52 protein-coding genes, 2 pseudogenes and 3 riboswitches (1 of these 57 running past the window's edge) are annotated in these 55,175 nt (G+C 67.1%); of the genes and pseudogenes, 36 read left to right on the forward strand and 18 right to left on the reverse strand.

Annotation, left to right across the window (positions count from 1 at the left end; translation table 11 throughout):
• A pseudogene (locus AB4Y79_RS15870) lies at positions 1-1,667 on the reverse strand (glycine dehydrogenase (aminomethyl-transferring)); the annotation flags it as partial.
• Between the two features lie 160 nt (positions 1,668-1,827).
• A riboswitch (glycine riboswitch) is annotated at positions 1,828-1,928 on the reverse strand.
• 289 nt (positions 1,929-2,217) lie between these two features.
• Positions 2,218-2,316, forward strand: a riboswitch (glycine riboswitch).
• Positions 2,317-2,413: riboswitch (glycine riboswitch) on the forward strand. It abuts the riboswitch before it with no gap.
• Positions 2,414-2,464: 51 nt separating this feature from the next.
• On the opposite strand from AB4Y79_RS15870, the gene cycA reads away from it, so the two are divergent.
• The 3 genes from cycA (at position 2,465) to AB4Y79_RS15885 (ending at position 5,718) form a co-directional block, all read left to right on the forward strand.
• Positions 2,465-4,006, forward strand: coding sequence for a D-serine/D-alanine/glycine transporter (cycA, locus tag AB4Y79_RS15875; protein WP_441863707.1), 1,542 nt, complete (start codon positions 2,465-2,467; stop codon positions 4,004-4,006).
• Between the two features lie 175 nt (positions 4,007-4,181).
• On the forward strand, positions 4,182-4,985 hold the full coding sequence (locus AB4Y79_RS15880; RefSeq protein WP_441863985.1) for a hypothetical protein: 804 nt from the start codon (positions 4,182-4,184) through the stop codon (positions 4,983-4,985).
• Entirely contained in the window at positions 4,969-5,718 is a 750-nt protein-coding gene (locus AB4Y79_RS15885; protein ID WP_441863710.1) for a LamB/YcsF family protein, read from the forward strand. Before AB4Y79_RS15880 ends, AB4Y79_RS15885 begins: the two co-directional genes overlap by 17 nt.
• A gap of 27 nt (positions 5,719-5,745) precedes the next feature.
• Here the strand turns inward: AB4Y79_RS15885 and AB4Y79_RS15890 are convergent, their stop codons facing one another.
• Complete coding sequence (locus AB4Y79_RS15890) at positions 5,746-7,311, reverse strand: HNH endonuclease signature motif containing protein (RefSeq protein ID WP_441863713.1); 1,566 nt, start codon at positions 7,309-7,311, stop codon at positions 5,746-5,748.
• Positions 7,312-7,467: 156 nt separating this feature from the next.
• Entirely contained in the window at positions 7,468-8,673 is a 1,206-nt protein-coding gene (locus AB4Y79_RS15895) for a DUF445 domain-containing protein (protein WP_441863988.1), read from the reverse strand.
• A 205-nt stretch (positions 8,674-8,878) separates the two neighbouring features.
• Here AB4Y79_RS15895 and AB4Y79_RS15900 point away from each other — a divergent pair, with 205 nt between their 5' ends.
• From AB4Y79_RS15900 to AB4Y79_RS15930, 7 genes are all read left to right on the forward strand, one after another.
• Positions 8,879-9,778, forward strand: a complete 900-nt coding sequence (locus tag AB4Y79_RS15900) for a glycerophosphodiester phosphodiesterase (RefSeq protein ID WP_441863716.1) — start codon at positions 8,879-8,881, stop codon at positions 9,776-9,778.
• Between the two features lie 7 nt (positions 9,779-9,785).
• Positions 9,786-11,117, forward strand: coding sequence for a CoA transferase (locus AB4Y79_RS15905; RefSeq protein ID WP_441863719.1), 1,332 nt, complete (start codon positions 9,786-9,788; stop codon positions 11,115-11,117).
• An 89-nt stretch (positions 11,118-11,206) separates the two neighbouring features.
• Positions 11,207-11,716 carry a DoxX family protein gene (locus AB4Y79_RS15910; protein WP_441863722.1) on the forward strand — a complete coding sequence of 170 codons (510 nt, stop codon included), beginning with the start codon at positions 11,207-11,209 and terminating at the stop codon, positions 11,714-11,716.
• Positions 11,713-12,501, forward strand: a complete 789-nt coding sequence (locus AB4Y79_RS15915; protein WP_441863725.1) for an AzlC family ABC transporter permease — start codon at positions 11,713-11,715, stop codon at positions 12,499-12,501. Before AB4Y79_RS15910 ends, AB4Y79_RS15915 begins: the two co-directional genes overlap by 4 nt.
• Positions 12,498-12,809: an AzlD domain-containing protein gene (locus AB4Y79_RS15920; protein WP_441863728.1), complete on the forward strand. Its 312-nt coding sequence runs from the start codon at positions 12,498-12,500 to the stop codon at positions 12,807-12,809. The genes AB4Y79_RS15915 and AB4Y79_RS15920 overlap by 4 nt, the downstream gene beginning before the upstream one ends.
• Positions 12,810-12,915: 106 nt before the next feature.
• Positions 12,916-13,173, forward strand: coding sequence for a hypothetical protein (locus AB4Y79_RS15925; protein WP_441863731.1), 258 nt, complete (start codon positions 12,916-12,918; stop codon positions 13,171-13,173).
• 84 nt (positions 13,174-13,257) lie between these two features.
• Positions 13,258-13,647: a hypothetical protein gene (locus AB4Y79_RS15930; RefSeq protein ID WP_441863733.1), complete on the forward strand. Its 390-nt coding sequence runs from the start codon at positions 13,258-13,260 to the stop codon at positions 13,645-13,647.
• Between the two features lie 76 nt (positions 13,648-13,723).
• Here AB4Y79_RS15930 and AB4Y79_RS15935 read toward each other — a convergent pair whose 3' ends face one another.
• A complete protein-coding gene (locus AB4Y79_RS15935; RefSeq protein WP_441863736.1) occupies positions 13,724-13,948 on the reverse strand; it encodes a hypothetical protein in 225 nt (74 codons plus the stop codon).
• A gap of 181 nt (positions 13,949-14,129) precedes the next feature.
• On the reverse strand, positions 14,130-14,747 hold the full coding sequence (locus tag AB4Y79_RS15940) for a TetR/AcrR family transcriptional regulator (protein ID WP_441863739.1): 618 nt from the start codon (positions 14,745-14,747) through the stop codon (positions 14,130-14,132).
• Positions 14,748-14,869: 122 nt separating this feature from the next.
• Between AB4Y79_RS15940 and AB4Y79_RS15945 the strand changes: the two genes are divergently transcribed.
• Genes AB4Y79_RS15945 through AB4Y79_RS15965 form a run of 5 tightly spaced genes read left to right on the forward strand, consistent with a single transcriptional unit; the run spans position 14,870 to position 19,257 of the window.
• Positions 14,870-15,193 (forward strand): thiamine-binding protein, encoded by a 324-nt coding sequence (locus AB4Y79_RS15945; protein ID WP_441863742.1) that lies wholly within the window; start codon positions 14,870-14,872, stop codon positions 15,191-15,193.
• 59 nt (positions 15,194-15,252) lie between these two features.
• Positions 15,253-15,945 (forward strand): O-methyltransferase, encoded by a 693-nt coding sequence (locus AB4Y79_RS15950; RefSeq protein ID WP_441863745.1) that lies wholly within the window; start codon positions 15,253-15,255, stop codon positions 15,943-15,945.
• 53 nt (positions 15,946-15,998) lie between these two features.
• Positions 15,999-17,087, forward strand: coding sequence for an acyl-CoA dehydrogenase family protein (locus AB4Y79_RS15955; protein WP_441863748.1), 1,089 nt, complete (start codon positions 15,999-16,001; stop codon positions 17,085-17,087).
• The gene (locus AB4Y79_RS15960) at positions 17,081-18,463 is read left to right on the forward strand and encodes a PIG-L family deacetylase (RefSeq protein ID WP_441863751.1); all 1,383 of its coding nucleotides are present in this window, start codon (positions 17,081-17,083) and stop codon (positions 18,461-18,463) included. The genes AB4Y79_RS15955 and AB4Y79_RS15960 overlap by 7 nt, the downstream gene beginning before the upstream one ends.
• Positions 18,460-19,257: a glycosyltransferase gene (locus AB4Y79_RS15965; protein ID WP_441863754.1), complete on the forward strand. Its 798-nt coding sequence runs from the start codon at positions 18,460-18,462 to the stop codon at positions 19,255-19,257. Before AB4Y79_RS15960 ends, AB4Y79_RS15965 begins: the two co-directional genes overlap by 4 nt.
• Positions 19,258-19,276: 19 nt before the next feature.
• Here the strand turns inward: AB4Y79_RS15965 and AB4Y79_RS15970 are convergent, their stop codons facing one another.
• The 5 genes from AB4Y79_RS15970 to AB4Y79_RS15990 form a co-directional block, all read right to left on the reverse strand.
• Complete coding sequence (locus AB4Y79_RS15970) at positions 19,277-19,534, reverse strand: hypothetical protein (RefSeq protein WP_441863757.1); 258 nt, start codon at positions 19,532-19,534, stop codon at positions 19,277-19,279.
• Positions 19,535-19,851: 317 nt separating this feature from the next.
• Positions 19,852-21,030, reverse strand: a complete 1,179-nt coding sequence (locus tag AB4Y79_RS15975) for a YihY/virulence factor BrkB family protein (RefSeq protein ID WP_441863760.1) — start codon at positions 21,028-21,030, stop codon at positions 19,852-19,854.
• Positions 21,031-21,136: 106 nt separating this feature from the next.
• Positions 21,137-21,766 (reverse strand): DUF3618 domain-containing protein, encoded by a 630-nt coding sequence (locus tag AB4Y79_RS15980; protein WP_441863762.1) that lies wholly within the window; start codon positions 21,764-21,766, stop codon positions 21,137-21,139.
• Complete coding sequence (locus AB4Y79_RS15985) at positions 21,763-22,194, reverse strand: phage holin family protein (RefSeq protein ID WP_441863765.1); 432 nt, start codon at positions 22,192-22,194, stop codon at positions 21,763-21,765. The genes AB4Y79_RS15980 and AB4Y79_RS15985 overlap by 4 nt, the downstream gene beginning before the upstream one ends.
• Complete coding sequence (locus AB4Y79_RS15990) at positions 22,194-23,234, reverse strand: hypothetical protein (protein WP_441863767.1); 1,041 nt, start codon at positions 23,232-23,234, stop codon at positions 22,194-22,196. Before AB4Y79_RS15990 ends, AB4Y79_RS15985 begins: the two co-directional genes overlap by 1 nt.
• A gap of 190 nt (positions 23,235-23,424) precedes the next feature.
• Between AB4Y79_RS15990 and ccmD the strand changes: the two genes are divergently transcribed.
• Entirely contained in the window at positions 23,425-24,087 is a 663-nt protein-coding gene (ccmD, locus tag AB4Y79_RS15995) for a heme exporter protein CcmD (protein ID WP_441863770.1), read from the forward strand.
• Between the two features lie 72 nt (positions 24,088-24,159).
• On the opposite strand, the gene AB4Y79_RS16000 is transcribed toward ccmD, so the two are convergent.
• Positions 24,160-25,203 carry an NAD-dependent epimerase/dehydratase family protein gene (locus AB4Y79_RS16000; RefSeq protein ID WP_441863772.1) on the reverse strand — a complete coding sequence of 348 codons (1,044 nt, stop codon included), beginning with the start codon at positions 25,201-25,203 and terminating at the stop codon, positions 24,160-24,162.
• Between the two features lie 146 nt (positions 25,204-25,349).
• Here AB4Y79_RS16000 and AB4Y79_RS16005 point away from each other — a divergent pair, with 146 nt between their 5' ends.
• The 11 genes and pseudogenes from AB4Y79_RS16005 (at position 25,350) to AB4Y79_RS16055 (ending at position 37,326) form a co-directional block, all read left to right on the forward strand.
• Positions 25,350-26,303 carry a sigma-70 family RNA polymerase sigma factor gene (locus tag AB4Y79_RS16005; RefSeq protein ID WP_441863775.1) on the forward strand — a complete coding sequence of 318 codons (954 nt, stop codon included), beginning with the start codon at positions 25,350-25,352 and terminating at the stop codon, positions 26,301-26,303.
• A gap of 201 nt (positions 26,304-26,504) precedes the next feature.
• The gene (locus AB4Y79_RS16010) at positions 26,505-27,041 is read left to right on the forward strand and encodes a D-glycero-alpha-D-manno-heptose-1,7-bisphosphate 7-phosphatase (protein WP_441863778.1); all 537 of its coding nucleotides are present in this window, start codon (positions 26,505-26,507) and stop codon (positions 27,039-27,041) included.
• Positions 27,041-28,126, forward strand: a complete 1,086-nt coding sequence (locus AB4Y79_RS16015; RefSeq protein WP_441863781.1) for a glycosyltransferase family 9 protein — start codon at positions 27,041-27,043, stop codon at positions 28,124-28,126. Before AB4Y79_RS16010 ends, AB4Y79_RS16015 begins: the two co-directional genes overlap by 1 nt.
• Positions 28,123-29,161 (forward strand): annotated as a pseudogene (locus AB4Y79_RS16020) (glycosyltransferase). Before AB4Y79_RS16015 ends, AB4Y79_RS16020 begins: the two are co-directional and overlap by 4 nt.
• A complete protein-coding gene (locus tag AB4Y79_RS16025) occupies positions 29,158-30,411 on the forward strand; it encodes a glycosyltransferase (RefSeq protein WP_441863784.1) in 1,254 nt (417 codons plus the stop codon). The pseudogene AB4Y79_RS16020 and the gene AB4Y79_RS16025 overlap by 4 nt, the downstream one beginning before the upstream one ends.
• Positions 30,408-31,115, forward strand: a complete 708-nt coding sequence (locus AB4Y79_RS16030) for a D-sedoheptulose-7-phosphate isomerase (protein ID WP_441863787.1) — start codon at positions 30,408-30,410, stop codon at positions 31,113-31,115. The genes AB4Y79_RS16025 and AB4Y79_RS16030 overlap by 4 nt, the downstream gene beginning before the upstream one ends.
• The gene (locus AB4Y79_RS16035; RefSeq protein WP_441863789.1) at positions 31,112-32,518 is read left to right on the forward strand and encodes a PfkB family carbohydrate kinase; all 1,407 of its coding nucleotides are present in this window, start codon (positions 31,112-31,114) and stop codon (positions 32,516-32,518) included. Before AB4Y79_RS16030 ends, AB4Y79_RS16035 begins: the two co-directional genes overlap by 4 nt.
• Positions 32,519-32,571: 53 nt before the next feature.
• Positions 32,572-33,285, forward strand: coding sequence for an SDR family oxidoreductase (locus AB4Y79_RS16040; RefSeq protein ID WP_441863791.1), 714 nt, complete (start codon positions 32,572-32,574; stop codon positions 33,283-33,285).
• A gap of 77 nt (positions 33,286-33,362) precedes the next feature.
• On the forward strand, positions 33,363-34,790 hold the full coding sequence (locus AB4Y79_RS16045) for an aldehyde dehydrogenase family protein (protein ID WP_441863794.1): 1,428 nt from the start codon (positions 33,363-33,365) through the stop codon (positions 34,788-34,790).
• Complete coding sequence (gene rfaE2, locus AB4Y79_RS16050; RefSeq protein ID WP_441863797.1) at positions 34,787-36,319, forward strand: D-glycero-beta-D-manno-heptose 1-phosphate adenylyltransferase; 1,533 nt, start codon at positions 34,787-34,789, stop codon at positions 36,317-36,319. Before AB4Y79_RS16045 ends, rfaE2 begins: the two co-directional genes overlap by 4 nt.
• A gap of 32 nt (positions 36,320-36,351) precedes the next feature.
• Positions 36,352-37,326: a spermidine synthase gene (locus tag AB4Y79_RS16055; RefSeq protein WP_441863799.1), complete on the forward strand. Its 975-nt coding sequence runs from the start codon at positions 36,352-36,354 to the stop codon at positions 37,324-37,326.
• Positions 37,327-37,381: 55 nt separating this feature from the next.
• Here the strand turns inward: AB4Y79_RS16055 and AB4Y79_RS16060 are convergent, their stop codons facing one another.
• Positions 37,382-38,275: a LysR family transcriptional regulator gene (locus AB4Y79_RS16060; RefSeq protein WP_441863802.1), complete on the reverse strand. Its 894-nt coding sequence runs from the start codon at positions 38,273-38,275 to the stop codon at positions 37,382-37,384.
• 127 nt (positions 38,276-38,402) lie between these two features.
• Here AB4Y79_RS16060 and AB4Y79_RS16065 point away from each other — a divergent pair, with 127 nt between their 5' ends.
• Both AB4Y79_RS16065 and AB4Y79_RS16070 read left to right on the forward strand, forming a co-directional pair.
• On the forward strand, positions 38,403-39,782 hold the full coding sequence (locus tag AB4Y79_RS16065) for an MFS transporter (RefSeq protein WP_441863805.1): 1,380 nt from the start codon (positions 38,403-38,405) through the stop codon (positions 39,780-39,782).
• 55 nt (positions 39,783-39,837) lie between these two features.
• The gene (locus AB4Y79_RS16070) at positions 39,838-40,587 is read left to right on the forward strand and encodes a 3-hydroxybutyrate dehydrogenase (protein ID WP_441863807.1); all 750 of its coding nucleotides are present in this window, start codon (positions 39,838-39,840) and stop codon (positions 40,585-40,587) included.
• 9 nt (positions 40,588-40,596) lie between these two features.
• Here the strand turns inward: AB4Y79_RS16070 and AB4Y79_RS16075 are convergent, their stop codons facing one another.
• Positions 40,597-40,860, reverse strand: coding sequence for a hypothetical protein (locus tag AB4Y79_RS16075; RefSeq protein ID WP_441863809.1), 264 nt, complete (start codon positions 40,858-40,860; stop codon positions 40,597-40,599).
• A 167-nt stretch (positions 40,861-41,027) separates the two neighbouring features.
• On the reverse strand, positions 41,028-41,417 hold the full coding sequence (locus AB4Y79_RS16080) for a winged helix-turn-helix transcriptional regulator (RefSeq protein ID WP_441863812.1): 390 nt from the start codon (positions 41,415-41,417) through the stop codon (positions 41,028-41,030).
• A 122-nt stretch (positions 41,418-41,539) separates the two neighbouring features.
• Between AB4Y79_RS16080 and AB4Y79_RS16085 the strand changes: the two genes are divergently transcribed.
• Positions 41,540-42,403: an SDR family oxidoreductase gene (locus AB4Y79_RS16085; protein WP_441863814.1), complete on the forward strand. Its 864-nt coding sequence runs from the start codon at positions 41,540-41,542 to the stop codon at positions 42,401-42,403.
• A gap of 64 nt (positions 42,404-42,467) precedes the next feature.
• Here the strand turns inward: AB4Y79_RS16085 and AB4Y79_RS16090 are convergent, their stop codons facing one another.
• Positions 42,468-43,958, reverse strand: a complete 1,491-nt coding sequence (locus AB4Y79_RS16090; RefSeq protein WP_441863817.1) for an amino acid permease — start codon at positions 43,956-43,958, stop codon at positions 42,468-42,470.
• Between the two features lie 368 nt (positions 43,959-44,326).
• Between AB4Y79_RS16090 and AB4Y79_RS16095 the strand changes: the two genes are divergently transcribed.
• The 5 genes from AB4Y79_RS16095 (at position 44,327) to AB4Y79_RS16115 (ending at position 52,299) form a co-directional block, all read left to right on the forward strand.
• A complete protein-coding gene (locus AB4Y79_RS16095; protein WP_441863991.1) occupies positions 44,327-46,240 on the forward strand; it encodes a DUF222 domain-containing protein in 1,914 nt (637 codons plus the stop codon).
• A 1,322-nt stretch (positions 46,241-47,562) separates the two neighbouring features.
• Positions 47,563-48,390, forward strand: a complete 828-nt coding sequence (locus tag AB4Y79_RS16100) for an IclR family transcriptional regulator (RefSeq protein ID WP_441863820.1) — start codon at positions 47,563-47,565, stop codon at positions 48,388-48,390.
• A 207-nt stretch (positions 48,391-48,597) separates the two neighbouring features.
• Complete coding sequence (gene hutU / locus AB4Y79_RS16105; RefSeq protein WP_441863823.1) at positions 48,598-50,295, forward strand: urocanate hydratase; 1,698 nt, start codon at positions 48,598-48,600, stop codon at positions 50,293-50,295.
• Between the two features lie 3 nt (positions 50,296-50,298).
• Positions 50,299-51,891 carry a histidine ammonia-lyase gene (hutH, locus tag AB4Y79_RS16110; protein WP_441863826.1) on the forward strand — a complete coding sequence of 531 codons (1,593 nt, stop codon included), beginning with the start codon at positions 50,299-50,301 and terminating at the stop codon, positions 51,889-51,891.
• Positions 51,892-52,053: 162 nt separating this feature from the next.
• Positions 52,054-52,299, forward strand: a complete 246-nt coding sequence (locus AB4Y79_RS16115; RefSeq protein ID WP_018763066.1) for a hypothetical protein — start codon at positions 52,054-52,056, stop codon at positions 52,297-52,299.
• 143 nt (positions 52,300-52,442) lie between these two features.
• Here the strand turns inward: AB4Y79_RS16115 and AB4Y79_RS16120 are convergent, their stop codons facing one another.
• On the reverse strand, positions 52,443-52,703 hold the full coding sequence (locus AB4Y79_RS16120) for a hypothetical protein (protein WP_441863829.1): 261 nt from the start codon (positions 52,701-52,703) through the stop codon (positions 52,443-52,445).
• Positions 52,704-52,914: 211 nt separating this feature from the next.
• On the opposite strand from AB4Y79_RS16120, the gene AB4Y79_RS16125 reads away from it, so the two are divergent.
• The gene (locus AB4Y79_RS16125; protein WP_441863832.1) at positions 52,915-53,796 is read left to right on the forward strand and encodes a fumarylacetoacetate hydrolase family protein; all 882 of its coding nucleotides are present in this window, start codon (positions 52,915-52,917) and stop codon (positions 53,794-53,796) included.
• Positions 53,797-53,810: 14 nt separating this feature from the next.
• Here the strand turns inward: AB4Y79_RS16125 and AB4Y79_RS16130 are convergent, their stop codons facing one another.
• Positions 53,811-54,203, reverse strand: coding sequence for a universal stress protein (locus AB4Y79_RS16130; RefSeq protein ID WP_441863836.1), 393 nt, complete (start codon positions 54,201-54,203; stop codon positions 53,811-53,813).
• 74 nt (positions 54,204-54,277) lie between these two features.
• Positions 54,278-55,175: the 3' portion of a tripartite tricarboxylate transporter permease gene (locus AB4Y79_RS16135; protein ID WP_441863839.1), read on the reverse strand. It continues 641 nt past the right edge of the window; only the last 898 of its 1,539 coding nucleotides appear in the window; the start codon falls outside the window, past its right edge; the stop codon is at positions 54,278-54,280.

Here is a 55,175-nt window from a genome sequence, read left to right on the forward strand (position 1 = left end):
GACACCTGGTCATAGCCGGTAATCTCGGCGAGGTCGGCTTCGAGGCCGGAAATCAGCTCGCGCCAACCTGCGGTCTGGGAGTCCGGGGCGAACGGGTGGATCGAGGCGAACTCCGGCCAGGAAATGGCCTCCATCTCGGCCGTGGCGTTCAGCTTCATGGTGCAGGAACCCAGCGGGATCATGGTGCGGTCCAGCGCCAGGTCCCGGTCTGAGAGTTTGCGGATGTAGCGCAGGAGCTGGGTTTCGGACCGGTGCGTGTTGAAGACCGGATGCTGCAGGTATGACGAGGTGCGCAGCACGGCTTCTGGCAGCTCGAAACCCTCGGCAGACACAACCGGACCGGCGCCAAAGGCGACCGCGACGGCCGACAGTGTTGCCGCCGTCGTCGTCTCATCAACGGAGACGCCCACCGTGTCCGCGTCGATGAAACGCAGGTTGATGCCGCGTGCTTCGGCGGCCGTGATCACCTTGGCAGCTTTGCCGGGGACGCGGACGGTGATGGTGTCGAAGAAGGTGTCGGACACCAGTTCGCGGCCCATGGCCGTGAGGGCGGTAGCCAGGACCCTTGCGTTGTTGTGGACGGTTTCGGCGATCGCCTTCAGGCCGTCGGGGCCGTGGTAGACGGCGTAGAAGGAGGAGACGATGGCCAGCAGTGCCTGCGCGGTGCAGATGTTGGAGGTGGCCTTCTCGCGGCGGATGTGCTGCTCGCGGGTCTGCAGGGCCAGGCGGTAGGCGGGCGCGCCGGCGTTGTCCTTGGACACGCCCACGATGCGGCCGGGGAGCGTGCGTTCCATGCCGTCGCGAACGGCCATGTAGGCGGCGTGCGGCCCCCCAAAGAACAACGGCACGCCAAGACGCTGGGTGGAGCCGACGGCGATGTCCGCGCCCTGCTCGCCCGGCGGGGTGATGAGGGTGAGGGCCAGCAGGTCGGCTGCGACCGTGACCAGGGCGCCGCGGTCCTTGGCGTCGGCGATGACCGCGGATTGGTCCCAGACGCGGCCGGAGACGCCGGGCTGCTGCAGGACCACGCCGTTAATGTCGCCGTCGGGCAGGCCGCCCGTGAGGTCGGCGATTTCCACCTCGAAGCCCAGGGCCTCGGCGCGGCCCAGGACGATGGCGATGGTCTGCGGGAGGAGGTCGGCGTCCAATACGGTCTTGCCGTCTTTGGCCGTCTTGTTTTTGTTGGCCCGGCGCATCAGCAGCACGGCCTCGGCCACGGCGGTGGCCTCATCCAGCAGCGAGGCGTTGGCCACGGGGAGGGCCGTAAGGTCCTGCACCATGGTCTGGAAGTTCAGCAGTGCCTCGAGCCGGCCCTGCGAGATTTCCGGCTGGTACGGGGTGTAGGCGGTGTACCAAGCCGGCGATTCCAGGATGTTGCGGCGGATCACCGGCGGGGTCACGGTGTCGTAGTAGCCCTGGCCGATCATCTGGACTGCGGTCTTGTTCCTGCCGGCGATCCGGCGCAGCTCGGCAAGGACCTCCACCTCGCTAAGGGCTTCGCTCAGCTTGAGCGCAGTTTCCTGGCGGATGGACGCGGGAACGGCGATGTCAACGAGGCCATCCACGCTGTCGTAGCCCACGGCTTTGAGCATGGTGTCGACGTCGGACTGGCGGCGTGCGCCGATATGGCGGTCAACAAACGATGTTGGATGCGATTGAATCGTCATGAGGAACTCCAGTTCTGGCCGGCCAAGGATGGCACGGCATGGGATGGGTTCCTCCCCGCTCTGTATTGGACCTGAGAGATTCCGCGTTGCCTGCTCTTGGCAGGGGACCGCTTGCACCGTCGGTGAACCAAGCACAAGCCTGGTTGCTTTCCAGAGTCGCCTCGCCATGACGGTACGGGGGCCTGAGAGATTCCTGGGGAGGATTTGCTCCTACGGCGCCTGCCCGGTGTTTCGCCGGGAGGACTCTCCCGTCACAGCTCGAAAGGCTTATTCAAATGTGGGTGATTCGGCTCACAAGGTATCGGGATTAGCCGCCGGTGGCAAATCGGGCGACTGCCGCAGGGAGCGGACCCGGAACGTGGCACCCTTCCGTCCCGCGTGCGTCGGGACAAGTTTGACTTTCGATCGTGACGGACACCACACTGAACCCCGGGACTGGCGCCGCCGGTGGCCGGCTCAACGTATCCGGAGCGGCACACCAGCCGGCGCCCATCCCATCGCATGACCCGCCGCGGCCCCCAGGGCTGCGGCGTCCAACTGAACATGCCTTCGACCTGCGGCGGGAGAGCCCTGCCCGGTACATTCAACAGGCGCCGTAGGAGCAAATCCTCCCCAGGAAACTCTCAGGCCCACGTACCGCCGCGGACAGGCAACTCTGGAAAGCAGCCAGGCATGTCCCTGGCTCACCGACGGTGCAAGCGGCCCTGGGCTGCGGAAACTCTCAGGTTTACTACAGAGCGGGGAGGAACCAAATCTTTTGCGGCCCCGAAAAGGCCGCTTTATCGATGGAGTTCCTCATGGCGATTCATCCCCCCACGTCCAACGGCGAACCAGCCCGCAACCAAGGCGGCACTGCGGCAGCCCGCAGCGAGCCTCCCCACCTGGAGCGGCAGCTCACCAACCGGCACATCCAGCTCATCGCGATCGGCGGAGCGATCGGCACCGGCCTGTTCATGGGATCCGGCAAGACCATCTCCGCGGCCGGACCATCCGTGATCTTCGTGTACATGATCATCGGCTTCATGCTCTTCTTCGTGATGCGGTCCATGGGCGAACTGCTGCTGAGCAACCTGAACTACAAGTCCTTCAGTGACTTCGCGGCTGACCTCCTCGGACCGTGGGCAGGCTTCTTTACCGGCTGGACGTACTGGTTCTGCTGGGTGATCACCGGAATCGCGGACGTCATCGCCATTGCCGGCTACTCAAAGGAACTCTGGCCGGCGCTGCCGCTCTGGATCCCGGGCCTGGCCACCGTTGCCATCCTGCTCCTGCTGAACCTCGCCACCGTCAAGGCTTTCGGTGAGACCGAGTTCTGGTTCGCCCTCATCAAGATCGTCGCCATCGCTGCCCTGATTATCGTGGGTCTCTTCATGATCTTCACCGGTTTCCAAAGCGACGCGGGCACTGCAAGCTTCACCAACCTGTGGAGCCACGGCGGGTTCTTCCCCAACGAGTTCATGGGCTTCGTGGCCGGATTCCAGATCGCCGTGTTCGCCTTCGTGGGCATCGAACTGGTGGGCACCACCGCGGCCGAGGCCAAGAACCCCGAACGCACGCTGCCCAGGGCCATTAACGCCATCCCCGTCCGCGTGCTGCTCTTCTATGTCGGCGCGCTGGTCATCCTGATGGCCGTCACTCCGTGGACCCAGTTCGCCGCAGGCCACAGCCCCTTCATCGGCATGTTCTCCCTGGCCGGCCTTGGTGCCGCAGCCACGGTGGTCAACCTGGTGGTCCTCACCTCGGCCATGTCTTCCGCGAACTCCGGCATCTACTCCACCTCCCGCATGGTCTTCGGACTGGCCCAGGAAGGCGACGCCCCCGGCATGTTCGGCCGCCTCTCCACGAGGAAGGTGCCCAGCAACGCACTGTTCCTGTCCTGCGTCCTGCTGCTGTCCGGCGTCGTACTGATGTATGCCGGCCAGGACGTTGGCAAGGCCTTTGAAATGGTGACCACCGTGTCAGCCGTCTGCTTCGTCTTCGTCTGGTCGATCATCCTCGCCAGCTACATCTCCTTCCGGCGCCGCCGGCCGCACCTGCATGCGGCGTCGAAGTTCAAGATGCCCGGTGGCATCCCCGCCGTATGGGTGGTGTACGCGTTCTTCGCTTTCGTCCTGTGGGCCCTGACCACCCAGCCCGACACGCTGGTTGCACTGCTGGTAACGCCCATCTGGTTCGTCGTCCTTGGCGTGGCATGGGCCATCCTGCGCCGCCGGCCCGCCCATCTTGCCCGCTTCGAGGTCTTCCGGGCAGAGCTGCGCGCGGATAACGCTGCGGCCGGGCGCAGTGGTGGCCAGGACGCCGGGGCGGCAGAGCACGAGGTCCAGCAGGCCAGGAAATAACGGCCGACGGCGGGTTGCAGCGGCGGCGGTGAGGTCCAGGTGCTGCATCCTGCCGCCGCAGCCGACCGGCCGGGGAGCCGCAGACCCGAAAGTTCAGCATGCTTAGTGTTCATCCGCATAGGATGGAAAAGCACGGCAGCCCAACCGCTGCAGGTCGATTTGAATGAAGGTGACCATGGCCCGGCGCAGCAATCCCGCAGTACGCATCGCACAGGAAACCGCCCACAGCGCAATGTTCGACGCCGACGGCAAGCCCAAGCCCGGTATCCACAACATGCTGCTGAAGGCAGTGCAGATCCAGCGGCCCCTGGTGGTCGGCTATATCCGCAGGCTCCAGAAGAAGCATCCCCGGGCCACCGCCGCCCAGTTGGCGCACATCGCAGAGCGTGACTACCTTCGGGCCGTGGCCGGCGGGGGCGCCCTGGTGGGTGCCACCGCCGTCGTCCCTGGTGTTGGAACTGTCGCCTCGCTGGGACTGTCCGCGGCCGCCACCGTCGGTTTCCTCGAGGCCACAGCTCTTTACGCAACGTCGCTGGCTGAGCTCCACGGCATCCGCCTCACCAATCCGGAAAAAGCCGGCACCATGGTCATGGCCATCATGCTCGGTGAGGAGGGTACCGCCCTGCTGGGCACGCTCACCGGCCAGGCAGCCGGCAACAGCGCCGGCAACGCCTGGGGGAGCGTCCTCTCCAGATCGATGGTGGTGCCGGGCTTCGGGAGCGTCCGGAAGCGGGTCCAGGCGGCCTTCCTGAAGAACCTCCTGAAGCGCCAGGGCACTGCCTTGTTCGGCCGGGCCCTGCCATTCGGGATAGGGGCTGTTGTGGGCGGAGCCGGTAACCTCATGATGGGCCGCGCTGTGGCCAAGAACGCGCGCGAAGCGTTTGGGCCGATGCCGGATACCATTCCCGGCGAGCTGACCGCCGCTGCCGCGCCGGACAACCTGACGCTGGAAGGCAACACACTTGGATCTCAACGCTGACGTAGGTCAATCATTCGGCTCCTGGACCGCGGGTGGCGATCCGGCGATGTTCCAGTTGGCCACCAGCGCCAACGTGGCCTGCGGCCTCCACGCCGGTGACCCCATCACCATGCTTGACAGCTGCCGGGCGGCCTACGACCTGGACGTCACCGTTGGGGCGCACCTTGGCTACCGCGATTTGGCCGGCTATGGCCGCCGCTCGCTGGACATGAGCTTTGACGAGCTCTTCGGTGACGTGCTGTACCAGCTGGGCGCGCTCGACGGCGTGGCCCACGCCGTGGGTGCCTCAGTGGACTACGTAAAGCCGCACGGAGCCCTGTATGAGGCATTGATCCACGACGCCGAGCAGGCCTCCGCGGTGGTCGCGGCAGTCAACGCCTACGATCCCGGCCTTCCCTTCCTGGGCTTCTCTGGCTCGGAGCTGTTGAAGCAGGCCAAGGAAGCCGGTCACCCGGTGTTTACGGAGGCCTTCGCTGACCGCGCCTACCTCGGCGACGGCAGCCTGGTGCCACTCTCGGAGGAGAACGCGGTCCTGCACGACGTCGATGCGGTCGTCGAACGCGCCGTCCGCCTGGCAACTCAAGGCGATGTGGTGGCCGTGGACGGAACCGTGGTTTCGATCCGCCCGGATTCGCTGCGCCTTCAGGGCGGGAGCCCTGCCGCGGTAGAAATGGCGGCCCGGATCAGGGCAGGACTTGAGGCCGCAGGCGTAGGACTGGAGTCCTTCGCGTAGGGACCTGTCGCGGGACGGCAGGCCGAGTCAACCGGACAGTGCGAACGGTTTGGTGAAGAACTCCGCCCACACCGGGTCCTCGGGTGAGAGGTCGTGGAGGTCTATGAGTTTGTCGTCGTCCGGTTCCCACTGCGGGAGGTCTTCCGGGCTGGGATCTACACCTTGGGTTACAGCGGGCATCGGGAAAAGTCCCGCCGGCCAGTGGGTTGGTTCGGGGTCTGGGTGTTCGGGGTTGTAGTGGCGGCCTGTTGGTGAGGTCCAGCCCGGAGAGCGGTTATCCGTCGCGGGGTCGGGGATCCATGGCCGGGCGTGTTTGAGCCGGTGATGTTTGGGGCAGAGTTGTCCCAGGTTCCGGACGTCTGTTCTACCGCCGTGTTCCCAAGCGGTGAGGTGGTCGGTGTCGTTGTCCGGGGTGCGGTTGTTGCAGCCGGGGAAGGTGCATTTTCCGTCTCGCATCCGGATCCACTGTTTGATGGTTTCGGGGAGCCGGTAGCGGGTGCGGCCGATCTCCAAGGGGGCCCCGTCGCGGGGGTCGACCAGGACCCGGAAGAACGACTCCGCCCCGTCCGCGACGAGTTTGCGTGCCATGGATGCTGGGATGGGGCCGTGGCCGTCCAGTTCTGCGGGTTCGTCAGTGATGCCGAGCAGGGAGAACACCGGCACCATGACCAGCACATCGGCCCGCGGGGTGGGGACTTTGCCCATTTCCGTGGCGGCTCCTTCAATCGGAGCACTGCGGGTGTCAGCGGTGGTGGCGTTTCCTGCACCGAGGAGGAGCGAAGCTGCGACGTCGGCGCGGAGCTGGGACAGCGTCCGCTCTTCCGTGGGGCCTTGGAGGCCGCGGGCGGTGGCGGTGGTGCGGTTCCAGATGGCGCAGGCGGTGTCGCCGGGAAGGCAGAGCGAGATCCAGGCCATGCCGTCCCGGTCCGGGCTGTAGTCCATCCGCCGGTCCGCCACCTCCTTCGCGTGCCGCTTCGCCAATGTCTCGGGATGGTGGCGCTCCCGCCAGGCGCGGACCTTGGCCCGGAACCGGGACGGCGCGAGTTCACCGGGCGCAGCGCCGCGGGCCGGGTTCGGCGCGTCGGGGTCGAAGAAGTGAGCCACCAGCCCGCCGGCACCGGCCGGTGAAAGGCCTTCGGTCTCGTCAGCAACAATTTTCGCGTGCGGCCAAGACAGGTCCCCGGCAGACAGAGCCGCCAGGACCGGCGGCAGGGCGCACACCCGCCGGGACTGCTCCACGAACGCGCCCGCAGCGCCAGAGCTGATGGTCAGGACCCCTGCGATCTCTTCTACGGCAGAAATCTCGGCATACGTCCGCTCATGCACCGGCGCGTCCGGGGCAAGCAGTGCCTGCTGCAACCCAACGCACTCCACCGCGTCCCGGGCTTCTACGGCGGCCAGCCGTGCCTTCAAACGGGACGTTACCTCCAGCCGTTCCAGCCGGAGCTCGTACCGCCGCTGCAGCACGTCAACACCGGCACCAACACCAACCCCCGCAGCCAGTAAAGCGTCCTCACGATCCAGCACATCAAGGGCAGCAACAGAGGCATGGATACCCTCCAAAGCCACCCCACTACTGCCGCTGATCGTCATGGAAACATCATCCATCGAGGCACCGACATTCTGACTTGCGGCCTACTCCTGACGTACGCACCCTGCTCGTGTCCTGCAATGTCGGTTACTGCCAAGGCGCCGCGCACGCCCAGCCTCGTGCCGCCGTCGTACGTCTTTGCGCAGCGCAGAAAAACGTTACCCAAAGATCAGCTGCGCCACCGTGAAGATCGCCAGCCCTGCCAGGGAACCCACCACCGTCCCGTTGATCCGGATGAACTGCAGGTCCTTGCCCACTTGCAGTTCGATCTTCTGCGAGGTCTCCTCCGCATCCCAGCGTGCCACGGTGTCCGTGATGACGCCGGCGATGTCCGAACGATAGGTCCTGACCAGGTAGCCCGCTGCGTCGCCGATCCAGGCGTTGACCTTCCCCGCCAGTTCTGGGTCCTCGACCAGCCGCGACCCGAAGTCCCGGACGGCTGCCTTGAACTTGATGGTGAGTTCGCTGTGGGGATCGTCCACGGCCCCCAGCAGCGCATTCTTGACGGTGCCCCACGTGCGGGACGCCAGTTCGCGCACCTCGGGGTCCCCCAGGACCTGCGCCTTGATGTCCTCCGCGCGGGCGATCATGGCCGGGTCGTGCTGAAGGTCCTGCGCGAGGTCGTTCAGGTACTTGTCGATCGACTGCCGCACCTGGTGGTTGGGGTCGGCCTGGACGGCCCGGACGAACTTCAGGATCTCGACGTACACCTTGTCGCCCACCAGGCCGTCAACGAACTGCGGCACCCACGTGGGGGAGCGGTCGGACACCAGGCGGCTGACCGTCTCGTGGTTGTCGTCCACCCAGTCTGCGGCGCGGTCCACCATCAGGTCCACCAGCGTGTGGTGGTGCCCGTCATGGAAGATCCGCTCGGCGAGCCTGCCCACCGGCGGCCCCCACGGCGGGGTGAGCAGATGCTTGCGCACCATGCCCTCGATGACTGCCTGGACGTCGTCGTCATTCAGGACCTTGAAGGCGCCGCGGATCACGGCGGCCCCCTCCTTGGCCACCCGCTCCGCACCACCTGGCGTGGCCAGCCACTGGCCGGCACGGCCGGCGATGTTGACGCTGGCCAGCTTGTCCTGGACCACCTGTTCGGAGAGGAAATTCGTCTCCACGAACTCGCCCAGGGAGGCCCCGATCTGGTCTTTCCGGCGGGGAATGATGGCGGTGTGCGGAATCTTGATGCCCATGGGGTACTTGAACAAAGCGGTCACGGCGAACCAGTCGGCCAGCGCACCCACCATGCCGCCCTCGGCGGCCGCACGAACGTACTGCAGCCACGGATAGTCCTTCTGCAGGGCAAACGCGAAGACAAAAATCACGGCCATGGCAATCAGCAGGCTCAGCGCCAGCAGCTTCATCTTCCGCAGCGCTGCCGCCTTTTCGGCGTCACCGGAACCAGGCTCCCGGGTGACGACGGCGCCTGCCGCCTGGGTGCCCTGCGGCACCTGCCGCGTCGCCTCCGCTGGTGCATCCTGCGTGGCGTGCCCGGTAGTTGCCTCAGAGTTCACCTGCATGTGCCAAGCCTAGCCCCGAAGGCGGAAGCCGGTCCGCTACCGTGTGAGCATGACAACTGACGAGTCTGTGCCGCAGCGGCCGTTGGTCTACGCCCACCGGGGCTCAAGCGGCACCTATGCCGAACATACCCGCGCCGCCTACCTGCAGGCCCTGGCTGACGGGGCCGACGGGGTGGAGTGCGATGTCCACCTGACCCGGGACCAGCACGTGGTCCTGCTCCACGACGCCAACCTGGACCGGACCTCGGACGGGACGGGCCCGGTGGGGGACCGGACGCTGCATGAACTGCGGCAGCTGGACTTCTCGTCCTGGAAAGGGGTGCGGATCCCCGAAACGTACGGCGCCCGCTCGGAACAATTCCTGACCCTTCCGGAGCTCCTGGACATCCTTCGTGGAGCGGGCCGCCCCGTGGGCCTGGCTATTGAGCTCAAGCATCCAAGCCCGTACCAGCTCAAGCTGGAGGACCGGGTACTGGAAGTGCTCCGCAGCGAAGGCTGGGAGCCCGAAAGCTCCGCGCTGGACAACGTGGCCGTGACCTTCATGAGTTTCAGCCCCGATTCCGTCCGCCACCTCCTGGAGTCCGTCCCGCCCCGGTACATTTGCCAGCTCGTGGACGATCTCACCGTCCACGAGATACGCGGTGGCCTGGGCGTGGGCCCGATTACCGGCGGAGCGATCGCCAACCTGATGAAGGCCACCCAGCTGGAGGGCGAACAGATCCTGGACGACTGCCTGGTGGGCATGGCTGGCCCCGGCATCGACTACGTCCGCGAACGCCGGGACACCGTCCACCGCTGGCTGGACTCCGGCCGGCGCTTCCGGGTCTGGACGGTCGACGCGCCGGAGGACGTTGAACTGTGCCAGGAATTCGGTATCCAGGAGATCACCAGCAACTACCCGGCCCGGGTCCTGGACCAGCTCCACGTGGCGTCACCGCAGGCGAAGTAGGGCGGCCGTGGCGGAGGGCGGCGTCGGCGGATCCTTCCCGCGCAGGTGGTGGGCCGGGCCGCTGGATGTTGAGGGCCTGGCCCTGCAATCGGTGGGAGCAGCGGCGGAGGCGCTGAACCGGTACACGGGTGACCCGGGCCGCTTCAGCACCACCGCGGCCCTGACGGCGGCAGCCTTCGATTCCTTCGGGCACTTGCGGATCGACGGGCGCCAGCCGCGGGGCTTCGCGCCACTGTCCGGCTTCCGGCGCACCGCCGACGGCTGGATCCGGCTGCACGCCAACTACCCGCACCATGAGCAGCGGCTGCTGCAGGCGCTGGGCGCATCGTCCGCCGAAGGGGCAGAGCAGGAACTGCGCACCATGCCGTCCCTGCAGGCCGAAGCCGTCATCCAAGGCAATGGCGGGATCGCGGCAGCGGTCAGGACACGCAACGAATGGCTGGCCACGGACATGGGCCGCGCCGCCGGCCAGGGACCCTGGATCGCGGTGGAGTTCGCCGACGGCCGGACGGCGGGGCTGGGCCTGGGGGATCTCCCGGGAACAACCCCAAGTCCCCGGCACGCTGTTGGCCTGCCCCTGGAAGGCGTCCGGGTCCTGGACTTGACCCGGGTGATCGCAGGGCCGGTGGCCACCCGCTTGCTGGCCGCGCTCGGAGCCGACGTCCTCCGGATCGATCCGCCCGCTTTCCCCGAAATCGCGGACCAGTTCGTGGACACGGCCTTCGGCAAGCGCAGCGCGGAAGCCGACCTCGGGCTGCCGGCGAACCAGCACGCCCTGCAGCAGCTCCTGGCCGGCGCGGACGTGGTGGTCACCGGCTACCGGCATGCCGCCCTGGACCGCTTTGGGCTCAACCCCCGGGAACTGCTGGCGGCGCACCCCGGCCTGGTGGTGGTTACCCTCAACAGTTGGGGCAGCACCGGGCGCTGGAGCGGACTGCGCGGCTTCGACAGCATCGTCCAGGCCGCCTGCGGAATTGCCCACGCATACGGGAAGAACGACGACGACGGGTGGCGCCCGGGTGCCCTTCCGGTCCAGGCGCTGGACCACGCCACAGGGTACGGCGTGGCGGCGGCAGCGGTCCACCTCCTGGACCGGCGAAGGCAGGCGGGGACTGGTGGCGCTGCGCACCTGTCACTGGCCCGGACGGCGGAGGAGCTTCTGGCCTTGCCGGACACCACGGCAGGCCGCGGGAAGCTGCCCGCACCGGAGTACCGCACCATGGACAGCCCGTATGGCGGGCTCCGGTACGTTGGGCCGCCGCTGCTGTCCGGCGGCCGGCCACTGGACTATATGTCTCCACCGCCGGTTTACGGAAGTGCCGCACTTAGCTGGGCGTAAGCGAAGGTACGGGCCGCCGCCCCTCTCCGCCGTCGCTGCAGCCAGGCCCGGGTTTCGAGCGCCCGCTGCTGCTGTGGTTGAGTGGTTCCATGGTTCTTCCCCGGTCCGGTCCCGCTGTCCAGGGCCTGCCCTTGCACTGCTTTCCACTGCAGGGCCTGTCCGCCGCTGCCATGGGTGCCCTCCTGCTGGCCAGCGCCGGCAAGCATTTCCGGGATCCCGGGTTCTTCCGTGACGTCGTTCCGGAATACCTCTGCCGCGTGGATCCCCAACCGGGCCTGACCCGGGAGCCCCAGCACCCGCTGGCCGTCTTGTCCCGGGATGAGTGGATCGCGGTGAGCGGGCTGCTGGAGCTGGCTGCCGCCGTCGGCATTCTCCTCCCGCCCACCCGGAAGCTGACGGCCACCGCGCTCACCGGGATGTTCATCGCGTTCCTGGCGGGGCACATCGACGCCTTGGTGCGGGCGTACGGTCCGGAGGGCTCGCCACGCCGCCGGAAGATCCACTCGCTGCGGCTCCCGCTGCAAGCGCCACTGATCCTGTGGGCCTGGAGCCTGCGGAAGCCGGCCTCACCAGGCTGCCCACCAGGTTGCCGGCCGTGAAACTGCTGGCCTCGCCGGCGGTGAAGGTGGGAATCTCCATCAGCATCGCCACCGGCCTGTACGGAATCTCCTTCGGTGCGTTGTCGGTGACGTCCGGGCTCAACCTGTGGCAGACCATGGCCCTGAGCCTCCTCCTGTTCAGTGGCGGCTCGCAGTTCGCGTTCATCGGCGTTGTGGCCGGAGGAGGCTCGGGCATCGCCGCCATGAGCGCCGCCACCCTGCTGGGTATGCGCAACGGTATTTACGGAATGCAGTTGAACGCCCTGCTGCGGCCCAGCGGCTGGCGCAAATATGTGGGTGCGCAGCTGACCATCGATGAATCCACGGCCACCAGCACCGGGCAGTCGGATCCCGCCGAGCAGCGGCGAGGCTTCTGGACTGCCGGGATTGGGATCTACGTGCTGTGGAACATCTTCACGCTCATCGGTGCCCTGGCCGGGGGCGGACTGGGCGATCCCAAGCAGTGGGGACTCGATGGCGCTGCCGTCGCAGCCTTCCTCGCCCTGCTGTGGCCGCGGCTCAAAGGGCGGGAACCCGTAGCGATCGCCGTGGTGTGCGCCGTGGCCACCGTGATTGCCGTGCCGTTCGTGCCGCCCGGGGTCCCCATCCTGGTGGCCGCCGTCGTGGCGGCGCTGGCAGGATGGTTAAGCCACGGCCGGCGGGACGAAGGCCTGGAGCCGGACATCGAGCCATACGGGCACCCCGCCGGCCGTCATGCCCGCGGGGACGCATCGACCGCGGGTACCCGGCGCGGGGACGCTACGGATCCGGCGGCTGGCCCATGAGCCTGTGGATCTGGCTGCTGATCGCCTGCGCCCTTGCCTACGCATGGAAACTGGTGGGGTACTTCGTTCCCGCCAAACTCCTTGAGGATCCCCGTGCCTCACGCATTGCCGGGACCATGACCATCGGACTGCTGGCCTCGCTGACCGTGGTCAATGCCGTGGCATCCGGCCAGATGCTTGCCGCCGACGCGCGGCTGGGGGCTTTGGCGGCGGCCGCGGTTGCCCTGGCGTTCCGGGCGCCGTTCCTGGTGGTGGTCATCGCCGGGGCAGGCGCGGCGGCGCTGCTCAGGTTCCTGGGCTGGAACTGACCACAACCATAACGGAGTGGTATAGGTCACTTCCCGCGTGGTTTGACGGTTGTACTATGAAATCGGCTTATGCAGTTGGCCATGGCATTCGGGACGAACGGCAACCATGGAAAACAAGCTGCATTACGCAAGGGAGCTGACGGGCGGCATCCGCAACAAAAATGCACGACGCCGGGCGGGACTTCCTGCCAAACGTTTCTTCAAGCGCTTTGCCGGCCTCTCGGACGTGCCTGCGGAGGACCTGGAGATCCTGTCCCAAAGGCTCCAGGCCGCACTTGACCTGGACCCGTCGTCGTCCGTCCCGGCCCTTCAAGCCCTGGTGCGCCAGGAGGTCCGAAAGCGGGCTGGGGGCGGCCGGACCTGACGCCCCCAGCATTCCTGGCGCCACGTATGGTGCACTGGAAGAGAGGCAGCCCTCATTGGCGCTGCCACCAAAGGAGGAATCGAGATGGACGAACAGTCACGGCCTGCCGGGCCGGAAGACGGCCAGGGCACCGAGGACACCGGAAAAACCGAGGACACCGGAAAGTACAAGCCGCAAGAGGATGCCGACGCCGGATCCCCGACGGAGCAGCCTTCGAGGCAACGATCCGCCTATTTGGATCCCCGCGGCTCGGAAGGAACCCGGGAACTCCGGGACACCGCGAGGCGGCGCCGGGATGCGGAAGAGAAGCTGCAGCAGCACCTGATGGAAGCCAAAGAGCACGTTCCCAACGAGTTCCATGAGCACCATGGAACAGGGCAGCCGCACGCAGGCTCCGAACACGGCCCGGCGGAAGGCCTGGGCAACACTGGAGAACAGGACAACACTGGAGAAGATGCCGGGGAAGAGTCCTGACTGGTGCCGCGGCACTTGTCGTGGGTTGGCCTCCCGCAGGTTGCCCGTGGAGTTTCGGGGCCTGCGGGAATTGTTGCTAAGCCAGCCTTTGGGTGGCGTCGTCCGGCAGGGCGGCCCTGCGGCAGCTTTCCTCGACGGCCATCTCGTACCACGCCTCGGCGCCAAACTCGGGTTCGGGAGTATCAAGGTTCTGGTAGAGGGCGTCCAGCAGTTCCACGAGTTCCTCGGGCGCCAGGGCCGGCAGGACTTCCTCAGGCCCGCGTGGGTCAGTGAGGTAGCGGAAAAGGTCTGAACTTTTCATTGCAGTGCTGCCATTGCGCGGCGGAAGGGCACGAAGTTGTTCATGGGTCGCCTCCAGCTGAAAATCACGAGGCTGGCTGCTTAACCTCTCCCAGATTCTATTGCACCTGCCAAGCCCCCACAATGGACCCGCCACGAATGGAGCCGCGGTACTGGACCGCAGGTCTTGCCTTGGGGCAGGCTCAGGCAGTGGGTGCCGGGACAGGCACGTGCGCGGGAAGTGGCCGCGACGGCCGGTCGGCGCGGATAGCATCCTCTACCAGTGCCAAGGGCCGCTGCCACGCGTCGGACCCGGGCTCCATGGTGTCCACTACGCCGATCAGCATGGCCAGCAACCGGAACATGTCGGTCATCGAAATGTCCGGGCGCAGCGTGCCCTGGCCTTGCCCTCGGACCAGCAAAACACTGATCGACTCCATGAGTGAGCCGGTGATTCCGGTGAGGAGTTCCCGCCGGCCTGCGACGGCGCACAGCAGATTGGCGTCCGCGCTCGCGGCCGCCATGAGCGCTTCGAGCACGCGCAGCAGCCCGGCTGTGGCGTCGATGTCGGCCAAGGCGCCGTCCATGACGGGGTCCACGGTGAGCCGGAGCTGCCGGTTGAGCGCAGCGAGGACCAGTTCTTCTTTGTCCGCGAAGTTCCGGAAGAGGGTTGCCGGGCCAACCCCGGCCGTGGTTGCGATGGTTTGGAGCGGCACTTCGGGGCCGAATTCCCGGAAGCACTGGCGCGCCGCCGTGATGATCTTGTCCACGTTCCGCGCTGCGTCCGCACGGAGGGGCTTTCGGGCGACTGCGAGGCTCATGGCCAAAAGGTTAGCAACGGAGGCTGCGGCCAGCATGGTTACTGCACGGTAGGCCCTTATGTGACGGCTGCTCCCGGTGGTCCCGACTGCGGCGGGCAGCAGCCGCGTGGGACACTGGGGGCATGTTGCTTGCATTTTCTGTGGCTCCCTCAGGTGTTCCCAGCGGGGGCACCCGGCCCGACGACGCATCTGTGCACGACGCCGTTGCGGCCGCGGTGAAGATCGTCCGGGAGTCGGGGCTGCCCAACCGGACTGATTCCATGTTCACCACCATCGAAGGTGAATGGGACGAGGTGTTCGACGTCGTCAAGCGCGCCACCGAGGCCGTGGGGCGCTACGGCAGCCGGGTGTCGCTGGTGATCAAGGCCGATATCCGGCCGGGCTACGCCGGTGAACTCACAGCCAAAGTGGACCGCCTGGAAGGCGCGCTGGCTCAGGAATCCTGAGCCGGCGGGAGGGCCGGAAGCATCTGGACCCCCGCGGCGCCCCGTGCCAAACTGTGCCCATGTTCGAGCACAAGCCCCGGCCGGAGTGGATAGCCACTGAAGAGTTCCTGTCCCGCACCGTAGTGCATCCGGACCAGGCCCTCCAGCAGGCCATCCGGACGGCGGCGGAGGCCGGGATGCCCGCCATCGAGGTGGCACCCAACGCCGGGAAGCTCCTGAAGCTCCTGGTCCAGATGTCCGGGGCCCGCCGCATCCTGGAAATCGGGACGCTTGCCGGCTACAGCACCATCTGGCTGGGCCGGGGCCTTCCGCCCAGCGGCACGCTGGTCACGTGCGAATACCTGCCCCAGCACGCCGAGGTGGCCTGGGCGAACATTGATGCCGCCGGCCTGGGCGAAAAGGTGGAGATCCGCCTGGGTCCTGCACTGGATACCCTTGCCGCCCTCGAGGACGAGGACCGGGAGCCGTTCGACTTCATCTTCATTGACGCCGACAAGCAGAACAACAGCCGCTACCTTGACTGGGCGGTCAGGTTGGGCAGGCCGGGTGCCACTGTGGTGCTGGACAACACCATCTGGGAGGGGGCGGTCCTGGACCCGGCCATGGACCCGGTCAACGCGCCCGGAATCATTGACGCGCTCAAGCTTCTGGGCGACCATCCCCGGCTCGACGCAACCGTCATCCAGACAGTGGGCTCCAAAGGCTGGGACGGATTCGCCCTGGCCCGCATCCTCCCGCAAAATAGTAAGTAAGCTGTGTGGATGCGTCCGGTGGCCGGGCGCCCACAGCGTCGATGGAGGAACGTTTGCACGCGGAAACCACTCCCGTACTCCTGGAGTCCACTGCCGCCAACTTCTCCCCCTGGGCCCCAATCCTCCGCGCAGTTCCGGAAGCGGCAGGGGACGTCCCCGCCCTGCTGGCCCTGGCCGTCGAAGCGGGCGAAACCTGGCCGCGGCCCGGTGAAGGCCGGACGTCGCTGTTATGGGAGCTTCTGGCTTCCGTTGCTGCCATTGACGTGGCGGCAGCCCGGGTGTTTGAACCGCACCTTGATGCCATCGCCATTCTTGCCCAGGCCGCCCGCACGGTTACCGCAGACCAGCCGGCCCTGCCCGGAAACCGCCGTGGCGCAACATGGGGCGTCTTTGCCGCGGAGGGGCCCGGCGCCAGGCTGCAGGCCACGCCCGACGGCGCCATGGTGGTCCTGAACGGGACCAAGCCGTGGTGTTCATTGGCCGCGAGCCTGGACAGTGCCGTCATCACCGCCCACACGGACGACGGCGGCAGGGCGGCGTTCGCAGTGGACCTCCGCCACCCGGGCGTGGAGTGCGAACAGCCCGCCTGGGTGGCGCGCGGACTCCGGGAGATCCCCAGCGGAACCGTGCACTTCGACCAGGTTCCGGCCACGCCCTTGGGCGGAACCGGCTGGTACCACAGCCGCCCCGGCTTCGCCTGGGGCGGCATGGGCGTTGCCGCCTGCTGGCTGGGCGGTGCGGTGGGCGTGGCCCGCGATTTCCGCGCCGGCCTGCTCGCCGGTGCCGACGGCGGGAGGGAACCGGACCAGGTGGCGCTCGCCGCCCTCGGCGAAGTGGACCGCACCCTCACTGCCGCCATGCAATACCTCGCCCGGACCGCGGCACGCATCGACGACGGCAGCCTGGGCACCGCCGGCCAAAGCACCTGGAGCGAAGCCCAGCGTGTCCGCGGAACGGTCGCCGCCGCCGTCGAACGCGTCCTGCAACTGGTGCTCTCGAACCGGGGTCCCGCGCCGCTTGCCTTCGACGAACGCTATGCCAAACGGATGGCGGACCTGGAACTGTACGTCCGCCAGCACCACGGTGCACGGGACGACGCCCAGCTGGGCCGCCTCACGCTCAAGGGGGACTGCTCGTGGTGACCTTCTCGCACGCGGACCAAGGCACCGCCGAGGCAGCCTGGGCCGGGAGCGGACTGGCAGTTGCGCCGGAGCTCCCGCTCGGCCCCGCTGAACTCGCCGAGATGCGCTTCGTGGTCCTGGCCGCGCATCCGGACGACGAGACCCTCGGCGCGGGCGGACTCATGGCGCGGCTGGCCGCGCTGGGGGCGGAAGTGGACGTCCTGCTGTGCACGGCGGGGGAGGGCTCGCACCCGGATTCGCCCACCACGTCCCCCGATGAGCTGGCCCAGGCCCGCTTGGCGGAATTCGCGGCGGCTCTGGCCGCCCTGGGCCTGCGGGACCGCTGGCGCTTCCTCGGGTTGCCGGACCGCAGCCTCGGATCGCAAGCGGACGCGGTTGCCGTAGCCGTCAGGGACGCTGCGGCCCGGTTGCCCGGCCGGCCCGACCGGCTGGTCCTTGTTGCGCCCTACCGTTCCGACGGCCACGCAGACCATGATGCGCTCGGAGCCGTGGTGGCGGAAATTGCCCGGCAGGACGGCCACGCACTGCTGGAGTACCCCATCTGGTACTGGCACTGGGCCACGCCCAAGGACCAGGAATGGCGGGCCTGGGTCCGTTTCCCGCTGGATGGCCCGTCCAGCGAGGCCAAGGAGCGGGCCATGGCTGAACACGCCACCCAGGTCATGCCGCTTTCCCCGGCGCCGGGGGACGAGACCCTGCTGAGCCGGGAATTCCTGGGGCATTTCGCACGCGGCTACGAGGTGTTCGCCTGGACGCCGCCCAAGGACACGTCCGGCCCGGTGCACTCCAGCCAGGACGCGGAGGAGGTCTTCGACGCCGTCCATAACGGCTCCGCTGACCCGTGGGACTACGACTCGAGCTGGTACGAGCGGCGCAAGCGGGCACTTACACTCGCTGCCCTCCCCGGCGAGACCTACGAGCGCGGCCTGGAAGTGGGCTGTTCCATTGGCACCTTGACCGCAGACCTCGCCGGCCGCTGCCACAGCCTTGTGGCCGTTGACGCCAGCAGAGCCGCAGTGCGGCGGGCTGCGCAGCGCTTTGATGGCAACGACGGGGTCCGTGTTGAGCACCGCGTTGTTCCCGGCTCATGGCCTGACGGAACGTTCGACCTCCTGGTGGTTTCGGAGGTCGGGTACTATCTCGCCCCCGCCGAGCTGGCGGACTTGTGGGACCGGGTGGAGGCGTCACTGGAACCCGGCGGGGTCCTGGTCCTGTGCCATTGGCGGCATCCGATCGACGGATGGCAGCTGGACGGCGACACCGTCCACGCGCTCGCCCGGCAACGGTTGCGCTGGCAAACCGCGGGGATGTACCAGGAACGCGACTTCGTGCTTGAAATCCTGGTGCGCCCGGCCCGCAAAGCAGACGTGGCATGACGCTCACGGCTCCGGGGGGACAGGCCGCAGGGCGCCTGGCGGGACTGGGCGCGCCGGGGATTGACCACGTAGCGGTGGTGGTCCCGGCGCACAACGAGGAACAGTTCCTGGAGCGCGCGCTCACCGCAGTGGGGGCTGCAGCGGACCGGCTCGCCGTGGCCAGTCCCGGAACGGGTGTGGAGGTTGTTGTTGTCCTGGATGCCTGCACGGACCGGTCCCTGGAGGTGGCCGCCGGGTTTGCGGCCCAGGACCTCCGCTACAGCGTCCTGCCCGTCGCGTTCCACAGTGTTGGAAAGAGCCGGCGGGCCGGGTGCCGGGCAGTGCTGGACACCCTTGGCGGGGCCGGTGCAGTGGGAGGAAGGGCGGCCGATGTTCCGGCACGCCGCGTGTGGCTGGCCAACACGGATGCCGATTCCCGGGTACCGGAAAACTGGCTGGTGCGGCAGCTGGAACTGGCGGCCGGCGGGGCCGACCTTGTCCTTGGCTCCGTTGAGCCCGATGCCCACGGGACCCACCATGAACTGCTGGCCCGCTGGCATGCCCGGCATGCCCTGGCCGAGAACCACCCGCACGTCCATGGGGCCAACCTTGGCGTCCGCGCCTCAGCCTACATTTCAGCAGGCGGCTTTCCGGGAATAAATCGCGATGAAGACCGGGCGCTTGTGGAGCGCCTCCGCGGCGGCGGGGCAGCCATCGTTTCCACTGACACGACGCGCGTCCTTACCTCCGGCAGGACCACCGGCCGGGCGCCCGGAGGGTTCGCCGCCTACCTCTTGGCGCTGGCACAACCCTGATTGCGGAGGCGCCCGTCGGTCACACCAGGTCCGGGGCGCTGGCCACGATGTAGTCCGCCGCCGCAGGTCCAGTCATGGACAGGTTGTTGTTGTCGGGATCGATGCCCCCGTGCTGGAGAGCCTCCCACAGGGCGGCCGGCGACCCGGGCTCAGCTTTGTGCAGCAGGCACCAGCTCGTGTAAAGGCCGAACAGCTCGTCGCGTCCGAGGCCCAGTCCGGGCTCCCGGTCCGGTACAACGGCTTCGGCAAAGAACTGGTCAAAATGGGTAGCAGTCATGTTCGCTCATCTGGGTTCGACCTTGTTGCCGCCGTCTGCTTCAGCGGCCGTGCCGAGCCCAGTTGGGACCCGGCAAGGTACTCACGAAACTATTGCAGTGGACGCTGCTTGTCCAGTTCCGCCAAGGAGAGGCCCACCTGAGGGGGCCGACGGCGACTGGGGGGACTGGCCTCGGTCTCAGAAGAGGCCATCTCACCGCCGGCCCCGCCTCGCCCCGGACTGGCACAGCCCGGAAACCTCAACAGAACCTTCACTATGGATTTTCCTCCTTCTCGAAGGTCCTGCCTAGTCCCTCCCGGGCCGGCCCCCTGCGCCTGCTACGCGTCGCCGCTTCGCTGGCCCCCGCCGTCGGATTCCTCATTTTCGGAACGGCTCCGGACCTTCTCGCGAATCCTGTCGCGGTGCCGTTCGCCGGGTTGCTGCGCATCCTCGTCTTCCTGGCCGTGCTTCTCCCGGAGTTCCCGGCCGTGCTTGACGTCTTCGTCGATCTGCTGCTGCAGCTTCTCGCTCTTTTTTGTGTCCCGCGGCGGCAATTGGATGGTTTCCTCTGCCTCGATGCCTGCCTGGAGCTCGCGGCCGCGCTCCACCTCCGCATCGAATTCGGCACCGAACAGAAGCGACATGTTCAGGATCCAAAGCCACAAGAGCATGATGATCACGCTGCCGAGGGCGCCATACGTCTTGTTGTAGTTGCCGAAGTTCCCCACGTAGAAGCCGAAGCCCAGCGAAGCGAGCAGGAAGACGACCAAGGCGATGGCGGACCCCATGCTCATCCAGCGGAACTTGGGCTGCTTCACGTTGGGCGTGGCGTAGTAGAGGACAGCGATGATGGCGATGATCAGGATCAGCATCACCGGCCATTTGGCGATGTTCCACACCGCGAGGAAAGGTCCGCTGAGGCCGATCAGTCCGCCGACGGCCTCGGAAACCGGCCCGCTGAGGACAAGCATGCCGGCGATCAGCGCCACGATGACCACGGCAAGGAGCGTGACGCCGAGCATGGTCCCACGGAGCTTCACGAATGCACGGCCCTCGTCCACCTCATAGATGCGGTTCATGGCCCGGCCAAAAGCCCCCACATATCCGGACGCGGACCAGAGGGCGGTGAGGAGGCCGATCACCAGCGTGAAGCCGGCGGCAGGGGCGCTGGTCAGCTCCGCGACCGGGCCGCTGATGGTATTGACAGTTTCTGCAGGGGCAAAGCCGCGCACGATCTCCAACAAGGCGTTGGTGGTCTTCTGCGGATCACCGAAGAGGCCCAGAAGCGAGACGAGTGCCAGCAGGGCCGGGAAAAGGGAAAGAACGGCGTAATAGGTCAGGGCGGCAGCCAGGTCCGGGCACTGGTCTTTGCTGAACTCCCGGAGTGTCTTCCTGGTGATGTATTTCCAGGCCGGCTTCTCCAGGTCCCGAGGGCTCCCGGGTTTCCTTGAATCGTTCGGATCGGGAGCCTGGGCCGCCTTCGCGGTGCTTGTCTCGGATGCGTTGTGAGTGGCCATGGGGAGTCCTCTCGATTGGGGGCCAAGAGGACAGGCCGGCCCCGCGGATGGCGGTGCCGGCCTGTCGACAGGGGTGTTGCCTTAGCGTGCCGCAGATCGCGACGCGTTATGCGTTCTGGACGTTGTCTTTGGCGTCCGTGGCACGGTCCTTGACATCGCCGGCGGCGTGCTGTCCCTCCGCTTTGACGTTTTGGGCGGCGTCAGTGGCAGTGGCCTTGACGTTCTCCATGGCTTCCTGGGCCGGTGCCTTGAGGTCCTGGGCCACATTCTTGGCGGCGTCGGTGAGTTCCGTGGCCAACGGTTGGGCTGCCGTTTTGAGCTGGTCTGCGGCCTCCCGTTCCTTCTGGCTTGGCGGGATCAGGGAGGAGACCAGGAGGCCGGCCCCGAACGCGATGAGGCCGGCGGCCAGCGGGTTGCCCGCAGTCTTGGCTTTCACTTGGTCCGGGGTTTGGGAAACGGCGTGGCCGGCGTCGGAAAGCTTCGCCGAGACGGTGTCGGTAGCCTGGTGCAGGTTGTCCGAGGCGGCGCCTGAGGTGTTGTGGATGTTGCTGGTGGCGGTGTCAGATGCACCCATGATTTTCTCCTTCATCCCGGTCGCCGCGTCCTTGAGCTTGTCGGTTTGGCGGTGGACGATGTTGGACGGGGTGACTTTATCGGCCACGGCGTCCACGTTGGTTCCCAGGCGTGCCCGGGTGGCTTCGATGTCTGCGCGGATGACGTCAGGGTTTTCGCTCATCGGTTTACCTCACCTGGTTTGAGGGTTGGGGGTATTTCTGAGAGGGTTTCGCCGGTTTGCGGCAGGCCCTTGATTTGCTTGAGTTCCTTGCGGCCAATGGAGGCGAGGACCGCGGCGATGATGGCCCAGACCACGGCGGTGATCAGTGCGGACCACCCCAGCGGCATGATGGCGCCGAGGGCGAACATCAGGGCCAGGGAGAGGAAGAGCAGGACGAAGTGTCCGCCCACCCCGGCGCCGGCCAGCATGCCGGTTCCCTTCCCTGCTTTGGTGGCGGACTGTTTCAGCTCGGCCTTGGCCAGGTCCACCTCCTGGCGCATCAGGGTGGACAAGTCACGGGTCACATCGCCAAGCAACTCCCCGATGGAGGCGTTGTCCGCTTTGACGTGCGCCGCACTTGGCGGCGGCTCAGGAATCTGGCTGCTCATCACAGGCCGCCAGCCTGGCCGCCCCTGGAGCGGTCCCGGGTGAGGGGGTCATCTGCCATGGGATCGTCCTCAAAGGCACGGTCCCGCAGGGGGTCGTCCGATTCCTGGTTTCCGGACCAGGGCTCCTCCACCAGTTGCGGGCTGTCGAGGCCGCTGGCCGTGGAAGTGGACTCGGGGTAGCTGCTGCCGGGGGCGCCGCCGTCGTATCCGGCGGTGGTGGTGGCCGGCCCTGGCAACTGGACGGGCGGCGGAGGCACTGTTCCGCCGGCGGCGGGTGGCTGGCTGTACCGGTCCGCGTATCCGGCCGCTGGGAATCCGTTACCGGAGGGCTGGCCGGACAGGCCGGCAGCACCGGAACCGGTTGAGCCGCTGGACTCCGGGGCGCCCGCTGTGAGACCCCGGGTAAGGCGGCCGGCAAGGACACCCGCACCGGCGGCCAGAAGCAAGAATGTGCCGGGCCGGTTGCGGGCGAACCGCTGTACCTCGTTCAGGAGGTCTCCCGGTTCCCGGTTCTCCAGCCAGGTGGCGATCGAGGACGTGCGCTCGGCTGCCTGCCGGACCAGGTCACCGGCCATGCCCTGCTGGTCCGGTGCGCTGGCCATGCTGTGCAGCTGGCCGGAAAGGTTGCGGATGCCTTCGGCAGCCTTTTGCTGCTGCGTCGCGGCCTCGCTGGTCAGGCCTGACTTCGCCTGGTACAGCAGGTCCTGCGCATTGGACTTTGCCTCAGAGGCCACGTTGGCGGCCTCTTCCTTTGCCGTCTGGGCCACGTTTTGCGCGGAGTCGGCCGCAGTCCGGGCTACGTCAGCCGCTTCATCCTTGGCGGCATCCGTGCGCGAAGACGCAGTGCCGGTGCCGGCTCCGGCAGAGCCCGGAACGACACTGGTTTGTTCGTAGTCGGAGGGTGCGTACCCGGTTCCTGCTTCACTGCCATACTGGCTGGCCGGGGACGGGAAGGTGGCGGGCTCGCGCTCGCCGGGGATTCCTGTATTTGCCGGAGGAACCGTGTTTGCGGGGTCCTCGGGCCATTGGCTCTCTGTCATCTTCGCTCTCCCTTTCCCAAGAAGGCTGGTTATTGATCACGAACCAGCGATACTGGCCGTAAAATAATAAGCATGGTTACTAATGAAAAGTAAGTACCCTTGCTAATTGGGTTATAACCGTTCGAGGAAAGATGCCAGCCGGAATGGCTCCGGCCTCCCGGTCACAACGAAGTGGAAAGTGGTGGGAAACGTGGACACAGCTCCATGGGTATGGGTAGTGGTCGCCGTCGTCGTAGTGGCGGTGATTGTGCTGCTGTTCCTCTCCGGCGGAAGGCGCCGGAAGGCGATGCAGGAGAAGCGCGACCAGGAGCACCGCGAGAAAGCGGCAGAGATCCGCCATCAGGCTGAAAATATGGAACTCGACGCCCGCGAACGGGAAGCCAAAGCCATCCGGGCGCGTGCCGACGCCGAGCAGGCCCAGGTGGACGCGGCGCGGTTGCGGCAGGAAGCCGAGGAGCGCAGCCGGGAAGCCCAGTCCCTCCGGAGTGACGTTGCCGGCCATACGCGGAAGGCGGACGAACTTGACCCCGACGTCGGGCGCGATGGTACCCGCCGCGGCGTACGCGAGGCGTATGAGGATCGGCAGGCGCAGGCCCAGTCCGGCAACCGCGACGTCCAGGGCGTCCGTGATGGCCGGGTGGCGGAGTCCGCAGCTCCTGCCCAGGATGCTGATGCTGTCCGGGAGCCGGGGCGCAGGGAAGGCGACGCGCCCGACGTCGGGCACAGCGACGGGACGCGCCGGGAAGCCCGCCGTGGCGAAGCTCCGATCGAAACCGACCGGGGTGATGCTGCAGGTGCAGCCGACACGGGGCATGCTGTCCACGACGAAAGGGAACCGCGCACAGGCATCTAGAGCTGCCCTCAAAGACGGTCAGGGACCGGCTGTTCCGCAGCCGGCCCCTGGCCGTCTTTGATGCGCTCGGCGTTACGGCGTGCGTCGCGGTTTGAGGACGGGGGAAGGGTAGACGCCTTCCCCCGCTCCCAGCCCGGCGATGAGTTCCTTGACCGCTTCAATCGACGACACTTTCGGTTCCCATCCCAAAATGCGCCGCGCCCGGCCCGTGTCCATGATGGGCGCACCCGCCGCCATCGCCACCCATCCCGCATCTGTGGGTTGGAGGCGTGCCCGCCATGTCAGGTCCACCACAGCATGCAGGAGCCGCAGCGGGATGGGAAGAATTCTCTTGGCCCCCAGGATGCGCGCCAGGTCCGGCGGGCCCAGGACCGGCTCGGCGGCGATATTGAATGCACCACTGGCACGCTGGTCCACCACCCTCCAGTAGGCATCTGCAACGTCATCCGCATGGACGGCCTGGAATACCAGCTCGTCCGGAACCGGCAGCAGTGGAATCCAAGGTTTCCCCGGCACAAACCGCGAAAGGATCCGGCCGAGGAAATAGCGGCCGATTTCACTTCCGGCACCGCCTTGGAAAATCAGGCCCGGCCGCAGGCGTGCCACCGCAATCCTTGGTTGCCTTGCCGCGAATCCGTCCAGCAGCCTTTCCTGCTCCGCTTTGTGCCGGCTGTAATGTGAGCCGGCAATTCCCTTCGCCGGCCACGACTCATCCCTGCGTTGGTCTTTGCCCGCCTGGCTGTAGCCGCCTACCGAGGACGCGCAGACAACCTGCTTGGCGCCCGCCCTCGCGGCTGCTTCGAGGACATTCCGGGTGCCCGTGACATTGGTGCGGTGCAGGAGGGCGAGGTCGTGGTTTGGCTGGATCTGCCATGCCAGGTGGACCACCGCATCCACCCCGGCGAACGCCTCCTCAAGCAGCGGCCTGTGCTGGTCCAGTCCAACGTCCAGCGTGTGCCACTGAATGCCCACGTAGGGCTCCAACGAGGTGTCGGGCAGCCTGCGGCTGATCCCAACCAGCTCCAGGCTGCCGGGCTTCACGGCGAGCTGCGCATGCAGTCTTCGCAACAGTGCTGTTCCGGCGTTTCCGCTGGCCCCGGTAATGGCAATGCGCATAGGAGGACTCCCTTGGCAGTAGTCTGCGATGTCCGGTCATCGGAGAGCCTACAACGGAGAAGGATTGTTTTATAAGCAGCCTTATGATTTCCTACTTCTAAGTCTTGCCGCAGGCTTTCGGAACCAGAACCAGGGAAACCAGAATCATGCCCGAATCCTTCGCCGCGCTTGCCGTGGATGCCGCACTTGAGAACTTTCCAGCACCGGAAACGGCGCAACAACAACAGTCTCCCGCCCCCTCGGGACGGTTGCGCGAGACGTTCGCCAATGACCTGGTCCTGAGGTACCTGGACCTCGCCGAGGCCCTGGCCGGCCGTTTCGAGGCCCGCGGCCGGGAGCGGGCGGACCTCAACCAGGTGGCCTATCTTGGCCTGGTCAAAGCCGCGCGCGGATTCGACCAGGCAAAGGGTGAGAGTTTCCCGGCCTATGCGGCCCCCACCATCACCGGGGAGCTCAAGCGGTACCTTCGGGACCGGACGTGGGTAGTGCGTCCGCCACGGCATATCCAGGACCTCAGGACCCGGCTGTACCGGGCGGAGCCGGAGTTGACCCAGTCGCTGGGCAGGAACCCAAGCGTGGCCGAGTTGGCCGGGGAACTCGGAACGGACCCGGCCGAGGTGCAGGAAGCCATCTCGGCATCCAGCAGCATGCATCCGGACTCGCTCGACGCCGTGAACCCAAACTCGGACGCCCCGTCGATCGGCGACATCCTTGCCTGCCCCGACACGCCGCTGGAGCGACTTGAAGAGCTTGCCTGCCTGCGTGAAGCAATGCAGGACCTGGACGACTCCGACCGTGAGCTTCTGTACCGCCGCTACTTCTGTGAGGAAACACAAGTCCAGCTGGGCAAGCGGCTGGGGATGTCCCAGATGCAGGTATCGCGGCGCCTGGCGAAGGTCCTGGTGGAATTGCAGCGGCGGCTGGAGGCAAGCACCGGTGCCGACCTGCCGGAAGATGCCGGAACCTCGACGGCGGTGCGAGACCCACGGGCCGACCGTACGGCCGGTCGAGTCCAGCCGTTTCCCCGGACCCGGCACACGCTCCATCCAAGTGCGTCCAGCAAGGGTTCCGGCTGCGCCGCAGGCGCAAGGTCAAGGTAGCGTCCGGAACTGTCCCCGAAAGGCGCCGGGCGCCACTACCCGGGTCCGCGGCGCGCTGCAAGGTAAACGCCAGGCGGCTCCGGGAGGTATTGCCGCGGTGGCGTTGTTCGCGCCTCGACGGTTTCGACGCACCCCAAGAAACAGCCGCCACCATACTTGTGCGCGTGTTTAGGGCCGCCCGTGGGAGGGAACTGATTGGTCATGGAAAGCTCTGCAACCTTCAGGCCCCGTGTTGTCCTGTTCGACCGGGACGGGACGCTGGTGGTCGATGTGCCCTACAACGGGGACCCCGGCAGGGTGCGGCCCGTCCCGGGCGCCAAGGCAGTGCTGGACGGCCTCCGCGCGGACGGCATTGCTACAGGCGTCATCACCAACCAGTCGGGCATCGCCCGCGGCCTCGTCACCGCCGATGACGTTGCAAGGGTCAATGCCCGGGTGGAAGAACTGCTGGGCCCCTTCGATGTCTGGGAAGTGTGCCCCCACGCCGAGCAGGACGGCTGCACTTGCCGCAAGCCCGCGCCAGGGATGATCCACAGCGCGTGCCGAAAACTGGGCATCGACGAATCCGAGGCTGCCCTCATCGGTGACATCGGCGCCGACGTTGGTGCCGCCGAGGCGGCCGGAGCCACCGGCGTACTGGTTCCCACGCCCGTGACCCGGGCCGAGGAAGTGGCCGCGGCGCGACTGGTCGCCTCCGACTTGGCGGCCGCCGTCGGCATGCTGCAGGGGATGTACTGATGGGACACGTCCTGGTGGCCCGGCTCGACAGTATGGGCGATGTCCTGCTGGCCGGTCCCGCCGTCCGGGCGGTTGCCGGCGGCCGTGACCGCGACGGCGGCCCGAACCACGTGGTCATGCTGTGCGGGCGGCAAGGGGAGGCGGCAGCCGGAATGCTGCCGGGCGCAGCAGAGGTGTACACCTGGGACAGCCCGTGGATCATGAACCCGGCGCCGAAAATGACTGGCCCCCACGCCGACAGGCTCATCGAGTACGTCCGGAACTCCAGGATCACCGAAGCCGTCATCCTCACGTCCTTCCACCAGTCGTCCCTTCCGCTGGCACTGCTGCTCCGCCTGGCAGGCGTGGAACGGATCACCGGTGCATCCACCGATTACGCCGGATCCCTGCTGGATGTCCGGCTCAAACCGGGCGAAGACTTTCCCGAAGACCAGCCCGAAGCCGAGCGGGCGCTGGGGATCGCCGAGGCCGCGGGCTTTCGGCTGCCGGCCGGTGACGATGGAAAACTGCAACTCAACCACGTCCCCGACGTCACCGACCTGGTGGGCGACGGGCCCTACGTGGTGGTCCATCCCGGGGCGGCTGTTCCCGCACGAGCGTGGCCTCCGTTGCACCACGCGGCCGCCGTCGAACTCCTCGAGGGAGCCGGGTACCGGGTGGTGGTGACGGGTGGGCCCGGAGAGAAATCATTGACCGCCACCGTGGCCGGCCCCTCGGCGCTGGACCTGGGCGGACGCACCGACCTTCCCATCCTGGCAGGCGTGATGGCGGGCGCCGAGGCGGTGGTCACGGGCAATACCGGCCCCGGCCACCTCGCCGCCGCCGTGGGCACACCGGTGGCATGCCTCTTTTCCCCCGTTGTCCCGGCCGTCCGCTGGGCCCCCTACGGCGTTCCACTTGAGCTCCTCGGTGACCAGAACGCCCCGTGCCGGATGACCCGTGCCCGGGTCTGCCCGGTCCCGGGGCACCCGTGCCTCGACTCGGTATCACCCGAAGAGGTAGTTGCCGCCGTTGAACGCCTCATCAGCGGAGTGAGCTCCTTCAGCACCCATGTCAGCACCCGTAGAAAGGCCCGCAACCGATGAGAATCCTGCTCTGGCACGTCCACGGTTCCTGGACTGACGCCTTTGTCCGCGGCCGCCATCAGTACCTGCTTCCCGTCCTGCCCGGAGGCGGGGCCTGGGGGCTGGGCCGCGCCGGCAGGGACTGGCCGGAATCAGTGCGGGAGGTGGACCTGGCGACGCTCGACGCCGACGCCGTGGACGCCGTCGTCCTCCAACGGCCGGAAGAAATCGACGAAGTGGTCCGTACCCTTGGCCGGGCGCCCGGCGTCGACCTTCCTGCCGTCTTCGTGGAGCACAACACGCCCAAAGGCAACTTCCCGTACGTCAGCCACCCGCTCGCGGATCAAAGCCGCATCCCGGTTGTTCACGTGACCCACTTCAACCGGCTGGCGTGGGACAACGGCTCCGCACCCACCACCGTGATCGAGCACGGCATCCCGGACCCGGGCCGGCTCTACACCGGTGAACTTCCCGAACTGGGAGTGGTGGTCAATGAGCCGGTCCGCCGGGGTCGCGTCACGGGAACGGACCTCCTGCCTGCCTTCGCCGCCGTGGCACCCCTGGAGGTGTTCGGCATGAAGACCGACGGGCTGGCAGCCGCCACCGGAATCGACCCGTCCCGGTTGGCAGCCCGGGGCGATCTGAAGACCCGGGACCTGCACCGGGAACTGGCCGGCCCGTTGCCGGGTCTACATCCACCCGATGCGGTGGACTTCCCTGGGCTTGTCGCTCCTGGAAGCCATGCACCTGGGTATGCCGGTGGTGGTGCTTGCCGCTACTGAAGCGCCGCGGGCGGTGCCGCCGGAAGCCGGCGCCGTTTCCGCCGACGTCGACGAGCTGCTCAGCAGCGCGGCGCGGCTGGTCGCGAACCCGGATGAGGCCCGACGGCGGGGAGTTGCCGCCCGCGAGGCCGCGCGGGAACGTTACGGCCTGGGCAGGTTCCAGGACCGCTGGGATGAGCTCCTGGCGGACCTGCGCAGCCGGCCCCGGCACTCCGTCAACGAACGGACGGACGAGCCGATCCTCGTTCCGGCCCGGGAGAGGAAAACCCCATGAAGATCGCCATGATTTCCGAACATGCCAGCCCGCTGGCGGCACTGGGCGGGGTGGATGCCGGTGGGCAGAACGTCCACGTTGCCGCACTGTCCGAAGCCCTGGCCAAGCGGGGCCATCACGTAACGGTCTACACCCGAAGGGATTCAACGGAGCTTCCCGAACGGGTCCGGGTGGGGCGCCGTTTCGAGGTGGTCCATGTGGACGCCGGACCCGCCTGCCACGTTCCCAAGGACGAACTGCTGCCATTCATGGGCCAACTGGCCGATGGCGTGGCAAGGGACTGGGGCCAGCGGCCGCCGGATGTGGTGCACGGCCACTTTTGGATGTCAGGTCTCGCAGCCCTGGACGCGGCCAGGCGCCCCGACGCCGGCTGCCGGGTGCCGATGCTGCAGACGTTCCACGCGCTGGGCCCCGTCAAGCGCCGGCACCAGGGTGCGGAGGACACCAGCCCGGAGGAACGCGCCTGGCTCGAACCCGGGGTAGGCAGGTCGGCTGACCGCATCATTGCCACCTGTTCCGACGAGGTCTTCGAGCTCAAGGCCATGGGCATCGCCACGGGCAAGATCTCCATTGCCCCCTGCGGGGTGGACCTCGGATTCTTTTCACCCGGCGGCCCGGTGGCGGACCGGAAGCGCCGCTACCGCATCCTGTCGGTGGGGCGGCTGGTGCCGCGCAAGGGCGTGGACCTGGTGATCCGTTCGCTGCCGTACTTGAACGCGGCGGGATTCGACGACGTCGAACTCCTGATCGTGGGCGGCGGCGCGGAAACGCAGGTCTTGCACGCCGACCCGGAAGTCCGCCGCCTGCTGAAGCTGGCGGCCGAACTGGGTGTGGCGGGGCAAGTGAACCTGCAGGGGCAGGTGCCCCGGGGCGGGATGCCCGCGATCTTCCGCAGCGCCGACGCCGTGGTCTGCGCGCCCTGGTACGAACCCTTCGGCATTGTGCCGCTCGAGGCCATGGCATGCGGCGTTCCCGTGGTGGCCGCCGCCGTGGGCGGCCTGCGGGACACCGTGGTGGACCACTCCACCGGGCTGCACGTTCCGCCCCGTGACCCGGAGGCCATTGCATCGGCCCTGTCACTGCTGCTGGAAAACCCCGCCCTCAGGACAAAACTCGGCCAGGCCGGGGAACGGCGGGCCCGCACCCGGTACTCCTGGGAGCGGGTGGCAGCGGAAACCGAAAAGGCCTACCAACTCGCCGTCGCCGGCGCGCCGGCCGGGGCGGTACCGATGGAAGGAGCGGCACTGTGACTGCAGAATGGTCCCTGCGCGAAGCCGACCTTCGCACCCTGACAACGCCCACCCTGCCCGCCGTGCTCCCGGGCGCCAGTTTCACCGATCCGGCCAGTGCCGACGTCGTCCGTACCCACCTGGACAATGTGGTTCCGGCGCTGGAGTCGCTCCGCGGGCAGTCCGGGCGGCTTGCCGCCTGGGGCGTGGAGCTTGCGCAGCGCCTGCTCCGGGGCCACCGGCTCCTGGCCGCGGGCAACGGCGGTTCCGCCGCGGAGGCGCAGCACCTGACGGCCGAACTGGTAGGCCGGTTCGATGGCGAGCGGGTGCCGTTCTCGGCGATCTCCCTGCACGCCGAATCGTCCGCCGTGACCGCTATCGCCAATGACTACGGTTACGACGACGTATTTGCCCGGCAGGTGCGCGCACATGGCCGTTCCGGCGACGTGCTGATGCTCTTGTCCACCAGCGGCAAGAGCCCCAACCTGCTGCGGGCCGCCGAAGCGGCCGGCCGGCTCAACATGGCCACCTGGGCTATGACCGGCCCCGGGCCCAACCCCTTGGCGCTCGCCTGCGACGAAGCCGTCATGATCGACGCCCCGAATGCCAATGCCCAGGAGGGACACCTGATTGCCCTGCATGCGGTATGCCGTGCCTTCGACCTGGAGGTGCACCGGCGCACACCGGCCGCTGTTCCCGGCAAGCCCGGAGGAGGCAGGCCATGAGGATTGTGGTGGTGGGCGACGTGATGTTGGACGTGGACCTGGCCGGGGAAGCCACCCGGTTGAGCCCGGACGCCCCGGTGCCCGTGGTTGATGTTTCCAGCGTGCGGCACCGGGCCGGCGGCGCCGGTCTGGTGGCACGGATGCTGGCCCAGGACGGCTGGCCGGTCACCCTGGTGACAATGCTGGGAGATGACGACGCCGGACGCCAGCTCCGTGCCCAGCTCGCCGGAGTGCGGCTGGTGGCGGGGACCAGCGGCTACCCGTCGCCGGTCAAGACCAGGGTCCGGGCCGGCTCCCATCCTGTGGTCCGCTTCGACCAGGGCTGCGAAAAAACACCGGTCCCGGACGTCATGCCCGCCATGCTCCGGGCCGTGGAAAATGCCGGGGTGATCATTGTGGCCGATTACGGCAGGGGGCTGGCGGCCAATCCCGGGCTGCGGAAGCTGCTGGCCAGCCTCGCCGGGCACGTCCCCATCGTCTGGGATCCACACCCCGCAGGTCCGGACCCGGTCCCCGGCGTGGCGGTGGTGACGCCCAACATGGCCGAAGCCACCAGGGCGGCGCGGTCCGCGGGCGCGGCAATGGACGGCCCCGGCCCAGGGGACCCGGCCGCGGATGCTGCCGGAATCCTGCTGCAGCGCTGGGGCAGCCGTGCCGTCCTGGTGACCCAGGGGGAGGAGGGGGCCCTCTTGCTGCGGCAGGGCGATCATTCTCCCCGGAATATTCCCGCGCCCAGGGTGGAAGCCGGAGATCCCTGCGGAGCCGGCGACCGCCTCGCCGCCAGCCTGGCCGTGCACCTCCTGGCCGGCCGCGACCTGCCGGATGCGGCCGCCTTGGCCGTCCACGATGCGGCGGACTTCCTGGCGGCGGGGGGAGTGGCGGCGCTGACCGATACCGCCGCGGGTGGCCGTGGCAGGGAAAGGACCGGACCGCTTGCCGGCCGCCGTACCACCGAACCGCTGCTCCTGGCCCGCTCGGTGCGCGAAAGCGGCGGAAAAGTGGTGGCCACCGGCGGCTGTTTCGATCTCCTGCATGCCGGTCACGTCCGGTCCCTCAAGGCCGCCAGGGAACTGGGGGAGTGCCTGATCGTCTGCCTCAACTCCGATGACTCGGTGCGGCGCCTCAAAGGCCCGGAACGTCCCATCATCAACCAGCACGACAGGGCGGAGCTGCTGCTGGCCATGGAATGCGTGGACGCGGTGATGGTCTTCGACGAGGACACCCCTGACGCAGCGCTGGACCGGCTCCGCCCCGACATCTGGGTCAAAGGCGGCGACTACCAGGGAGCCCGCCTGCCCGAGGCCGACCTCGTGGAAAGGTGGGGCGGCCGGTGCCTCACCGTCCCGTTCCATCCCGCCCGCTCCACCACCGGTCTCGCGGACGCACTCGCCAAGGTGGGCTGACCCGGGCTCCCTGCTCTCCTTATTGACCTGTTTTCCCTATTGAAAGGAACACCATGTCTGCAGAATCAACAGCAACTTCCGCTGCGCCCGGCCGCGTCCTGGTCACTGGCGGGGCATCCGGCCTGGGGGCCGCCGTCGTCGACGCCGTCCTGCGGGCCGGTGGCACCCCGGTTGTCCTGGACCGCGACATCAGCAGCGTCTCCGGGGTGAAAGCCTTCGAAGTGGATGTCGCGGACCGGGCCGCCGTGGAGCACGCCGTCCGGGAAGCCGCCGAGACCCTGGGCGGCCTCGACGCCGTGGTCACGGCTGCCGGAATTGACCGTTGCGGCAAGCTTGCCGACGTCGACGCCACCGAGTGGGAAAAGGTCATCGGCGTCAACCTGATGGGCACGGTTTCCGTGGTCCGCGCCGCCCTGCCCTACCTCAAGGAAACCCACGGCCGCGTGGTTACCGTGGCCTCCACCCTGGGCAAGCGTGCCGTGGCCGATGCCACCGCATACTGCGCCTCCAAGTTCGGCGTGGTGGGATTCAGCCACGCGCTGGCAGCCGAAACCGGCGGTGAAATCGGTGTCACCACCATGATCCCCGGCGGCATGAAGACCCGGTTCTTCGATGACCGTGCCGAACAGTACAAGCCGCAGGATGACTCCAGGCTCAACGACCCCGGGAACACGGCGCAGGCCATCCTGTTCGCGCTGAACCAGCCCCCCGGCTGCGAGGTCCGCGAAATGCTGATCTGCCATGAGGAAGAAGGCTCCTGGCCCTAAGCCCGCACCGGAGACGGTCAGCCGCACGCGGGACCACTAGTACCGATCCACCCACACTGAAAGGCGGGAGGAACACTATGTCCACCACAGCCACCGAAACAACCCCGGGCAGCGAAACCACCGGGGGCGCCGGCATCACCATCCAGGATCCCCGTACCGGTGAGGTGCTCTGGACGGTGCCCGAAGCGGGGCCGGAGGAAGTAGACCAGGCCATCACCGTGGCCCGCAGCGCGGCCCGCGGATGGGCAGCTGCCGCTCCAGCTGAGCGGGGTGCCGCGCTCCGCGCCGCCGCCAAGGCGCTCAATGCCGCCGCCCAGGAACTCGCCGGGCTTAACGCCAGCGAAACCGGCCGCCCGGAGGACGAGGCCCTGGCCGGCATTTCCGCCGCCGTCTCCACTTTGGAGCAGTACGCGGAACTGGCCCCCGTGCACCGCGGCCACAGCCTGCGGGGCAACCGGCTGGCCACCGATTACACCGTGGCCGAACCGCGCGGGGTTGCAGTCCTCCTCACGCCCTGGAACGACCCCGTGGCAGTCGCCTGCGGCCTGATCGGTGCCGCCCTGGTGACCGGAAACGCCGTCGTGCACAAACCCAGTGAACGCTGCCCGCGCCTGGGGGAAGCGCTGGGGGAAGTGCTCGCGCCGGCCTTCCCGCCAGGCGTCTTCCTCACCATCTCCGGTGGCGCCGGGGTGGGCGCGCTGCTCGCCCAGGCCGATGTGGACGTGATCGCCCATGTGGGCTCCAGCGCTTCCGGCGCCCGGATCGCCAGGGCCGGCGCACTGGCCGGGGCGCACGTCATCCGGGAAAACGGCGGGAACGATCCCCTGCTGGTGGACCGGGACGTCGACCCGGCCTGGGCGGCCGAACAGGCTGCGATCGGCGCCTTCAGCAACAGCGGCCAGATCTGCACGGCCGTGGAGCGGATCTACGTCCACAAGGACATCGCCGACCAGTTTTGCGTTGCCCTCGAAGCCGAGGCCGCGCTCCGGAACGGCAACGGCACCGTGGCGCCGCTCGTGGACGAGCGGATGCGTGAGGCCGTCCACGCACACGTGTCCGGCGCCGTGGCCCAGGGCGCCCGGGCCGTGGAGGGCGGAGGCCTTCCGGACGGCCCGGGTTCCTTCTACCCCGCCACCGTCCTGCTCGACTGCACCGGCAACATGGAGGTGATGACGGAGGAGACGTTCGGCCCCGTGGCACCGGTGCAGGTAGTCGAATCGTTCGACGACGGCCTGCGCCTTGCGTGCAGCGGGAAGTACGGCCTCGCGGCCACAGTCCTGAGCGCCAACCTTGCGCACATCCAGCAGGCGGTCGCGGCGCTGCCGGTGGGAACCGTGAAAGTCAACGACGTATTCGGCGGTGCTCCCGGAGGTGCCGCCCAGCCGCGCGGCCGGAGTGGGCACGGATTCGGCTACGGCCCGGAACTGCTGGACGAGTTCACGCAGGTCAAGGTGGTGCACATCGCCGCGCCACCGGCCGCCGCTGCTGAACGGGACCGGCCATGAACGGATTCCGGGAACCGTCCGACCTCTCCACCCAGCGGGCGCTGTCCGAGTGGCTCCCCGGCAGGCTTGCCGCCGAACAGCCGCCCATCCTGGTCATCGGCGACGTCATGCTGGACGGCTGGTGGAACGGCAGCATTGAACGGCTCTGCCGGGAAGCCCCCGCGCCCGTGGTGGACATCCGGAGCCGCGAATCGGTTCCGGGCGGAGCAGCGAATACTGCCATGAACCTGGCCGCACTGGGCGCCAGGGTATCCGTGGCTGGAATTGTCGGGGCCGACGACGCCGGAGAGCGCCTGCGCAGCCAACTCGCCGCGGCCGGCATCGACGTCCGGCACCTCCACGTCCATCCGGACATGGTCACCACCACCAAGATCAGGATCAGCAGCGGCGGCCAGGTGATGCTGCGCCTCGACGACTCGGCCCGGACTGTCCCGGACGACGCCATCGCCGCGCTCGCCGCCTCGGTGCGTGCCGCCGTCGAACGCCAGGATGCCGTGCTGGTGTGCGACTACGGCACCGGCGTTGTGGCGGGCCACGTCCGCCCGGCGCTGGCAGAAGCGCTGGGAAGGCGCGCGGGGCGCGCCGACCGCCCGCTGGTGGTGGTGGACGCCCACGATCCCCGGCCCTGGGCCGCCCTCCAGCCTGACCTGGTGACGCCGAATGCACAGGAGGCGGCGCGCCTGCTGGACCGGAAGCTGCCGGAGGGCCAGGGCCGGGTGGACGCCGTGGCGGCGCAGTCGGCCTTGCTCCTGGAAAGGACAGGTGCCGGCGGGGTAGTAGTGACCTTGGACCGGGACGGCACCGTCCTGTTGACCGGCGACGGCGTCAGTCACCGCACCTGGGCCCGGCCGGCGGCGGAGAAGCAGGCATCCGGGGCGGGCGATACGTTCGTCGCAGCCCTGACGCTGGCCCGCGCGGCCGGGCTGCCGCTGACGGCCAGCCTGGACCTCGCCCAGTCCGCTGCCGACGTCGTGGTCCACCAGCCCGGGACGTCGGTGTGCAGCACCGCCCAGCTCAGCCGGTACCTCAAGGCGTTCGCGGATGCGGCGCTGGGTGAGGACGAGTTGGAGCGGCAGCTGGAGCTGCACCGGGCCCAGGGCCAGCGGATCGTGCTGACGAACGGCTGTTTCGACGTGCTGCACAGCGGCCACACCCGCTACCTCAACCAGGCCAAGCAGCTGGGCGACATCCTGGTGGTGGCGCTCAACAGCGACGAATCCGTGCGCCGGCTCAAGGGTGCGGGCAGGCCCATCAACAGCGTGGCGGACAGAGCCGCCGTGGTGGCCGCGCTGAGCTGCGTGGACTACGTGACGGTGTTCGATACGCCAACAGCCGTCCCGCTGATCCGGCGCCTCCGGCCGGAAGTCTACGCCAAGGGAGGTGACTACACGCCCGGGATGCTGGCGGAAACTCCAGCGGTGGAGGAGTACGGCGGCCGTGTTGCCATCCTCGACTACGTGGCCGAACGGTCCACCACCGCCGTGGTGAACCGGATCCGGGACGGCGAAGGGGCAGTGCCAAGCAACTAAGGTTGAACCATGACTGAGGGCGGGCACCGGTAATGGCCAAACGCGGAAAGGCGGCAGGCCGCGGCCGGTCCGGAGCAGGCGTGGTGGAAGTCCCCAAGGGCACAGCGCCGGACGGTCCCGTGGAAGGCGTCTACTACATCGACACCGGGGACTGCGAGCTGATCGCGGACCAGGACAACTCCACCGGGTGGCTGCTGAAGATCAACGGTGTCATGAGCTCGCACATCGACCTCGCCGACCCCCTGTTCCTGGACTTTGAGTACATGCGCTGGATGGCTGCCCTCATTGAGTCCCGCTGGCCGCCGTCCTCCACGGCCGCAGCTCCTGCCGGGACCGCGCACAAGCTCCGCGGCCTGCACCTGGGCGGAGGCGCGTGCTCCATGGCGCGCTATTTCTCCGCCGCCTACCCCGACGCCCGGCAGGTAGTGGTGGAACTGGACGGCAAGCTCGCCGAATACGTGCGCGGCTGGTTCGACCTTCCCAAGGCACCCCTGCTCCGCATTCGCGTGGGGGAGGCCCGGGCCGTGACCGAAACCCTCACGGAGCACACCCGGGACTTCATCATCCGCGATGTCTTCGCCGGGGCCTTCACCCCGCGGCCGCTTACCACCGCCGAATTCACCGCCCACGCCAAGCGGGTCCTGGCTCCGGGCGGCCTGTATGTGGCCAACTCGGGGGATGCGCCCGACCTCAAGAACGCGCGGGAGGATGCCGCCACCATCGCCGCCGCCTTCAAGCACACGGTGATCATTGCGGACCCCGCAATGCTGAAGGGCCGGCGCTACGGCAACATGGTCATGGCGGGCAGCGACGTGCCGTTCGGCGACGATCCCCAGCTGCGGCGCCGGCTCCTGGGCGGTGCCGTCCCCGCCCATCTCTGGGATGACGCCCAGGTCCGGGCCTTCGCCGCCGGGGCACCGGTCCGCCACGACCCTCCCCACCCGCACCCTAACCTCGCAAGCTCGGCCAGGGAACCCGGCGGGCGTGGGCCCATACCCGCACCCTAACCTCGCAAGCTCGGCCAGGGAACCCGGCGGGCGTGGGCCCACGTAGTTATCGTCTTCAGCGGCCCAGGAGGGCGCCGCGGTGCTCGGCCATCCGCTCGCGGAGGGCCTGCACGACGGCGGCCACAGCCGGCCGGCGGAGCGAGTCCGGGCGCAGGACCATCCAGTAAGGCAGCAGCTCACCGATTTGATCGGGCAATAGCCGGACCAGGTCGTCATGGAGATCGCCCATGAAGCACGGCAGGAATCCGACGCCGGCACCGGCCCGGGTGGCCTCCACATGGACGAACACGTTCGTGGAGGTCAAGCCTTCGCGCATGGCCGGCACCAGCCGGCGCGGCGCATCGAGATCGTCCACCTGGAGCATCGAATCCACGAAATAGACCAGGGGATGCTCATTAAGTTCGGCCACGGTGGCCGGGGTGCCGTGTTCGGCGAGGTAAGTGCGGGAGGCGTACATTCCCAGCCGGTATTCGCCCAGCCGGATGGCCTCTGCGCGGTGCACCTGCGGCTCGCCCACCACCACCTCGATGTCCAGCCCGGAGCGCTGCTGCAGTGCCAGGCGGGTCATGGTCACCACCTCCACGCTCAGGCCCGGATGGTCCCGGCGCAGCCGCGCCACGGCCGGGGCCGCGATGTAGGCACTAAAGCCGTCGGTAGCCGTCATGCGGACGACGCCGGTAATGGGGTCGGGTGCCTGGCCGGCCGGTCCCAGCGTGCCCAGCACCGCTTCGACCTGTTCCGCCACGTGCACCGCCCGTTCGCCCAGTTCCGTGAGTTCCCAGCCGCCGGCGGCGCGGGACAGGACCCTGCCGCCGAGCGACTTCTCCAGCGCGGCAATCCTGCGCGACACGGTGGTGTGGTTCAGGCCCAGGGCCTGGGCCGCCGTCGTAAATTTTGCTGAGCGGGACACCGCCAGGAGGATCAGCAGGTCGTCGGGATTGGCGTTCATATCTGCAATTGTGCACATGCAGGGTGCCTCTTTGGGCATTGAACCGCAAAGTTTGTGCAGCAATACTCATCAGAGTCACTTGTGCTGGAGATCACAGCACGTGTCAATGTGGACACTGAGGAGAACCATGAGCGTTGAGCGCAGCCAGGCAAACGAAGCCAGGTACGCACCCAAAGGATCAGGACTGAAGAAAATCGTTGCCGCCTCCATGGTGGGGACGGTGGTGGAGTGGTACGAGTTCTTCTTGTACGCCACTGCCGCCACCCTGGTCTTTGGCAAGTACTTCTTCCCGTCTACCGGCAATGACCTGGACGGAATCATCCAAGCCTTCCTGACCTACGCGGTGGGCTTCATTGCCCGGCCGCTGGGCGGCATCGTCTTCGGCCAGATCGGCGACAAGCTCGGCCGCAAGCCCACTCTGCAGCTGACGATCGTCATCATCGGCGTGTCCACCTTCCTGATGGGCTGCCTCCCCGGCTTCGCCGACATCGGATATCTGGCCCCGGCCCTGCTGGTGGCGCTCCGGTTCATCCAGGGCTTCGCGCTCGGCGGCGAATGGGGCGGAGCCGTCCTCCTCGTGGCCGAACACAGCCCGAACAAGACCCGCGCCTTCTGGTCCAGCTGGCCCCAGGCCGCGGTCCCGGTGGGCAACCTGCTGGCCACCCTGGTGCTCTACATCATGTCCACCACCCTTAGCAGCGAGGCGTTCCTCGGCTGGGGCTGGCGTGTGGCCTTCTGGCTCTCCGCAGTGATCGTCTTTGTGGGCTACTACATCCGCACCAACGTCAGCGAGTCACCCATCTTCCTCGAAGCCAAGGAACTGGTGGAGAAGGAACAGGCCGTCAGCTATGGCGTGTTCGAAGTTGTCCGCAAGTACCCCAAGGGCATCTTCCAGGCCATGGGCCTGCGGTTCGCGGAAAACATCATGTACTACCTGGTTGTCAGCTTCGCGATCGTCTACCTCAAGAGCGTGCACAAGTACGACACCTCGTCGCTGCTGCTGGCACTGCTGATCGCGCACGTCATCCACTTCGCGATCATCCCGCAGTACGGCCGCCTGGCGGACCGGATCGGCCGCAAGCCCGTCTACCTGGCCGGCGCCATCCTCGGTGCCACCTGGCCGTTCTTCGCCTTCCCCATGTTCGATACCCGGAACGCCGTGGTCATTGTCCTCGCCGTCACTATCGGCCTGTGCCTGCACGGCCTGATGTACGCCGGACAGCCGGCCATCATGGCCGAAATGTTCCCCACCCGCATGCGGTACTCCGGCGCGTCCCTCGGCTCGCAGGTTACGTCGATCTTTGCAGGCTCACTGGCGCCGCTCCTGGCCACCCAGTGGCTGAAGGACACCGGCTCATGGCTGCCCACGGCCATCTACCTGGTCATCGCCTGCGCCATCACCACGGTGGCCGTGCTGAGCCTGAAGGAGACCAAGGGCATCGCCCTGGAGGACGTGGACAAGGAAGACGCCGCCCGCGAGGGACTGCTTCCGGCCGGCCGCCGCTAAGCTGCTGGAGCTGCTGGAGCCGTTGGACCGTTTGGGCGGATGAAGGAGAACTGCAATGGATAACACGTTGAATGGACGCAAGGCGCTGGTCACCGGCGGTGCCAGCGGAATCGGTGCCGCATGCGTGCGTGCCCTCGCGGCCCAAGGGGCGAAAGTGGTGGTGGCCGACGTCGACTCCGCCGCCGCTGCCAAGCTCGCCGACGAGGTGGGCGGCACCGCGTGGGCCGTGGACCTCCTGGACGTGGATGCCCTGGCCACCCTCAACCTCGATGTGGACATCCTGGTGAACAACGCGGGAATCCAGCGCATCAATCCCATTGAGGACTTTGATCCGGCGGACTTCCGCAGGATCATCACCCTGATGCTGGAGGCCCCGTTCCTGCTGGTCCGTGCCGCACTGCCGCACATGTACGCCAACAACTTTGGCCGCATCATCAACGTGTCCTCGGTACACGGCATCCGGGCCTCCCCGTTCAAGAGCGCATATGTATCCGCCAAGCACGGCCTGGAAGGGCTGAGCAAGGTGACGGCGCTGGAAGGCGGGGAGCACGGTGTCACCTCCAACTGCGTGAACCCGGGCTACGTGCGCACGCCGCTGGTGGAGAAGCAGATCGCGGACCAGGCCCAGGTGCACGGCATCGACGAGTCTGAGGTCCTGGCCAAGGTGATGCTCACCGAATCGGCCATCAAGCGCCTGGTGGAGCCGGAAGAAGTGGCGTCCCTGGTGGCGTGGCTGGCATCAGAGAGTGCCGGCATGGTTACCGGTGCCAGCTACACCATGGACGGTGGCTGGTCCGCGCGGTAGCACTCCCCGCTAGTCCAACGGTTTGACCACCCTGTGGTCATAGAAGTACACCCCATAGGTGGTTTTCAGTCCCACCGACCGGCGGTCCTGCCATACGACGACCCCTTCGCGCCTGCCGTTGAAGGGGTCGTCGCCAATTACGGTGTCGCCCACCCGGTACGGGCACCGCGGGCTGACCGCCCCCACGGTCCGGTGCCATACTTTCGTGAGGGCATCGCCCAGGCTGACGGGCCGGCCCATGCCGGAAAGGTCCTGTACGTAGCCCTTGGCCATGTGACCCCCTCCTTCAGGCGGCAACCGGCCGTCTGCTAACGGTGTTCGTCGGCGAAACGCTCCCAGCAGAGGATGGTCCTCCCGTTCCGGCCGCCACCGTACGCCAACGCTAGGCGCTATTCACATCAGCAACACCAGTAACAAGTACTTGTTTCGCGCGGTTGGGGCTACTTACGGGCCGCCGGGCTTCCGTTGATGATGTCCTCGGCGTTCTCGAACGCCCACGCCACAAGCGGCACCAGGAGCCCGCTCAACTCATAGCCCCGCTCGGTGAGGCTGTAGTCCACCCGGGGCGGAATGACCGGCTGGGCGTTCCTGCTGACAAGGCCGTCCCGCTCAAGCGTCTTCAAGGTCTGTGCCAGCATCTTCTCGCTGATGCCCTCGGCCCGCCGCCGCAAATCACTCCAGCGCTGCTCACCTTCGGACAGGGCGATCAGGATCAGGACGCCCCACTTGCTGGTGATGTGGTCCAGCAGGGTCCTGCTGGGGCACCCGGCCGGGAACACGCCGTCGGCAAAGGCGAGGGGCAGGGGAACGGCGTGCGGAACAGCTTTCATGACCCAAAGCTTACCTAAAGGTCAGTACCTTACTTCAAAGTGCGTACTCTCTTTGGGGAAGTATTCCAGTCGGGCCGTGGTTGTGCTCCTCGACAGATCAAAATTCCTCGAAAGGATCCATCGTGAGCATTGTTGTTACAGGCGCCACCGGACAACTCGGCCAGCACGTCATCGAAGCCCTCCTGGAGCGCGGCGTGCCCGCCGGCGGGATTGTGGCGGCCGGCCGTTCCGTTGAAAAGTTGGCCGGCTACGCTGCGCGCGGTGTCAACGTCCAGGCCATGGACTACGCCGACGCCGCGTCCGTCGCCGCCGTACTCAAGGGGGCAACGCGGGTGCTGCTGATCTCCGGCAGCGAAGTGGGCCAGCGCGTCGAACAGCACCGTACCGTCATCGAGGCAGCCCGGGCCGAAGGCGTGGAACTGCTGGCGTACACCAGCATCGCCAACGCGGACACCACCGGCATGCTGCTGGCTGGTGAGCACAAGGCCACCGAGGCCCTTCTGCGCGAGTCCGGGGTTCCCTTCGTGCTGCTCCGCAATGGCTGGTACCTGGAAAACTACACGGAGCAGTTGCCTGGAACCCTCGCCCAGGGTGCGGTCGCGGGCAGCGCCGGGGACGGCAAGGTCAGCGGTGCTGCGCGGGTGGACTACGCCCACGCCGCCGCAGCGGTCCTGGTGGCCGAGGGCCAGGCCGGCAAGGTCTACGAGCTGGGCGGCGACGAAGCCTTCAGCATGGCCGACCTCGCTGCGGAGATCAGCGCCGCCACGGGCAAAGCCATCACCTACAACGACCTCCCCGCCAAGGATTACGCCGGCCTGCTGACCTCCGTTGGCGTGCCGGAGGCGTTCGCCGAAATCCTTGCGGACTCGGACCTCGGCATCGCCCGCGGTGATCTCCTGGTCAGCACCGGAGATCTTGGGAAGCTTATTGGGCGTCCGACGACGTCGCTCGCGCAAGCAGTACGGTCCGCCGCGGCTACGGCGTAAGGCAGCGGAAAAGGAAGGTGCCCGGTCCCTGTGGGGCCGGGCACCTTCCTTTGCTGTGGACGGTCTATTGGTTGTTGCGGGCGGCCCCGACCACCGGCAGCGGCGACGTTTCGTCCTCGAGGTGGGCCCGGCGTCGTCCGTCCCCCTTGACCCACAGCCGATACGCCAGGACAAGCAGCCCGAGCCAGGCTGCGCCCACGTAGAGGGCCACCCGGGTGTCCTCGAAGGCGCCCAGGATGGCGATCACCAGCGCCATGAAAGCGATGGTGAGGACTGAAGCGGCGGGCCACCATGGTGAGGGAAATTCCGACGCCGGCAGGCCGTTCCGCGCGATTTCCCGCTTCATGGCGACGTGGGACGCCAGGATCATCACCCAGACCCACACGGTGGCAAAGGTGGCGATCGAGGCGATGACCAGGAACACGTCCTCCGGAATGACCGCGTTGAGGACCACGCCCACCAGCAGGATCCCGGCCATCATGACCACCGTCATCCAGGGGACGCCGTGGCGGGAGACCTTGCCGAAAACTAACGGTGCGTGCCCTTGATTGGACAGTCCGAAGAGGATGCGGCCGGCGCCGAAAATGTCGCTGTTGATGGCAGAGAGTGCGGCGGTGATCACCACGGCGTTGAGGATGTGCGGCGCCGCGGGAATGCCCAGGCCGCTGAAGATCTGGACGAACGGGCTGCCGTTGCTGCCCACCTGGTCCCACGGGAAAAGGCTCATGAGGACGCCCAGCGTCAGGACGTAGAAGAGCAAAACGCGGACCGGGACGGTGTTGACGGCCTTGGGAATGACCTTCTTGGGGTCTGCCGCTTCACCTGCCGTGATGCCCAGGGTTTCGACCCCGCCGAAGGCGAACATCACTACGGCGAAGGACGCCAGCAGGCCTTCGAAGCCGTTCGGGAACAGGCCGCCGTGGTCAACCAGGTTGCCCAGGCCCGGCGCCACGGTGGAGCCGCCGGCCTGGAAACCGAACATGATGATCGCGGCGCCCCCTGCAATCATGGCGATAATGGCCGCGACCTTGATCAGCGAGAACCAGAATTCGAGTTCGCCGAAGACCTTGACGCTGAGGAGGTTCAATGCCGCCAGGAAACAGATGACGGCGAGGACCCAGATCCAGCGGTCTACCTGCGGGAACCAGAAGCCCATGTAGATACTGAAGGCGGTGACGTCGGCGATGGCAACGATGGCCATCTCGAAGACGTACGTCCATCCGGTCACGAAGCCGGCGAGGGGTCCGAGGTATCGGCCCGCGTATTGGCTGAAGGAACCGGACACCGGGTGCCTTACCGCCATCTCGCCCAGGGCGCGCATCACCATGAACACCGCGGCGCCGCCGATGATGTAGGCCAGCAGGACGGCGGGGCCCGCCTTCTGGATGGCGGATGCGGAGCCGTAGAAGAGGCCGGTGCCGATGGCGGAGCCCAGGGCCATGAAGCGGATGTGCCGCACGTTCAGGCCGCGGTTGAGGACGCGTCCGGCGGTGTCCGCCGGCTTCTGCTGGTCCACCGGACTGTCGATCCGGGTTGGGGTTGGAGCTGGTTGCATGCAATTACCTTCTCGTCATTGGGAGGGGAGCCGCTAACCAGCAGACCATTTTCGGAGGGACCGTGATGAGGCTCACGGCGGGTTGCTGTCTTCGGTTTCAGACAGTGCGGCAGCGTTTGGATGTGCGGGAGGATTTTGGCGCTGCGCAAGTTCCTTTGCGCCCCGGGTATTTCTGGTGCGCCAGGGATTCTGGGCAGCGAGGATGCGTACGACGCCGGTACGCAGTTTCTTGGGCCGGGACCTTGGGTGCCTCGTGGGGTTGATGCGTGCGGGCTTGGATGCCAACCCGCGATGACGCCTCGGCTTTAAATGTCAGACCCTCGTTGGATGATGTTTTTATGGGAATTGGTACGGATTTGGCGGCGGTGATGGAGGGTGTTTGTGCCTCTGTTGCTGCGTTGGATGCGCTGGTTCTGGAGGACGCTTCCTTGGAGGGTGCGCCGCTGGAGGGTGCCGCGCTTGACCGTGCTGGGGTTGGTGCTGGGGCTGGTTTTGGGCCTGACGCTACTGCTACTGCTACTGCTACTGCTGCTGGTGTTGGTTTGGAAGCCGGTGGTGGTGTTGATGTGTTGGGGCGGCGGTATGGGTTGTGCCTGGAACGGTTGGATGTCGTGGCGCGGTTGGAGGCGCAGCTTGCGGCGGTGAAGGCCCGGGACGTGGCGGAGTGCGTCGGGTTGCAGCTGGCCATGACCCCGCCCGAGGCGCCCGTGGATGAGCGCACTTATGCCGAGATGTCGACGGTGGAGGAGATCGCCGGGGTCCTTACGGTCAGTTCCGGGGCCGCCGGGGCGTTGGTGGAGCAGTCGCGGCGGGTCTGTTCCCTGCCGCCGGTCCAGGGGGCGTTGTCCGCTGGGGACATCTCGTGGCAGCACGCGAAGGTTCTTGCGGACGAGACTGAGGGCCTCACGCCCGCGGGTGCTGCCGGGTTGGTGGCGCACTTCTTCGACCCCGACGCACCCGACCCCGCCCGCGGCGCCGCACCCGGTGAGCTCGTGCCGTCCAGGTTCCGGGCGAAGGTCCGCGCCTGGCGGGAACGCCACCACCCCGAAACCTTGGAGAAACGCCACGCCAAGGGGGTGGCGGACCGGCGGATGGACTACGCCCCGGACCGGGACGGCATGGGCTGGATCTCGCTCTACCTGCCCGGTGACACCGCGTGCGCCATCTGGAACCGGAGTACCGCGACCGCCCGCGGACTCCAAAGCCCTACGGAAGAGCGGACCCTCACCCAGCTCCGCGCCGACGTCGCCGCCAGCCTCCTCCTCGGCGCCGGGCTCAGCACTGCGGCTGCTGCGAGCACCAACCACACCGACCACACCAACCCGTCCCTCGGGTCCGGCACCACCTCCACCGGTGGCACCTCCACCGGTGGCACCGAACACGCCAGCGCGGCTACAACTGGGGCCGGCCGCGACACGGATCCCGTGCATGCCACCGGTATGGTCAACACCGAGGGTACTGGGACCGACGGGGCCGGGACCGCTGCCGGGCTTGGCAAAGTTCCCGTTCCGCGGGCCGATGTCATGGTCATGGTGCCGGTGTTTTCGCTGCTTGGCCTCACCGATGAGCCGGCCGTGTTGGACGGGTTCGGGCCTATCCCGGCGTCGATGGCGCGGAGGCTCGTCGCGGGCGGGGCGGAATCGTTCTACCGGGTCCTGGTCGACCCCCGCGACGGGGCACCCCTGGACATCGGCCGAACCCGCTACCGGCTGCCCGAGACCATTAAGAAATGGATCCGGATGCGGGACGGTAAATGCACCTTCCCCGGCTGCACCAACCGCACCACGGACAACGACACCGACCACCTCACCGCCTGGGAGAACGGCGGCCCCACGAATGTCCGGAACCTGGGCCAGCTCTGCCCCAAGCACCACCGGCTCAAACACGCCAGACCCTGGATACCAACACCCGCAACAACGAATGAGCCACCCGGGTGGATCTCACCCACGGGCCGCCACTACAAACCCGAACAACCAGACCGTGAACCAACCCACTGGCCGGCCTTGAGCGAGGCGTTGTGGGGTGCCACGTTGAAGATGAGGTCGGGACAACAGGACCTGTATGTGCCTGCATACTTTGACCTGCCCAGCGGTCACGCCAGTCAGGAGGAGCCGCCGCTGGGAGATACGCCCCAAGTCCTGGAGGGGGCGGATCCGTGGGACATGCCGGCCATTGACGTCCCCTGCGACCCTGGTCCCTCCGAAAATGAGCTGCCGACCGATCCCTTCCCGGAGTGGGAGCTGTTCCTGGATTTCGATGAGCTGCAGTCAGCTGCCCCATGACGCTCACTCAACGTGTCTCATAACTGCCATTGCCCAATTGCCACCTAGGTTCGTGAGAATGCCCTGCTGGTGCCGCCTGTCAGACGAGACGGCGCGTGCTTGAATCGCCAGGGTCCGCCTATGAAGTCCCTTAAACGCTCTTCAGCTGAAAACTACGCGGCGGCGCTTGAATCGTGGTCGTTTCTCGAAATTTCGGATAAACGGCCACGGTTCACTTCGCCCTTTGGTGATGTCTTTTTTTGAAGATGCGGGCGGTTTCTGGTTTTAGGCCTTGCTTGCCAGTGGGTTGAGTCTGCGATAGGAGGCAGAGAATGACTTTCCTGGTTCCTTGAAATCCCGGGCAGACCAGGATGAGTACCTCGTGATCGCGCTGGCCAGCGCAGCTGAGAGCACGAGCCTTCTTCCGCGAGAAGCGCAAAATCTACAGTTTTCGGGTCCTTCCCGAAATTGGGAGGGGTAGTGGACTTGAGGATCGTGGAGCTTTGCGATTTCGTGGTTGCTACGAACATCGCCGGGCAGAGCCATCAGCGGACGATAGATATTCCCCCTGAAACGCCCAACACCGATGTGGCCCGGAATTGATTTTGCCGATCATGACACGCGTACTGCACGACACAGTGGTGTATTTTTGAGTCCACTGCATTTAAGTGCAAGCATTATGGGGTTTGTTGCTGTGGTGTCCCGAAATCTTGGGACGCCAAAATTCCAGGCTATCAAGACGACCTGGGGTGATGCAGCGTCTAACAGTGGTCGAGTTTGAGACAATCAAAGCGGCCTTGGTTCTCCTCGCAATAGCAAACCCGGGAATCAATGAAATCCGTGGCAGTCCCAAGTTTCGCTTACCGTTTCATTTTGTCTCTTTCGTAGCCCGGAAGGCGCGTGTTTCTTTGAAGAAGTGGATGTTTGTTTCCTTAGTTGTGGCTGCCTCAACGGTCGCAATGGGTGGGGCTGGATGGCTTGCTGTGTTGTTGATGTCCGGAACGACCCCTCAACTTAGTTCGCTTCTGGCTCCCGCAATTCTCGGACCGTTGATCGGAGGGTGGTTTGCCTCAAGGACCTGGGCAGATCGGCAGGCCTTGGCGCGCCGGGCAGCTGATTCAAAGGAAAACAGCCTGGATTCGGAGTCTGAAGAGAAACAGTTGGGAAGTTCACGGTAGGGGTCGCCGCCCCGCCCGAACACTGTGATGGAAGGGCTCAACCAGGGTTACCTGTCTGGTATCACAGACAGGAAACCTTAGGGGCAGCACCGCCGCAAGGTCACGGAGGGCGCAAGCTTAAGTACGGGATACCGGACAGAGCTACGCAGAAAGACCCCTCCAGCCATGAACACTGCAATAAGCACCGAAGCCCAGGCGCCCCGCGCCGCGGTCAAGGCATCCTCAAAAGTCCCTGCTGCGGAAAACACCCTGCGCATCCTCAAGCTGCTGGCCTCCCGGCGCGGGCCGATGGCGGCCTCCCAGATCGCCTCCAGCCTGGACCTGCCCCGGTCCAGCGTCTACCACCTGCTGGGTGTCATGGAGGCGAACGGCTTCGTCCTCCACCTGCATGAGGAGCAACGCTACGGACTGGGCATCAGCGCCTTCGAACTCAGCTCCGCGTATTCGAGGCAGGAGCCTTTGTCCCGGCTTGGCCGGCCCCTGCTGGCGAGTCTCGTGGACGCTCTCGGCGAAAGTGCGCACCTGGCAGTTCTGCACGGCCGAGATGTCCTGTATATCGTGGAGGAAAGGGCGAAGAACCGCCCGTCACTGGTAACCGACGTCGGCGTCCGGCTTCCCAGCCACCTCACCGCCAGCGGACGGGCCATCCTTGCCGCGCTGCCAAAGTCGCAGGTACGTGCGCTGTACCCGAACGCCGCCGCCTTCACCGCCCGGCATGAGGTGGTGGGGGCCATCATGAAGTACTCCGCGCTGTCCTCCCACCTGGACCAGGTCCGCCAACGGGGATACGCCACCGAACATGGCGAGGTGACTCCAGGTTTTGGTTCCATCGCTGCTGCTGTGACCGACCATCTGGGGTGGCCCACCGCCGCCGTTGCGGTTACCTTCCTTGAGGACAAGCTGCCCGCGGAGGAGTGGCCGGTCTTGGCCGCCCGTGTCCAGAAAGTGGCCGACGAGCTCTCCGTCCGCCTCCACGGCCGGCCCGGAAAATAGCCGCCCACACGCGCGCATTGCCCTCTCAGTTTTCGTCCCCATCCAGCCCGACCGAGGACCAGGACTGACAGGGCAAAACCGAAACGCGGCCATGTCTGCAATACCGGACAGTACCCCGTAAAAACCCCTGTGAAGGCCGTCCTCCAAGGGCTTTAGTTGATACAGAACTTCTTTCACACCACAGACACCAACGAGAAGGAGCCCATCATGGCACCCGCCGATTTCACCACCGGTGGCCGCCCGGTCAAAGCAGCCCGCGGCACCGAGCTCACCGCAAAGTCCTGGCAGACCGAAGCGCCGCTGCGCATGCTGATGAACAATCTGGACCCCGAGGTTGCAGAACGCCCGGATGACCTCGTGGTCTACGGCGGCACCGGCCGCGCTGTCCGGTCCTGGGCGGCCTTTGATGCCATCACCCGCACCCTGGAAAGCATGGAAAAGGACGAGACCCTGCTGGTCCAGTCCGGCAAGCCGGTCGGCGTGTTCCGCACCAACGAATGGGCCCCGCGCGTCCTGCTGGCCAACTCCAACCTCGTCGGCGACTGGGCAAACTGGCCCGAGTTCCGTCGGCTCGAGGCCGAGGGCTTGATGATGTACGGCCAGATGACCGCCGGATCGTGGATCTACATCGGTACCCAGGGCATCCTGCAGGGCACGTTCGAAACCTTCGCCGCGATTGCCCGCAAGCTCACCGGGGACGAGAACGGTACCCTCGCCGGCACCCTGACGCTCACCGGCGGCTGCGGCGGCATGGGCGGCGCCCAGCCGCTCGCCGTCACCCTGAACGACGGCGCCTGCCTGATTGTCGACGTCGACGAGTCCCGCCTGCGCCGCCGCGCCGGCAAGCGCTACCTGGACGAGGTGGAAACGGATCTCGACGCCGCCATCGCCAAGGTGCTCAAGGCCAAGGAAGAGCGCCGCGGCTGGTCCGTGGGCTACGTGGGCAACGCCGCCGAGGTTTTCCCCGAGATCCTGCGCCGCCACAAAGCCGGCGAACTCACCGTCGACATCGTCACCGACCAGACCTCGGCCCACGATCCGCTGAGCTACCTGCCAGAGGGCATCACGGTGGACGAATGGCACCGCGAGGCAGAGGCCGATCCGGAAGGCTTCACCAAGAAGGCCCAGGCCTCGATGGCCAAGCACGTCCAGGCCATGGTCGAGTTCCAGGACGCCGGCGCCGAAGTCTTCGACTACGGCAACTCCATCCGCGATGAAGCCCGCAAGGGCGGCTACACCCGTGCCTTCGAGTTCCCCGGATTCGTCCCGGCCTACATCCGGCCCCTGTTCTGCGAGGGGCTCGGCCCGTTCCGCTGGGTTGCCCTCTCGGGTGACCCGGAGGACATCCGCGTCACGGACGAGGCCATCAAGGAGCTCTTCCCGGAGAACAAGCACCTGCACCGGTGGATCGACGCCGCCCAGGAGCGGGTCGAATTCGAAGGCCTGCCGGCGCGCATCTGCTGGCTGGGTTACGGCGAACGCGCCAAGGCCGGGCTGCTGTTCAACCAGCTCGTGAAGGACGGCAAGGTCAAGGCTCCGATCGTGATTGGCCGTGACCACCTGGACTCGGGCTCCGTCGCCTCCCCGTACCGCGAGACTGAGGCCATGGCTGACGGCTCTGACGCGATCGCGGACTGGCCGCTCCTGAACGCCCTGCTCAACACCGCTTCCGGCGCCACTTGGGTGTCCCTGCACCACGGCGGCGGCGTGGGCATCGGCAGGTCCATCCACGCCGGCCAAGTCTCCGTCGCCGACGGCACCGACCTCGCCGCCCAGAAGCTCGAACGCCTGCTCACCAATGACCCCGGCATGGGCGTCATCCGCCACGCCGACGCCGGCTACGAACGCGCCCTCGACGTCGCCAAGGAGCGCGGCGTCCGCATCCCGATGAATGAGAGCAAGTAAGACATGACTGCCATTACCCACGAACCGCTCACCGTCACCCTTGGCGCCGTCGGCCTCACGGCCGAGGACGTGCTCGCCGTCGCCCGCCACGACGCCAGGGTGGCCATCTCCCCGGACGCCCTGGAAACCGTTGCCAAGGTCCGCGCCCACATCGATGACCTCGCCGCCAGCGACGTCCCCGCCTACGGCATCTCCACCGGTTTCGGTGCCCTGGCCAACCGCCACATCCCCAACGAACTGCGCACCCAGCTGCAGAAGTCCCTGATCCGCAGCCACGCTGCAGGCATGGGGCCGGCCGTGGAGCGGGAGGTGGTGCGCGGCATCATGTTCCTGCGCGCCAAGACCCTGGCCTCCGGCCGCACCGGCGTCCGCCCCGTGGTCCTGCAGACCATGGTGGACGTCCTCAACGCCGGCATCACCCCGGTAGTCCGCGAATTCGGCTCGCTCGGGTGTTCAGGAGACCTGGCCCCGCTCTCGCACTGCGCCCTGGTGCTGATGGGTGAAGGCGAGGCAGCAGGGCCCGACGGCGTCACGTACGGCGGGCGTGGCGAGCGGACTGTCGCCGAGCTGCTTGCGCAACACGGCATCGAGCCGGTCACCCTTGCCGAGAAGGAAGGACTTGCGCTGGTCAACGGCACCGAGGGCATGCTGGGCATGCTCCTGATGGCCATCGCCGACCTCCGTCAGCTGCTGGCGACGGCGGACATCACCGCCGCGCTAAGCGTCGAGGCGCTGTTGGGTACCGACCAGGTGTTCCTGCCCGAATTGCACGCTGCGCTGCGTCCGCATCCCGGCCAGGCAGCCAGCGCCGACAACATGCTGCGCGTGCTGTCTAATTCGCCGATTGTCGCTTCCCACAAGGTGGGGGACTCCCGGGTGCAGGATGCCTACTCGCTGCGCTGCGCCCCGCAGGTTGCCGGTGCCGTCCGTGACACCGTTGACCATGCGGAACTCGTGGCAACCCGCGAACTGGCCGCGGCCATCGACAACCCCGTTGTCCTGCCCGACGGCCGCGTGAGCTCCAATGGCAACTTCCACGGTGCGCCCGTGGCGTACGTCCTGGACTTCCTGGCCATCGCCGTCGCGGACCTCAGCTCCATCGCCGAACGACGGACGGACCGGATGCTTGATCCTGCCCGGTCGCACGGACTTCCCGCCTTCCTGGCGTCGGATCCGGGCGTCGACTCGGGGCTGATGATTGCGCAGTACACCCAGGCAGGCCTGGTCTCGGACAACAAGCGGCTGGCAGTGCCGGCTTCGGTGGATTCGATTCCAAGCTCCGCCATGCAGGAGGACCACGTCTCCATGGGCTGGCACGCGGCACGGAAGCTGCGCAAGGCGGTGGAGAATCTCCGGCGGGTCCTGGCCATCGAGCTGGTGACCTCTGCACGCGCCCTGGACATCCGCACCCAGCTTTCCGGTGGCGAGCTCATTCCGGGCCCGGCGGGTACCGCCGTCGTGGCTGCCCTCCGCGCCGTGGTGGATGGTCCGGGGACGGACCGTTTCCTGTCGCCCGAACTCGAAGCGGCGGACCGGCTGGTTGCCTCCGGGGAGGTGCGTCGGGCGGCCGAATCCGCCGTCGGCTCCCTGGCCTGAAGCCGAAGAATCTTCAGTGCCTGCTGCGCTTCTGTCCGAAGGGCGGAATATCCGGCGTCACTGCCCGTGGTGGGGTGCGGAGTGTAGTAGAACTGAGGATGTAGTGAAAGTCACATCAACGACGCTGTGGCAGCAGAACAATACAAAGGGGTAGAAGTTCAAATGAAAGCACGTGGGGCAGTCCTGTCCAGGCGCAACGCCCATTCCGCCGCGGTATCCAACTGGAAGGCCCTCAAGGCCGGGGACCGCGTCGAAATCATCAAGCATGCGCATGTGGTGGCAGCCGGGGAGGTGGAAGAGGTTTCGCAGAGCGGCAACGTCCTCTGGCTGGTGCCGGCCGGACCGTCCGACCTGTCGGAGAAGCAGCTCTTCCTGAAGTCCGACGGCGTCCAGGTCCGCCTCGCCTGAGCCACACCCGCAGCAACCAAGAATCCCCGCAGTGCTTCACGGCACTGCGGGGATTTTTATTTGCTTCAGGTGTCCGTCCGGGGGACCAGAGGGATGGCCAGGTATGGCGAACCAGGCGGCCGGCGAATCAGGCAGTAGGCGAATCAGGCCGCGAAGGATTCGTAGGTTTCGCCGAAGGGCACTGATTCGTCCAGGGCTACCGTGTAGCGTCCCGGGTGCAGCCTGGTTACCAGGATGCCGCAGGCGGCGTCCTTGGCTGCCACCTCAATCAGTTCGGCTACCGCGTCTTCCAGTCCTGCGTGGACCTCGCTGGCGCTGGAGAACTCCAGGCTGATGGACCGGAGTTCCGGCACTTCGGCGGGCTTGGCAGCGGCGGGGATGCGCTCCAAAGTGGTTGTAGTCATGTACTGAACTTTCTCTGTTTCGTGCCAGGTGGCTCCGCTATTCTAGCGATGAGTATTCACATATGTCAGATGACTGCCCTCCTAAAGCCTTGGGGAGGCGGTCACAAACCGTCCGTTCGCGGCGCCGGACGGAATCAACGACCATGGAAGCGGGTCCCGCACGGACCCAACATCCAGCAGTCCCGTCCCTACACCCTTGAGGAGATTCGGTATGAAGATCATGCGCCTGGGCCACAGCGGCAGCGAACAGCCCGCCGTGCTGGTTCCCTCAGTGGACGGCGTCGGCCAGTACTTCAGCCTGCTGCCCCTGACCGACGATGTTGACGGCGGGTTCCTCGCAGCCGGCGGCCTGGACAAGGTCCGGAAAGCCTTGGAAGCAGGTGAGCTGCCGGTGCTCGAGGGCGCAGACGCGCTTCGGGTCGGGCCGCCCGTGGCAAGGCCCGGTTCCGTGGTGGGCATCGGGATGAATTACGCCGCGCACGCCGCCGAGTCCGGGGCCGAACCGCCAACGATTCCCGTGGTCTTCCTCAAGCCAAGTAATACGGTCACCGGCCCGTTCGATCCCGCTCCGCTGCCTCCGCGATCCGCCAAGTACGACTGGGAAGTGGAACTGGGCATCGTGATCGGCAGGGAGGCCGGCTACCTCGGGTCACTGGAAGAAGCAGCCGCGTGCATCGCCGGCTATGTCACTGCCAACGACCTCTCCGAGCGTGAATACCAGCTGCCCGGTGCCGCGGGTCAGTGGACCAAGGGCAAGTCGCTGCCCGGGTCAACGCCCCTGGGCCCGTGGCTGGTTCCGGCGGAGGACATCGACGGCGGCAACCTTCCGCTGGGCAGCTGGGTGAACGGCGCACCGCGCCAGGATTCCTCGACGTCTGAACTGATCTTCGACGCGCCCACCCTCGTCCACCACTGCAGCCAGTACATGCGGCTGGAACCTGGCGACGTGATCCTCACCGGAACCCCGGAAGGCGTGGCGCTGAGCGGCCGGTTCCCCTACCTCCAGCCCGGCGACGTGGTGGAAGTGGAAGTGGAAGGCCTGGGCCGCCAGCGCCAGGAGCTGTTCCGGGCGCCGGCGGCCGCAACGGCCTAGTTGATGCTGCGCCGCTAGCCTGCCTTGACCGCCAGCACCGGGCAGTCCGCCTCAAGCAGGATGCGTTGGGATGTGCTGCCCATGATCAGCTTGCCCACCGGCGTACGGCGGCGCAGGCCAATCACGATCAGCTCCGCATTGTGCTCCTCTGCGGCGTCCAGCACCTCCGCCGCGGCGTCATGGCCGCGGACCGGACGTTTGATCAGGTAGCCGATGCCTTCGCCGGCAAGCCGCTGCTCGATGTCCTGGATGTTTGATTCCGGGGCAAAGCGGTTATCCACCGTGGCTTCGCCTTTGGAGGAGTTGATCAGTACCAGGGTGCTGTTGCCCTTGCGGGCTTCGATGATGGCCTGCGTCAGGGCAGCTTCGCCCTCCGGGGTAGGGACGTATCCCACAACGACTGTCATTGTTGTCTCCTTATGTCTTCTGTGACCCACGCGGACAGGTGTCCCTGCCCGGGCTTGCGAGGTTAGGGAGCTGTTCAGTCACTGTAGTCCGCCGCGCCGGAATTGGCCGGAATCAGTGGCTTGCGCTCCGGACGGTTCCGGTGGAACAGCTTGTAGGCAAAGGGCCAGAGCAGGATGAGGCCAATGATGACGTAAATGCCGACGGCGATCGGCTCGCCCAGGAGCCCGGCCGGGTCGCCCGCGCTCAGCTGCAGGGTCTTGCGGAGCTGCCCTTCAATGCGCGGGCCCAGGATCACGCCGAGGATCAGCGGCAGGACGGGAAGCCCGAAGCGGCGCATCATGAACCCGAGTGCGCCCAGGACCAGCAGGATCACCAGGTCGAACGCCTGCAGGTTCACCGAGTAGGCGCCCAGCGTGGCGAAGAACAGGATGCCGGCGTACAGGTACGGGCGGGGGAGCTGCAGCAGCTTGGCCCACATCGGTGCCAGCGGCAGGTTGATGATCAGCAGCAGGAAGTTGCCGATGAAGAGGCTGGCGATCAGCGCCCACACCAAAGGACCCTGGCTGGTGAAGAGCTGCGGGCCCGGCTGGATGCCATAGGACGTGAAGGCGGCGAGCATCACGGCGGCCGTGGCGTTGGTGGGCAGGCCCAGGGCCAGCATCGGGGTCAGGGTGCCGGCTGCGGCAGCGTTGTTAGCCGCTTCCGGGCCCGCGACGCCCTCAATGGCGCCGTGGCCGAACTCCTCCGGGTGCTTGCTGAGGCGCTTCTCCGTGACGTAGGAGAGGAACGTGGGGATCTCGGCGCCGCCTGCGGGCAGTGCGCCAAACGGGAAGCCGAAGGCGGTCCCGCGCAGCCACGGCTTCCACGAGCGCTTCCAGTCGGACTTGCCCATCCAGGGCTGCCCCACGGGGATCGCGTGCAGAGGGGTCCGGCGCAGGTGCGCGGCGACCCAGAGGGCCTCGCCCACGGCG

It is taken from the genome of Pseudarthrobacter sp. YAF2 (assembly GCF_052113345.1).
In the GTDB taxonomy this organism is placed as follows: domain Bacteria; phylum Actinomycetota; class Actinomycetes; order Actinomycetales; family Micrococcaceae; genus Arthrobacter.

Excerpts from the sequence above, each read along its gene's own strand:
- hutU (WP_441863823.1), top strand. The coding sequence starts at position 48,598 with ATGGCACCCGCCGATTTCACCACCGGTGGCCGCCCGGTCAAAGCAGCC.
- AB4Y79_RS15945 (WP_441863742.1), top strand. The coding sequence starts at position 14,870 with ATGTTGCTTGCATTTTCTGTGGCTCCCTCAGGTGTTCCCAGCGGGGGC.
- AB4Y79_RS15890 (WP_441863713.1), bottom strand. The coding sequence starts at position 7,311 with ATGACGATCAGCGGCAGTAGTGGGGTGGCTTTGGAGGGTATCCATGCC.
- AB4Y79_RS15895 (WP_441863988.1), bottom strand. The coding sequence starts at position 8,673 with ATGAAGCTGCTGGCGCTGAGCCTGCTGATTGCCATGGCCGTGATTTTT.
- AB4Y79_RS15880 (WP_441863985.1), top strand. The coding sequence starts at position 4,182 with ATGGCCCGGCGCAGCAATCCCGCAGTACGCATCGCACAGGAAACCGCC.
- AB4Y79_RS16040 (WP_441863791.1), top strand. The coding sequence starts at position 32,572 with ATGTCTGCAGAATCAACAGCAACTTCCGCTGCGCCCGGCCGCGTCCTG.
- AB4Y79_RS16035 (WP_441863789.1), top strand. The coding sequence starts at position 31,112 with ATGAGGATTGTGGTGGTGGGCGACGTGATGTTGGACGTGGACCTGGCC.
- AB4Y79_RS16130 (WP_441863836.1), bottom strand. The coding sequence starts at position 54,203 with ATGACAGTCGTTGTGGGATACGTCCCTACCCCGGAGGGCGAAGCTGCC.
- AB4Y79_RS16115 (WP_018763066.1), top strand. The coding sequence starts at position 52,054 with ATGAAAGCACGTGGGGCAGTCCTGTCCAGGCGCAACGCCCATTCCGCC.
- AB4Y79_RS16045 (WP_441863794.1), top strand. The coding sequence starts at position 33,363 with ATGTCCACCACAGCCACCGAAACAACCCCGGGCAGCGAAACCACCGGG.
- AB4Y79_RS15900 (WP_441863716.1), top strand. The coding sequence starts at position 8,879 with ATGACAACTGACGAGTCTGTGCCGCAGCGGCCGTTGGTCTACGCCCAC.
- AB4Y79_RS15965 (WP_441863754.1), top strand. The coding sequence starts at position 18,460 with ATGACGCTCACGGCTCCGGGGGGACAGGCCGCAGGGCGCCTGGCGGGA.
- AB4Y79_RS16100 (WP_441863820.1), top strand. The coding sequence starts at position 47,563 with ATGAACACTGCAATAAGCACCGAAGCCCAGGCGCCCCGCGCCGCGGTC.
- AB4Y79_RS16065 (WP_441863805.1), top strand. The coding sequence starts at position 38,403 with ATGAGCGTTGAGCGCAGCCAGGCAAACGAAGCCAGGTACGCACCCAAA.
- AB4Y79_RS15985 (WP_441863765.1), bottom strand. The coding sequence starts at position 22,194 with ATGAGCAGCCAGATTCCTGAGCCGCCGCCAAGTGCGGCGCACGTCAAA.
- AB4Y79_RS15925 (WP_441863731.1), top strand. The coding sequence starts at position 12,916 with ATGGAAAACAAGCTGCATTACGCAAGGGAGCTGACGGGCGGCATCCGC.
- AB4Y79_RS15970 (WP_441863757.1), bottom strand. The coding sequence starts at position 19,534 with ATGACTGCTACCCATTTTGACCAGTTCTTTGCCGAAGCCGTTGTACCG.
- AB4Y79_RS15940 (WP_441863739.1), bottom strand. The coding sequence starts at position 14,747 with ATGAGCCTCGCAGTCGCCCGAAAGCCCCTCCGTGCGGACGCAGCGCGG.
- AB4Y79_RS16010 (WP_441863778.1), top strand. The coding sequence starts at position 26,505 with ATGGAAAGCTCTGCAACCTTCAGGCCCCGTGTTGTCCTGTTCGACCGG.
- AB4Y79_RS16120 (WP_441863829.1), bottom strand. The coding sequence starts at position 52,703 with ATGACTACAACCACTTTGGAGCGCATCCCCGCCGCTGCCAAGCCCGCC.
- AB4Y79_RS15975 (WP_441863760.1), bottom strand. The coding sequence starts at position 21,030 with ATGGCCACTCACAACGCATCCGAGACAAGCACCGCGAAGGCGGCCCAG.
- AB4Y79_RS15990 (WP_441863767.1), bottom strand. The coding sequence starts at position 23,234 with ATGACAGAGAGCCAATGGCCCGAGGACCCCGCAAACACGGTTCCTCCG.
- cycA (WP_441863707.1), top strand. The coding sequence starts at position 2,465 with ATGGCGATTCATCCCCCCACGTCCAACGGCGAACCAGCCCGCAACCAA.
- AB4Y79_RS16080 (WP_441863812.1), bottom strand. The coding sequence starts at position 41,417 with ATGAAAGCTGTTCCGCACGCCGTTCCCCTGCCCCTCGCCTTTGCCGAC.
- AB4Y79_RS16005 (WP_441863775.1), top strand. The coding sequence starts at position 25,350 with ATGCCCGAATCCTTCGCCGCGCTTGCCGTGGATGCCGCACTTGAGAAC.
- AB4Y79_RS16090 (WP_441863817.1), bottom strand. The coding sequence starts at position 43,958 with ATGCAACCAGCTCCAACCCCAACCCGGATCGACAGTCCGGTGGACCAG.
- AB4Y79_RS15935 (WP_441863736.1), bottom strand. The coding sequence starts at position 13,948 with ATGAAAAGTTCAGACCTTTTCCGCTACCTCACTGACCCACGCGGGCCT.
- hutH (WP_441863826.1), top strand. The coding sequence starts at position 50,299 with ATGACTGCCATTACCCACGAACCGCTCACCGTCACCCTTGGCGCCGTC.
- AB4Y79_RS16075 (WP_441863809.1), bottom strand. The coding sequence starts at position 40,860 with ATGGCCAAGGGCTACGTACAGGACCTTTCCGGCATGGGCCGGCCCGTC.
- AB4Y79_RS15950 (WP_441863745.1), top strand. The coding sequence starts at position 15,253 with ATGTTCGAGCACAAGCCCCGGCCGGAGTGGATAGCCACTGAAGAGTTC.
- AB4Y79_RS16055 (WP_441863799.1), top strand. The coding sequence starts at position 36,352 with ATGGCCAAACGCGGAAAGGCGGCAGGCCGCGGCCGGTCCGGAGCAGGC.
- AB4Y79_RS15920 (WP_441863728.1), top strand. The coding sequence starts at position 12,498 with ATGAGCCTGTGGATCTGGCTGCTGATCGCCTGCGCCCTTGCCTACGCA.
- AB4Y79_RS16025 (WP_441863784.1), top strand. The coding sequence starts at position 29,158 with ATGAAGATCGCCATGATTTCCGAACATGCCAGCCCGCTGGCGGCACTG.
- rfaE2 (WP_441863797.1), top strand. The coding sequence starts at position 34,787 with ATGAACGGATTCCGGGAACCGTCCGACCTCTCCACCCAGCGGGCGCTG.
- AB4Y79_RS16015 (WP_441863781.1), top strand. The coding sequence starts at position 27,041 with ATGGGACACGTCCTGGTGGCCCGGCTCGACAGTATGGGCGATGTCCTG.
- AB4Y79_RS15980 (WP_441863762.1), bottom strand. The coding sequence starts at position 21,766 with ATGAGCGAAAACCCTGACGTCATCCGCGCAGACATCGAAGCCACCCGG.
- AB4Y79_RS16070 (WP_441863807.1), top strand. The coding sequence starts at position 39,838 with ATGGATAACACGTTGAATGGACGCAAGGCGCTGGTCACCGGCGGTGCC.
- AB4Y79_RS16125 (WP_441863832.1), top strand. The coding sequence starts at position 52,915 with ATGAAGATCATGCGCCTGGGCCACAGCGGCAGCGAACAGCCCGCCGTG.
- AB4Y79_RS15910 (WP_441863722.1), top strand. The coding sequence starts at position 11,207 with ATGGTTCTTCCCCGGTCCGGTCCCGCTGTCCAGGGCCTGCCCTTGCAC.
- AB4Y79_RS16000 (WP_441863772.1), bottom strand. The coding sequence starts at position 25,203 with ATGCGCATTGCCATTACCGGGGCCAGCGGAAACGCCGGAACAGCACTG.
- AB4Y79_RS16060 (WP_441863802.1), bottom strand. The coding sequence starts at position 38,275 with ATGAACGCCAATCCCGACGACCTGCTGATCCTCCTGGCGGTGTCCCGC.
- AB4Y79_RS15930 (WP_441863733.1), top strand. The coding sequence starts at position 13,258 with ATGGACGAACAGTCACGGCCTGCCGGGCCGGAAGACGGCCAGGGCACC.
- AB4Y79_RS16095 (WP_441863991.1), top strand. The coding sequence starts at position 44,327 with ATGGAGGGTGTTTGTGCCTCTGTTGCTGCGTTGGATGCGCTGGTTCTG.